Source organism: Aliiroseovarius crassostreae (assembly GCF_025137635.1).
Classification (GTDB): Bacteria; Pseudomonadota; Alphaproteobacteria; order Rhodobacterales; family Rhodobacteraceae; genus Aliiroseovarius; species Aliiroseovarius crassostreae.
Genome location: NZ_CP080772.1, coordinates 569,059 through 624,509, shown reverse-complemented (window position 1 = coordinate 624,509; position 55,451 = coordinate 569,059). Strand labels below are relative to the sequence as shown.

58 protein-coding genes and 1 tRNA gene (2 of these 59 only partly in view) are annotated in these 55,451 nt (G+C 59.0%); 27 read left to right on the top strand and 32 right to left on the bottom strand.

The annotated features are described in order from the left end of the window. The 3 genes in view from K3J57_RS03040 to K3J57_RS03030 are tightly spaced (each overlapping or abutting the next) and all read right to left on the bottom strand, a layout consistent with a single transcriptional unit that may run on beyond the window. On the bottom strand, window positions 1–1,847 hold the 5' portion of the coding sequence (locus K3J57_RS03040) for a DUF4159 domain-containing protein (RefSeq protein ID WP_259797037.1). The gene continues 982 nt to the left of window position 1, outside the view; the window shows 1,847 of its 2,829 coding nt (coding positions 1–1,847); it begins with the start codon at window positions 1,845–1,847; its stop codon lies off the left edge, out of view. Continuing rightward, window positions 1,847–2,707 carry a DUF58 domain-containing protein gene (locus K3J57_RS03035; RefSeq protein ID WP_259797036.1) on the bottom strand — a complete coding sequence of 287 codons (861 nt, stop codon included), beginning with the start codon at window positions 2,705–2,707 and terminating at the stop codon, window positions 1,847–1,849. The genes K3J57_RS03040 and K3J57_RS03035 overlap by 1 nt, the downstream gene beginning before the upstream one ends. Then, window positions 2,704–3,711, bottom strand: a complete 1,008-nt coding sequence (locus K3J57_RS03030) for an AAA family ATPase (protein ID WP_259786279.1) — start codon at window positions 3,709–3,711, stop codon at window positions 2,704–2,706. Before K3J57_RS03030 ends, K3J57_RS03035 begins: the two co-directional genes overlap by 4 nt. A gap of 229 nt (window positions 3,712–3,940) precedes the next feature. Here K3J57_RS03030 and K3J57_RS03025 point away from each other — a divergent pair, with 229 nt between their 5' ends. From K3J57_RS03025 to K3J57_RS03010, 4 genes are all read left to right on the top strand, one after another. Further along, window positions 3,941–4,573: a DUF1285 domain-containing protein gene (locus tag K3J57_RS03025; RefSeq protein ID WP_259793975.1), complete on the top strand. Its 633-nt coding sequence runs from the start codon at window positions 3,941–3,943 to the stop codon at window positions 4,571–4,573. Next, window positions 4,573–5,334: a hydroxypyruvate isomerase family protein gene (locus tag K3J57_RS03020; RefSeq protein WP_259793974.1), complete on the top strand. Its 762-nt coding sequence runs from the start codon at window positions 4,573–4,575 to the stop codon at window positions 5,332–5,334. The genes K3J57_RS03025 and K3J57_RS03020 overlap by 1 nt, the downstream gene beginning before the upstream one ends. A 152-nt stretch (window positions 5,335–5,486) precedes the next feature. Next, complete coding sequence (locus tag K3J57_RS03015) at window positions 5,487–5,864, top strand: VOC family protein (protein WP_259793972.1); 378 nt, start codon at window positions 5,487–5,489, stop codon at window positions 5,862–5,864. A 42-nt stretch (window positions 5,865–5,906) separates the two neighbouring features. Next, window positions 5,907–6,599 carry a helix-turn-helix transcriptional regulator gene (locus tag K3J57_RS03010; protein ID WP_259797034.1) on the top strand — a complete coding sequence of 231 codons (693 nt, stop codon included), beginning with the start codon at window positions 5,907–5,909 and terminating at the stop codon, window positions 6,597–6,599. Between the two features lie 136 nt (window positions 6,600–6,735). Here the strand turns inward: K3J57_RS03010 and K3J57_RS03005 are convergent, their stop codons facing one another. The 5 genes from K3J57_RS03005 to K3J57_RS02985 all read right to left on the bottom strand — a co-directional run bounded on the left by K3J57_RS03005 (window position 6,736) and on the right by K3J57_RS02985 (window position 13,378). Beyond that, window positions 6,736–7,728 (bottom strand): cation diffusion facilitator family transporter, encoded by a 993-nt coding sequence (locus K3J57_RS03005; RefSeq protein ID WP_259797033.1) that lies wholly within the window; start codon window positions 7,726–7,728, stop codon window positions 6,736–6,738. Between the two features lie 268 nt (window positions 7,729–7,996). Beyond that, on the bottom strand, window positions 7,997–10,816 hold the full coding sequence (polA, locus tag K3J57_RS03000; protein ID WP_259797031.1) for a DNA polymerase I: 2,820 nt from the start codon (window positions 10,814–10,816) through the stop codon (window positions 7,997–7,999). A gap of 99 nt (window positions 10,817–10,915) precedes the next feature. Next, window positions 10,916–11,110: a zinc-finger domain-containing protein gene (locus K3J57_RS02995; protein ID WP_173485347.1), complete on the bottom strand. Its 195-nt coding sequence runs from the start codon at window positions 11,108–11,110 to the stop codon at window positions 10,916–10,918. Window positions 11,111–11,356: 246 nt separating this feature from the next. After that, window positions 11,357–11,743, bottom strand: coding sequence for an HIT domain-containing protein (locus tag K3J57_RS02990; protein ID WP_259797028.1), 387 nt, complete (start codon window positions 11,741–11,743; stop codon window positions 11,357–11,359). A gap of 57 nt (window positions 11,744–11,800) precedes the next feature. Next, window positions 11,801–13,378 carry a DUF5928 domain-containing protein gene (locus K3J57_RS02985; RefSeq protein WP_173485345.1) on the bottom strand — a complete coding sequence of 526 codons (1,578 nt, stop codon included), beginning with the start codon at window positions 13,376–13,378 and terminating at the stop codon, window positions 11,801–11,803. Between the two features lie 161 nt (window positions 13,379–13,539). Here K3J57_RS02985 and K3J57_RS02980 point away from each other — a divergent pair, with 161 nt between their 5' ends. Both K3J57_RS02980 and K3J57_RS02975 read left to right on the top strand, forming a co-directional pair. Then, window positions 13,540–14,358 carry a sulfotransferase family protein gene (locus K3J57_RS02980; RefSeq protein ID WP_259793967.1) on the top strand — a complete coding sequence of 273 codons (819 nt, stop codon included), beginning with the start codon at window positions 13,540–13,542 and terminating at the stop codon, window positions 14,356–14,358. A 31-nt stretch (window positions 14,359–14,389) separates the two neighbouring features. Next, window positions 14,390–14,806 (top strand): OsmC family protein, encoded by a 417-nt coding sequence (locus tag K3J57_RS02975; RefSeq protein WP_259772846.1) that lies wholly within the window; start codon window positions 14,390–14,392, stop codon window positions 14,804–14,806. A gap of 291 nt (window positions 14,807–15,097) precedes the next feature. Here the strand turns inward: K3J57_RS02975 and K3J57_RS02970 are convergent, their stop codons facing one another. Both K3J57_RS02970 and nth read right to left on the bottom strand, forming a co-directional pair. Then, window positions 15,098–16,093 carry an adenosine kinase gene (locus K3J57_RS02970; protein WP_259797026.1) on the bottom strand — a complete coding sequence of 332 codons (996 nt, stop codon included), beginning with the start codon at window positions 16,091–16,093 and terminating at the stop codon, window positions 15,098–15,100. Next, window positions 16,090–16,746, bottom strand: a complete 657-nt coding sequence (nth, locus tag K3J57_RS02965) for an endonuclease III (protein ID WP_259797023.1) — start codon at window positions 16,744–16,746, stop codon at window positions 16,090–16,092. The genes K3J57_RS02970 and nth overlap by 4 nt, the downstream gene beginning before the upstream one ends. A 156-nt stretch (window positions 16,747–16,902) precedes the next feature. Here nth and K3J57_RS02960 point away from each other — a divergent pair, with 156 nt between their 5' ends. The 3 genes from K3J57_RS02960 (at window position 16,903) to K3J57_RS02950 (ending at window position 19,489) form a co-directional block, all read left to right on the top strand. Continuing rightward, on the top strand, window positions 16,903–17,799 hold the full coding sequence (locus tag K3J57_RS02960) for a bifunctional helix-turn-helix domain-containing protein/methylated-DNA--[protein]-cysteine S-methyltransferase (protein WP_259786273.1): 897 nt from the start codon (window positions 16,903–16,905) through the stop codon (window positions 17,797–17,799). 154 nt (window positions 17,800–17,953) lie between these two features. Further along, complete coding sequence (locus tag K3J57_RS02955) at window positions 17,954–18,604, top strand: YiaD family glycine zipper/OmpA-like lipoprotein (protein WP_173485340.1); 651 nt, start codon at window positions 17,954–17,956, stop codon at window positions 18,602–18,604. Between the two features lie 129 nt (window positions 18,605–18,733). Next, window positions 18,734–19,489, top strand: a complete 756-nt coding sequence (locus K3J57_RS02950; RefSeq protein WP_259797022.1) for a FadR/GntR family transcriptional regulator — start codon at window positions 18,734–18,736, stop codon at window positions 19,487–19,489. 25 nt (window positions 19,490–19,514) lie between these two features. Here K3J57_RS02950 and K3J57_RS02945 read toward each other — a convergent pair whose 3' ends face one another. The 6 genes from K3J57_RS02945 to K3J57_RS02920 form a co-directional block, all read right to left on the bottom strand. Beyond that, on the bottom strand, window positions 19,515–19,724 hold the full coding sequence (locus K3J57_RS02945; protein WP_173485338.1) for a YgaP family membrane protein: 210 nt from the start codon (window positions 19,722–19,724) through the stop codon (window positions 19,515–19,517). A gap of 132 nt (window positions 19,725–19,856) precedes the next feature. After that, on the bottom strand, window positions 19,857–20,414 hold the full coding sequence (locus K3J57_RS02940) for a F0F1 ATP synthase subunit B (protein ID WP_371732369.1): 558 nt from the start codon (window positions 20,412–20,414) through the stop codon (window positions 19,857–19,859). A 4-nt stretch (window positions 20,415–20,418) separates the two neighbouring features. Further along, complete coding sequence (locus K3J57_RS02935; protein ID WP_259776721.1) at window positions 20,419–20,958, bottom strand: F0F1 ATP synthase subunit B'; 540 nt, start codon at window positions 20,956–20,958, stop codon at window positions 20,419–20,421. Between the two features lie 103 nt (window positions 20,959–21,061). Beyond that, entirely contained in the window at window positions 21,062–21,298 is a 237-nt protein-coding gene (locus K3J57_RS02930; protein WP_055188564.1) for a F0F1 ATP synthase subunit C, read from the bottom strand. Between the two features lie 64 nt (window positions 21,299–21,362). After that, window positions 21,363–22,166: a F0F1 ATP synthase subunit A gene (locus tag K3J57_RS02925; RefSeq protein ID WP_259774892.1), complete on the bottom strand. Its 804-nt coding sequence runs from the start codon at window positions 22,164–22,166 to the stop codon at window positions 21,363–21,365. A gap of 28 nt (window positions 22,167–22,194) precedes the next feature. Next, window positions 22,195–22,554 carry an AtpZ/AtpI family protein gene (locus K3J57_RS02920; RefSeq protein ID WP_173485336.1) on the bottom strand — a complete coding sequence of 120 codons (360 nt, stop codon included), beginning with the start codon at window positions 22,552–22,554 and terminating at the stop codon, window positions 22,195–22,197. A gap of 229 nt (window positions 22,555–22,783) precedes the next feature. Here K3J57_RS02920 and K3J57_RS02915 point away from each other — a divergent pair, with 229 nt between their 5' ends. Next, a complete protein-coding gene (locus K3J57_RS02915; protein WP_259797013.1) occupies window positions 22,784–23,122 on the top strand; it encodes an ArsR/SmtB family transcription factor in 339 nt (112 codons plus the stop codon). Window positions 23,123–23,197: 75 nt separating this feature from the next. Here K3J57_RS02915 and K3J57_RS02910 read toward each other — a convergent pair whose 3' ends face one another. Continuing rightward, a complete protein-coding gene (locus K3J57_RS02910) occupies window positions 23,198–24,088 on the bottom strand; it encodes a LysR family transcriptional regulator (RefSeq protein WP_259797008.1) in 891 nt (296 codons plus the stop codon). 123 nt (window positions 24,089–24,211) lie between these two features. On the opposite strand from K3J57_RS02910, the gene K3J57_RS02905 reads away from it, so the two are divergent. Then, a complete protein-coding gene (locus tag K3J57_RS02905) occupies window positions 24,212–24,772 on the top strand; it encodes an FMN-dependent NADH-azoreductase (RefSeq protein ID WP_259797005.1) in 561 nt (186 codons plus the stop codon). A 45-nt stretch (window positions 24,773–24,817) separates the two neighbouring features. Here K3J57_RS02905 and K3J57_RS02900 read toward each other — a convergent pair whose 3' ends face one another. From K3J57_RS02900 to K3J57_RS02885, 4 genes are all read right to left on the bottom strand, one after another. Continuing rightward, complete coding sequence (locus tag K3J57_RS02900; RefSeq protein WP_259797002.1) at window positions 24,818–26,092, bottom strand: glycerate kinase type-2 family protein; 1,275 nt, start codon at window positions 26,090–26,092, stop codon at window positions 24,818–24,820. Window positions 26,093–26,356: 264 nt separating this feature from the next. Beyond that, the gene (locus tag K3J57_RS02895; RefSeq protein ID WP_259786270.1) at window positions 26,357–27,868 is read right to left on the bottom strand and encodes a tripartite tricarboxylate transporter permease; all 1,512 of its coding nucleotides are present in this window, start codon (window positions 27,866–27,868) and stop codon (window positions 26,357–26,359) included. 1 nt (window position 27,869) lies between these two features. Next, window positions 27,870–28,352, bottom strand: coding sequence for a tripartite tricarboxylate transporter TctB family protein (locus tag K3J57_RS02890; RefSeq protein WP_259797000.1), 483 nt, complete (start codon window positions 28,350–28,352; stop codon window positions 27,870–27,872). Window positions 28,353–28,412: 60 nt separating this feature from the next. Then, on the bottom strand, window positions 28,413–29,396 hold the full coding sequence (locus K3J57_RS02885; RefSeq protein WP_259796997.1) for a Bug family tripartite tricarboxylate transporter substrate binding protein: 984 nt from the start codon (window positions 29,394–29,396) through the stop codon (window positions 28,413–28,415). Window positions 29,397–29,504: 108 nt separating this feature from the next. Here K3J57_RS02885 and K3J57_RS02880 point away from each other — a divergent pair, with 108 nt between their 5' ends. The 3 genes from K3J57_RS02880 to K3J57_RS02870 are packed head-to-tail and all read left to right on the top strand — an operon-like array spanning window position 29,505 to window position 32,501. After that, on the top strand, window positions 29,505–30,173 hold the full coding sequence (locus tag K3J57_RS02880; protein WP_055188548.1) for a response regulator transcription factor: 669 nt from the start codon (window positions 29,505–29,507) through the stop codon (window positions 30,171–30,173). Between the two features lie 34 nt (window positions 30,174–30,207). After that, a complete protein-coding gene (locus K3J57_RS02875; RefSeq protein WP_259796994.1) occupies window positions 30,208–31,515 on the top strand; it encodes a sensor histidine kinase in 1,308 nt (435 codons plus the stop codon). Beyond that, window positions 31,494–32,501: an ABC transporter substrate-binding protein gene (locus K3J57_RS02870; RefSeq protein ID WP_259793948.1), complete on the top strand. Its 1,008-nt coding sequence runs from the start codon at window positions 31,494–31,496 to the stop codon at window positions 32,499–32,501. Before K3J57_RS02875 ends, K3J57_RS02870 begins: the two co-directional genes overlap by 22 nt. Before the next feature lie 196 nt (window positions 32,502–32,697). On the opposite strand, the gene K3J57_RS02865 is transcribed toward K3J57_RS02870, so the two are convergent. Both K3J57_RS02865 and K3J57_RS02860 read right to left on the bottom strand, forming a co-directional pair. Beyond that, window positions 32,698–32,773, bottom strand: a tRNA-Ala gene (locus K3J57_RS02865). 173 nt (window positions 32,774–32,946) lie between these two features. Next, complete coding sequence (locus K3J57_RS02860; protein ID WP_173485326.1) at window positions 32,947–33,267, bottom strand: TIGR02300 family protein; 321 nt, start codon at window positions 33,265–33,267, stop codon at window positions 32,947–32,949. A gap of 158 nt (window positions 33,268–33,425) precedes the next feature. Between K3J57_RS02860 and K3J57_RS02855 the strand changes: the two genes are divergently transcribed. Both K3J57_RS02855 and K3J57_RS02850 read left to right on the top strand, forming a co-directional pair. After that, window positions 33,426–34,145, top strand: a complete 720-nt coding sequence (locus K3J57_RS02855) for a M48 family metallopeptidase (RefSeq protein WP_259776712.1) — start codon at window positions 33,426–33,428, stop codon at window positions 34,143–34,145. 45 nt (window positions 34,146–34,190) lie between these two features. Next, window positions 34,191–34,841 (top strand): GntR family transcriptional regulator, encoded by a 651-nt coding sequence (locus K3J57_RS02850; RefSeq protein ID WP_055188538.1) that lies wholly within the window; start codon window positions 34,191–34,193, stop codon window positions 34,839–34,841. 189 nt (window positions 34,842–35,030) lie between these two features. Here K3J57_RS02850 and lpdA read toward each other — a convergent pair whose 3' ends face one another. From lpdA to sucC, 6 genes are all read right to left on the bottom strand, one after another. Further along, a complete protein-coding gene (lpdA, locus tag K3J57_RS02845; protein WP_259772866.1) occupies window positions 35,031–36,416 on the bottom strand; it encodes a dihydrolipoyl dehydrogenase in 1,386 nt (461 codons plus the stop codon). Window positions 36,417–36,494: 78 nt separating this feature from the next. Then, a complete protein-coding gene (locus tag K3J57_RS02840) occupies window positions 36,495–36,764 on the bottom strand; it encodes a hypothetical protein (protein ID WP_055188534.1) in 270 nt (89 codons plus the stop codon). 98 nt (window positions 36,765–36,862) lie between these two features. Then, on the bottom strand, window positions 36,863–38,362 hold the full coding sequence (gene odhB / locus K3J57_RS02835) for a 2-oxoglutarate dehydrogenase complex dihydrolipoyllysine-residue succinyltransferase (protein ID WP_259793944.1): 1,500 nt from the start codon (window positions 38,360–38,362) through the stop codon (window positions 36,863–36,865). A 3-nt stretch (window positions 38,363–38,365) separates the two neighbouring features. Then, window positions 38,366–41,335 carry a 2-oxoglutarate dehydrogenase E1 component gene (locus K3J57_RS02830; RefSeq protein WP_259786263.1) on the bottom strand — a complete coding sequence of 990 codons (2,970 nt, stop codon included), beginning with the start codon at window positions 41,333–41,335 and terminating at the stop codon, window positions 38,366–38,368. A 69-nt stretch (window positions 41,336–41,404) separates the two neighbouring features. After that, entirely contained in the window at window positions 41,405–42,289 is an 885-nt protein-coding gene (sucD, locus tag K3J57_RS02825; RefSeq protein ID WP_173485322.1) for a succinate--CoA ligase subunit alpha, read from the bottom strand. A gap of 4 nt (window positions 42,290–42,293) precedes the next feature. Further along, window positions 42,294–43,487, bottom strand: coding sequence for an ADP-forming succinate--CoA ligase subunit beta (gene sucC, locus K3J57_RS02820; RefSeq protein WP_259793939.1), 1,194 nt, complete (start codon window positions 43,485–43,487; stop codon window positions 42,294–42,296). Window positions 43,488–43,855: 368 nt separating this feature from the next. Here sucC and K3J57_RS02815 point away from each other — a divergent pair, with 368 nt between their 5' ends. Beyond that, window positions 43,856–44,839 carry a glycosyltransferase family 2 protein gene (locus K3J57_RS02815; protein WP_259793936.1) on the top strand — a complete coding sequence of 328 codons (984 nt, stop codon included), beginning with the start codon at window positions 43,856–43,858 and terminating at the stop codon, window positions 44,837–44,839. Between the two features lie 76 nt (window positions 44,840–44,915). Here K3J57_RS02815 and mdh read toward each other — a convergent pair whose 3' ends face one another. Continuing rightward, window positions 44,916–45,878, bottom strand: coding sequence for a malate dehydrogenase (gene mdh, locus K3J57_RS02810; protein WP_259772872.1), 963 nt, complete (start codon window positions 45,876–45,878; stop codon window positions 44,916–44,918). Between the two features lie 157 nt (window positions 45,879–46,035). On the opposite strand from mdh, the gene K3J57_RS02805 reads away from it, so the two are divergent. Further along, window positions 46,036–46,794, top strand: a complete 759-nt coding sequence (locus K3J57_RS02805; RefSeq protein WP_259796991.1) for a sulfite exporter TauE/SafE family protein — start codon at window positions 46,036–46,038, stop codon at window positions 46,792–46,794. A gap of 21 nt (window positions 46,795–46,815) precedes the next feature. Here K3J57_RS02805 and K3J57_RS02800 read toward each other — a convergent pair whose 3' ends face one another. Further along, entirely contained in the window at window positions 46,816–47,082 is a 267-nt protein-coding gene (locus K3J57_RS02800) for a hypothetical protein (RefSeq protein ID WP_375542830.1), read from the bottom strand. 379 nt (window positions 47,083–47,461) lie between these two features. On the opposite strand from K3J57_RS02800, the gene K3J57_RS02795 reads away from it, so the two are divergent. From K3J57_RS02795 to K3J57_RS02755, 9 genes are all read left to right on the top strand, one after another. Beyond that, entirely contained in the window at window positions 47,462–48,310 is an 849-nt protein-coding gene (locus K3J57_RS02795) for an HpcH/HpaI aldolase/citrate lyase family protein (protein ID WP_173487957.1), read from the top strand. Window positions 48,311–48,335: 25 nt separating this feature from the next. After that, a complete protein-coding gene (locus K3J57_RS02790; protein ID WP_259793932.1) occupies window positions 48,336–48,884 on the top strand; it encodes an NnrU family protein in 549 nt (182 codons plus the stop codon). Between the two features lie 22 nt (window positions 48,885–48,906). Next, window positions 48,907–49,941: a MaoC family dehydratase gene (locus K3J57_RS02785; protein ID WP_259796988.1), complete on the top strand. Its 1,035-nt coding sequence runs from the start codon at window positions 48,907–48,909 to the stop codon at window positions 49,939–49,941. A 395-nt stretch (window positions 49,942–50,336) separates the two neighbouring features. Further along, window positions 50,337–50,720 (top strand): succinate dehydrogenase, cytochrome b556 subunit, encoded by a 384-nt coding sequence (gene sdhC / locus K3J57_RS02780; protein ID WP_173485313.1) that lies wholly within the window; start codon window positions 50,337–50,339, stop codon window positions 50,718–50,720. Between the two features lie 13 nt (window positions 50,721–50,733). Continuing rightward, the gene (gene sdhD / locus K3J57_RS02775; RefSeq protein WP_055188510.1) at window positions 50,734–51,105 is read left to right on the top strand and encodes a succinate dehydrogenase, hydrophobic membrane anchor protein; all 372 of its coding nucleotides are present in this window, start codon (window positions 50,734–50,736) and stop codon (window positions 51,103–51,105) included. Between the two features lie 15 nt (window positions 51,106–51,120). Continuing rightward, window positions 51,121–52,932 carry a succinate dehydrogenase flavoprotein subunit gene (gene sdhA, locus K3J57_RS02770; RefSeq protein WP_259796986.1) on the top strand — a complete coding sequence of 604 codons (1,812 nt, stop codon included), beginning with the start codon at window positions 51,121–51,123 and terminating at the stop codon, window positions 52,930–52,932. A 12-nt stretch (window positions 52,933–52,944) separates the two neighbouring features. Further along, complete coding sequence (locus K3J57_RS02765) at window positions 52,945–53,724, top strand: succinate dehydrogenase iron-sulfur subunit (RefSeq protein WP_055188506.1); 780 nt, start codon at window positions 52,945–52,947, stop codon at window positions 53,722–53,724. A gap of 313 nt (window positions 53,725–54,037) precedes the next feature. Beyond that, the gene (locus K3J57_RS02760) at window positions 54,038–54,448 is read left to right on the top strand and encodes a ZIP family metal transporter (RefSeq protein ID WP_254449624.1); all 411 of its coding nucleotides are present in this window, start codon (window positions 54,038–54,040) and stop codon (window positions 54,446–54,448) included. Then, window positions 54,445–54,870: a DUF3052 family protein gene (locus K3J57_RS02755; RefSeq protein ID WP_259796984.1), complete on the top strand. Its 426-nt coding sequence runs from the start codon at window positions 54,445–54,447 to the stop codon at window positions 54,868–54,870. Before K3J57_RS02760 ends, K3J57_RS02755 begins: the two co-directional genes overlap by 4 nt. A 254-nt stretch (window positions 54,871–55,124) precedes the next feature. Here K3J57_RS02755 and K3J57_RS02750 read toward each other — a convergent pair whose 3' ends face one another. Continuing rightward, window positions 55,125–55,451, bottom strand: partial view of an ABC transporter permease gene (locus K3J57_RS02750; protein WP_259797727.1) — the end only. 2,187 nt of this gene lie beyond the right edge of the window; only the last 327 of its 2,514 coding nucleotides appear in the window; its start codon lies off the right edge, out of view — the gene reads right to left on this strand; the stop codon is at window positions 55,125–55,127.

Below are 55,451 nucleotides of genomic sequence, written 5' to 3'. Positions count from 1 at the left end.
CCGCCCCAATGCGGCACGATGCGCGATGGCCATTTGGCGGGCAGAAGCTCGGTGTCTGACGACACGGCGTTGATCACACTCTGCCGTGCATCACTGACATAAAGCCCGGGCGGCGTGTTGCGCCCCACCTTCCCCGACAGGGCCAGGGCCATCTCCTGGCCATTGATCACGAGCGGGGGCTGTTTGCTCTCAAGCTGTCCAAAGGCGTTCAGGGCGACGTCCATCTGCCAAAGCGAGGTCTGTAAATCCTGCAGGTCACCCTGCTGCGAGGTCAGGGGCTGCGTTGCCGTGGCCGAGGTCAGGCGCTCCAGCATTTCGACAAACAGCCCGGACAGAACCAGATTGGACCATTCAGCATTTGCCCCGACATGGAACAGCACCACCTGCCCCGCCCCTATCAGCTTGCGGGTCACAAGCGGCGTTCCATCGGACAGGCGTGCCAGAACGCGCTCGGCCAGATCGGGGCCGGGTTCCGCCAGCACCTGCCGCCGGACACTGACATCCTCAGGAACGCGCAGCCCGGCAAAGGGACCATCCGCGGGGAAAGGGGCCAAGTGCTGCGGGGCGCCCCAGCTCATCGCACCGCCCACGGCGCGACCGCTCCCCCGCAGGCGCACCGGCAACAACAGCTCTTCCACACGGCGCGCGCCCTCGGCCGTCGCAAGACGGGGACCTGCGAACCGCAATAGCAGCCCGCCCTCGGCCACAAACTCTGCAAGCGCGCGCTGATCCGGTTCCGGGATCAACGGCACATCGGGCAGAATAATCACATGGGGGCTGGCCCGCAGCGCGTCTTCCAACCGCTGGGCTTCGACGATTTCGGTTGTCGGTTCCAGTGCGGCGCGAAGGAAATGATCCGGCCGCAAAAGCGCAAGCGTTTCGCTGTCCTGCGCGCCAAGCAGGGCGACCCGGCGGCGGGTCAGCCCCTCTCCTACCAGTGACACCTGCCCGGCTGAGCGCCCCATTGACGCCCCTGCCCCCTCCTCTGACACTTCGAACCGTTGCACCCGGTGGCGCAGTTCTGGTGGCAGGGTCAGGCGGATCGTGGCCTGCCTGTTGCCCGCGACAAATGCCACGTCTTCACTGTGCAGAAGGCGGAGCTGCCCCAGGGGATCACGGCCAAATGCCTGCAGTTTTGCCGACAGGCTGGGCCCCGCGGGGATACGAAGCGCGCGCAGGTGCACCTCGTTTCCGTCCAGCACCGCCGGGGCAAGCGCCAGAACCGTTCGCTCAGGCTGCATCACCTCAACCGTGCCACGTGCCTCTCTCAGCGCAAGCGCCTCGCCGCGCCCTGACCGTACCACCCCGTCAGAGATCCAGACCGTGTGCCCCTCGGGCAGGGCTGCAAGGGTGGACAGCGGGTATGCCCCGTCCCATGGCACGGGTGTCATTGTCGCCAGCCGTTCCCGCCAAAAGGCGGCAGGTGCCAGAGCGGGCAGGGTTTCCTGATCGGACAGGGCAATCAACGCCACCTGTCCAGCCTGCTCAGCCTGTTGCAGGATCTTGTCCACGGCGGCCACGCGCTGCGCCCAATCTGCGGCAGCGGGCCAGAAACTGTCGATCACCACAATCAGTGGCCCCTCAGCGCTGCGAGGTTTGTCCGGCGACAGAACCGGCCCCGCAAGGCCGACAATCACAAGGGCCAGGGCCAGCAGGCGCAGCAAGAGCAGCCAGAGCGGCATTTTACGCGCCTCTACCCGCTGATCCGAAAGGCCAAGCAGCAACGTGACCGCCGGAAAGCGGCGCCGGATTGGCGCGGGCGGTATGGCCCGCAACAGCCACCACAGGGCAGGCAGCCCCAACAGGGCCATCAGCAACCATGGTGATGCAAACCCCAGCGCGCCCATTACGCCCCCCCTTCCAATGCACGATAAAGCCACATCAGCACTGCGGCAGGGGCATCGTGGGTGATATGGCCATGATAGACCCACCCGGCCTGACCACAGGCGCCGGACAGCAGGGTTTTGCGGGCTTTCAACCGCGCCTGATACGCGTCGCGCAGATCAGCAGCCTCCTGTGTTTCATACCGGGGGCTGTCCATCATATCCATGAACAGGGTGCGCCCGGTGTATGGGAAGTGTTCTTCTGCCGGATCCAGCACCTGAAGGAAGGCCCCTTTCACACGGGCCTGAGCGGCCTGCTCCAGCGCGCCCAAATAGGTTTCCGGGTCCGCCAATCCATCGGTCAGGATCAGCGCACGGGCGCGGCGTGGAAAATGGTCTGGCATTGCGGGGGCCATGGTCAACCCATCCAGTCGGGACGGCAGGCGCCCTTCTCCCAGCATGGGGGGGCGGGCTTCACCGACAAACCCCACCCGCTCCCCCGCACGCAGGAACAAAAGGGCCGCGGCAAGGGAAATCAGCTGTGCGCGCACGCCTTTGCTGGGCAGGTTTCGCTCTGAGCTGAACCCCATCGACGCCGCAGGATCCACCCAGATCATCACTGTCTGGGCTGCCTGCCATTCCCGGTCACGGATAAAAGCCTGATCCGAACGGGCCGAGCGACGCCAGTCGACCCGATGCGCCGGGTCGCCGGGCTGGGCCATGCGAAACTGCCAGAATGCATCCCCCTGCCCCGCCCGCCTGCGCCCGTGATCTCCGAGCTGCACCGTATCTGCAAGGTGACGGGCCGCCAGCAGAAGTGAGGGCAACCCCTCGGTCAATTGCGCAGCCGCGCGCAATTGGCCAGAGGTGCCCGCGGCGGTCATGCGGTTGCCCCGATATGGGCCAGCACCGTGTCAATCAGGTCGGAAAGCACCACCCCTTCTGCCCGCGCCCCATATCCAAGCGCCATACGATGGCTTAATACCGGGCGCGCCAGGGCGTGCACATCCCCCGCATCCGGGGCCAGCCGCCCATCAAGAGCCGCGCGGGCCCGCACCAGAAGCATCAGCGCCTGCGCGGCCCGTGTTCCCGGCCCCCAACTGACCGCCTTTTTCAGCGCCTCTGGTGCGGTCGGGTCATCCGGGCGACAGGCGCGCACCAGATCCAGGATCATTTCGACCACACTGTCACCGACCGGCATCAGACGGATCAGTTCCTGAGCCCGGAGAAGCTCCTCTTGTGTCAGGATCCGGCGCGTCGCGGTTTCGGCCTCACCGGTGGTGGCCAGAAGGATCGCACGCTCATCTGCGCGATTGGGATAATCAACATCAATTTGCAGCAAGAACCGATCAAGCTGCGCTTCGGGTAAGGGATAGGTGCCCTCCTGCTCAAGCGGGTTCTGGGTAGCCAGCACATGGAACGGGGCGGGCAGCGCATGGGTGTGGCCTGCGACCGAAACCTCACGTTCCTGCATCGCCTGCAACAGGGCCGACTGGGTGCGGGGGCTGGCGCGATTGATCTCATCCGCCAGCAAAAGCTGACAAAAGACAGGACCTTTTACAAACCGGAAATGACGTCGCCCATCATCCCCTTCTTCAAGCACCTCGGCGCCAAGAATATCGGCGGGCATCAGGTCCGGGGTGAATTGAATGCGACGATCACGCAGCCCCATCACCGCACCCATGGTTTCAACCAGTCGGGTTTTCCCCAATCCGGGCAGCCCAACCAACAGCGCATGCCCGCCGGCAAGAAGGGCTGCAAGCGCCTGTTCCACCACCAGATCCTGACCAATGATCTGGCGCGTGATTTCCCCCTTTGCAGAGACGAGCTTCTCGCCCAGCGCCTCCAGCTCAGCCACGATGCCGTGGTCGGAAATACCCTGATCCATGAACCCTCCCTTTCGTGAAAATGTCGCAGCAAAACAATTGGGGCAGCTGTCGGTGCTTCATCTTGATCCGCAAACACTTTAAAGCGTTTCGGGATAAACTTGTGACACATGGTTATTCCGAAACGCCCATAACTTTGATATCTCTTGCAGCGCTTCGACCTTTCCCTGTCTCAGGTGAACGTCGAAACGCTTTAGCTTGTATTTAAGTCCGAAAACTCGCGGGGAACAAATGACAAAAGCGCCAAGTGACGGGAAATCGCCGGTGGCAGGGGCCGGACCGGACGCCAAACGCTTGTCAGAGGCGGTTAAGCTGGCCGCGCCCAAAGGCCCGCCGCCGGTGCATCTGTGGCATCCTGCCTTTTCGGGGGACATGGATATGCGCATCACCCGTGACGGAGCGTGGATCCACGAGGGGCGCGCGATTACCCGCCCCGGGCTGGTGCGCCTGTTTGCCTCAATCTTGCGATATGACACGGGCGAAGACGGCAACGAGGCGGGCTATATGCTGGTCACTCCAGTTGAACGGTTTCGCATTCAGGTGGAGGATGTGCCTTTCATCGCCGAAGACGTTGACGTGACAGGGGAAGGCCACGATCAGCGCCTGACCTTCACCACCAATCTGGGGGACACCACCACCGCCGGCCCCGCGGCGGCGTTGAGGATTGAATTGGACGGGCCTGACGGTGCACCGCGCCCCTATGTGCGGGTGCGCGGCAATCTGGATGCCCGCATTGACCGCAAGACCTTTTATCGTCTGATGGATCTGGCCTGCCCTCATGAGCTGGAGGGAACACGCTGGTTTGGTCTCTGGTCGGGCGGGGTTTTCTTCCCGATCACCCCCGCTGACGAGCTTGCCCCCTGATGCCGCGTTTTGCAGCCAACCTGACCTTCCTGTTCAAGGAGCTTCCATTTCTGGAGCGTTTTCAGGCCGCGGCAGAGGCGGGGTTTCAGGCTGTGGAAGTGCTGTTTCCCTATGAGGACGCCGCCCAGCTGGTAACACGGCAGCTGATCGCAAACGGGTTGCATATGGTGCTGATCAACACTCCGCCACCAAACTACACCGGGGGCGCGCGTGGTTTTGCAGCAACGCCAAATGGGCAGCAACGGTTTCAGTATGATTTCAAACGCACCCTGCGCTATGCAAAAGCTTTTCAAGCCAGCCACATCCACATTATGGCAGGCAAGGCCGAGGGGCTTGTTGCACACAGGACCTATGTCGAAAACCTGAAATGGGCGGCCCGGATGGCCCCCGGTCAAAGCCTGACCATCGAACCGATCAACACGGATGACATGCCGGGATATTTCCTCAACTCCTTTGATCAGGCTGCCGAGGTAATTGCCGAGGTCAACGCCCCCAATCTGGGCCTGCAGTTTGACGCCTATCATGCAGATCGCATCACCGGGGATGTGCTGGGCTGCTGGGCGGAACACCGCCATCTGGTGCGCCACATCCAGGTGGGTGGCATTCCGGATCGCAAGGAACCGATCCGGGGCGAATTCAACTATCCGCGCTGGTTTCGGCAATTGGACCGCGAAGGGTATAATGGCTGGGTCAGCGGCGAATACCACCCTACGGCGCAGACCCAGTCAGGGCTGATCTGGTTGACCGACGGTCTGGGCTGAAACCATCTTACCCACCCCGGCCGCAACCATGGCCATGACCGTCACCATACGGCTTACATAAGAAAAACCCTCCCGGTCCAAGGCTCCTGACAGAACGCTGTCAGGAGGGGTGTGTCACACTGCCCTTATCACATCAGATAAGGAGATATGACATGGACACCCAACCTGCCCCGCTTGTGGTCTGGACCGAAATTCCCGTCCGCAACCTGAAAAAAGCCGTGGCGTTTTACAATGCGGCCTTTGGCTGGTCGATGGTGATCGACACGAACAGCCCCGCGCCGATGGCCGTTCTGGGGGGGCGCATGGACACGGTCGGAGGCAATCTTTACGAAGGCACTCCCGCAGCGTCGGGCAGCGGCAATATCGTGCATATCAACCTGACTTGCCCTCTGGAAGACGCCCGCAAGGCCTGGGAAAAAGCGGGAGGCAAAATCAGCAGCGATCCGGTGGAAATCCCCTATGGACGTTTTGTCTATGCCACCGACCCTGATGGCAATACGATAGGCCTGTTCGAGCCGAAAACGACCTAAACCAACCCGGCCCCCGCAGCAAATGTCAGGAGGAACAGAAAGATGCGCCGCGCTGATCGCCTGTTCCAGATTGTCCAGTTGCTGCGGGGTGGCCGGCTGACGCGGGCTGCAGATCTTGCCTCCGAACTTGAGGTCTCCCCTCGGACGATCTATCGCGATATTGCCGATCTGATCGGCTCTGGCGTGCCGATCGAGGGCGAAGCCGGGGTCGGATACGTGATGCGTGCGGGCTATGATATTCCTCCGCTGATGTTCACCCGTGACGAGGTGATGGCGCTGATTGCCGGGATCTCGATGATCGAACGCATGGGCGGGGCTGCAATGGCAAAATCGGCCCATGACGCGCACGGTAAAATCCGCGCGGTGCTGCCCGAAGCCCTGTCGGCGGCGGCAGACCGGGTGGAAGTACATGCCGGTCCCACCCTGACACCATCGGACCGGGATCGTCATTTCATTGATCAGATCGAGGCCGCCGTCGGCGCGCGCAGGCGCCTGCATCTGACCTATGCCGATGGCGACGGTTGCCAGACCACCCGCACCATTCGTCCGCTGGGGCTGTGGTTGTGGCAAACCGGCTGGTGCGTGGTGGGTTGGTGTGAATTGCGCTCGGATTTTCGCATGTTCCGCGTGGATCGCATTGAAGGTTTCACCACCGGAGAGGTGTATCGCGAAGAGCGCGAGAAGTCGCTCTCCGCCTTCTATGCCCGCATGCACGCAGAGGCCTGCGAAACCTGATTCACACCTGCCCTGGATCAGCCCCCCCGCTTAAATGCGTTCCATTGCGTGTCCGGCGCCCCTAGACACGGGGGACACCGAACCGCGGCAGGCGGCATCAAATTGTGCGCATTTCGAGCCAATCATGTTGCGTGGGTTAACCCGAAACGCTTTGGCGGGTGCCACCAATCCGCCGCGGCGCTACGCAGACATCCCCCGGCGCTTCCATATCCAGCGTGACATGACCAATTCCGAACCGGTTGTTCAGGGTGGTTTTGAGGGCGGTTTTCACCGCATTTGCCTCCGACCAGTTGGTGGGCATGACAACAACATGCGCTTCAAGCGAGGTCACCTCTTCACTGATCTGCCACAGGTGAACATGGTGGACTTCCTCCACCCCCTCCACCGTTTCCATGGCACGGATCACCTCTTCCACATCCAGCCCCGGAGGGGCACCGAGCATCAGGATGCGCGTCACGCCCCTCAACTCCCCCAACCCCATCCAGATGATATAGGCCGCGATACCCAACGTGGCGATCGGATCAGCGAGATACCAGTCAAAGACGACAATCAGAACCCCCACCACAATCACCGCCACAGAGCCCAGCGCATCTGCCACATTGTGCAGAAAGGCCGCACGGATATTGGCGCTGTCCTTGGCCATGCTCCAGGTCAGCAACGCGGTGATCACATCCACCACCAGCGCCACGCCAGCCACGATAATCACCAGCCACCCGGCCACCTCGGGCGGTTCAAAAAACCGCATGATCCCTTCGTAGGCCAGGTAGATCCCGATCACCACCAATGTGGTCAGGTTGATCAGGGCAGCGACCAGCTCAACCCGCTTATATCCAAAAGTCATCTGGGCATCGGTGGGGCGGCGCGCGATTTTTCGGGCAAAAAAGGCTATCGCCAGCGACGCTGCATCCGACAGGTTATGGATCGCGTCCGCAATCAGAGCGACAGAGCCGGACAGGACACCGCCGATGATCTGGGCCACGGTCAACAGCACGTTTACCGCAACGGCGAGACCAACCCTCAGGTCCCCGGCCTCCGGGTCAATATGGTGGTGGTGATGCCCGTGCCCCCCGCCATGCCCGTGTTTATGCCCTGTTTGGTGGGTATGAGTGTGATTGTGGTCATAAGGCATCGGGTCACCCTTCGCTGATTGTGAGCACAGACCGGGGGCTGGTCAGCTGCGGAGCAACACCCGGATTTCTGTTTCACCTCACTACTTAATTGCTCTAGCAACTAGAGGTTCAAGGGGCTTTTTGCAGGTCTTTGCATTTTTCCAAGCAGACGGATGTGATGCGGGAAAGGGGCGCTGCCCCTCGCCTCTTCGAGGCTCACCCCGAGGTATTTCAGGCAAGAAAAAGACGCGTCGGGGGAGGCGTTCGCGGGAGCGCAGGAAAGGGAGCTTAATGCGCTTCTGCCCAGTTCATGCCCACCCCGGCGTCAACTACAAGCGGCAGGTCAAGCTTGATGGCGGGTTCAGACGCCCCCTCCATCACGTTGCGCACAACACCGATCACTTCCTCCACGGCGGCTTCATCCACTTCGAAGATAAGCTCGTCATGGACCTGTAGCAGCATCTTGGCAGGCAGCCCCTTGATGGCATCCGGCATGCGGATCATGGCACGACGAATAATATCCGCAGCGGTGCCCTGAATGGGGGCGTTGATCGCCGCGCGTTTTGCAAAGCCCGCCTGCGGGCCTTTTGCGCCAATTTCCGGTGTGTGGATCTGGCGCCCAAAAAGGGTTTCAACCCGCTTGTGTTCCTTTGCGAAGGCCACTGTTTCATCCATATATTTGCGAATGCCCGGGAAGCGTTCGAAATAGCGATCGATAAAGCCCTGTGCATCTGCGCGGGGGATGCGCAGGTTGCGGGCGAGACCAAAGCCGGAGATGCCGTAGATCACACCGAAGTTGATCGCCTTGGCCTGGCGGCGAATCTCCGGCGTCATCTGATCCAGCGGCACATCAAACATTTCCGACGCGGTCATGGCGTGAATATCCTGCCCGTCACGGAATGCCTGTTTCAACGCATCAATTCCGGCCATATGGGCGAGAATGCGCAGTTCGATCTGGCTATAGTCCAGGCTGATCAGTTTTTTCCCTTCCGGGGCCACAAAGGCCTCACGGATGCGGCGGCCTTCTTCTGAGCGCACCGGGATATTTTGCAGGTTCGGGTCTTTTGACGCCATGCGGCCCGTATTGGCCCCGGTTTGCAGATACGAGGTATGCACCCGCCCCGTCTCCGGGTGGATATGGTCCTGAAGCGCATCGGTATAGGTGGATTTGAGCTTCTGCAACTGGCGATAGTCCAAAACGCGCGCGGCAAATTCATGCTCAGCGGCGAGATCTTCCAGCACATCCGCCGGGGTTGACCATTGCCCTGTCTTGGTTTTCTTGCCCCCGGGCAGTTCCATTTCCCCGAACAGGATTTCACCCACCTGTGCAGGGCTTTGCACGTTAAATGCGCGCCCGGCGATCTCGTGCAGCTCGGCCTCATAACCTGCCATTTTCTGCGCAAATGCGTTGGACATGCGCGAAAGCACATCGCGGTCCACCTTGATCCCGGTCATTTCCATCTCGGCCAGAACCGGCACCAGCGGGCGTTCGAGCCGTTCATAGACGCGCGTGACCCCTGCACTGTGCAGGCGCGGTTTCAACAACTGCCACAGGCGCAAGGTGATGTCAGCATCTTCGGCTGCATATTTCACCGCCTCCTCGATCGGCACCCGGTCAAATGTGATCGCGGATTTGCCAGTGCCCAGCAGGGTTTTGATCGAGATCGGTTTATGATCGAGATAGCGTTCGGACAAAATGTCCATGCCGTGGTTATGCAGCCCTGCATTCTGGGCATATGACATCAGCATCGTGTCATCAATCGGCGCCACCTTCACCCCGTTCCGGGCAAAAATCTTGGCATCATACTTCATGTTCTGGCCAATTTTGAGGATGGCCGGATCTTCGAGCACCGGTTTCAGGATCGCCAGCGCCTCGTCCAGCGCCATCTGCCCTTCTGCCAGTTCATCCCCCCCAAAAAGATCATCGGACTGGCTGGTCTTGTGAGCCAGCGGGATATAGCAGGCCGTGCCCGGTTCCACACAAAGCGAGATCCCCACAAGGTCCACGAGCATCTCGTCCAAACCGGTGGTTTCGGTGTCGATGGCCACGTAACCGCGGGTGCGGATCACCTCTACCCAGCGGGCCAACGCGGCGCCGTCCCGGACCCATTCATAGGCCTCCGGGTTGATTGCGGGGGCTTCGGGCGTGGACAGGCCGGGCGCGGTTTCAGGCTGCCGGATCTCGGGCGCGTCTACCCCCAGACGGGTGGCAATGCGATTGGTAAGGGTGCGAAATTCCATATCCGCAAGGAATGACAGCAATGTTTCCGGCTCCGGATCCTGCATCTCAAGCGTGGCGAGATCCAGATCCAGATCCATCTGGTCATCCAGTTTGACCAACTCGCGAGAGAGGCGGATCTGATCCGCCTTTTCAATCAGGGTCTGTCGTCGTTTGGGCTGTTTGATCTCTTCGGCCCGGGCGAGCAGGCTGTCGAGGTCGCCAAATTCATTGATCAAAAGCGCCGCCGTCTTGATGCCAATCCCCGGCGCACCGGGCACGTTGTCCACGCTGTCACCTGCCAGCGCCTGCACATCGACCACACGATCGGGACCGACGCCGAATTTCTCTTCCACACCTTCCACGCCGATACGCTTGTTCTTCATCGGGTCAAGCATTTCGACCCCGCCGCCGACCAGCTGCATCAGGTCCTTGTCGGAAGACAGGATCGTGACGCGCCCACCCGCCGCATCAGCACGGCGCGCAAGTGTTGCGATGATATCGTCAGCTTCGAACCCTTCGACCTCGATACAGGCGATATTGAAGGCGCGGGTGGCGTCACGGGTCAGCGGGAATTGCGGCACAAGATCTTCGGGTGCGGGCGGGCGGTTGGCCTTGTAGGCCGGATAGATCTTGTTGCGAAAGCTCTTGCCGGAATGGTCAAAGATCACCGCCACATGGGTGGGCGCATCCGGGCCGGTCTGATCTTCGATGAACTTGAGCAGCATATTGCAAAAGCCGGACACGGCGCCGATCGGCAACCCATCGGATTTGCGGGTGAGCGGGGGCAGCGCGTGATAGGCGCGGAAGATGAAGGCGGACCCATCCACCAGATGCAGGTGGCAGCCCTTGCCGAAACCTTGGTCGAGCGCGGCGGTGTCACTGGTCATGTTGCGTCCTTCATTCCTGTGGCCCCGGCGTGATCCCAAAGGCAAAAACGGCTGCGAAGCGCCTGCCCGCAGCCGAAAAACTGTCAGATGAGCGAGGATTTACGCCGCCTGGTCATCCGTCTTGTCGGCATGGTCCTTATGCACGAACTTGCAATCGCAATAGGGGCATTCGACCCAGCCATGTTCATTGGGGATCTGCAAATAGACGCGCGGATGGCCCAGCGCGCCCTCACCGCCATCACAGGCCAGTTTGTAGCTGTCAACGAGTTTGGTTTCCGGTGCGGATTGGCTCATGGCTCACCTCATGTAATGTGTTGTGGGCATGATAGTGATGATCGGCGCGGCGGCAAGAGGGAAGCGCGTGGAATGGCCGCTCTTCGGCCGAAAAGCCGCCTCTGCGGGGCCAGTTCCACGAAAGCGTTTCGAGGTTTGGTTGGAACTCAGCATACTCTCGAAACGCACGACACACCGATATGGCAGGGGCGCTGCCCCTCGCGGTTTCACCGCTCACCCCGGGATATTTATGCCCAGAAAATGAGATCAGCCCTGCACGCGGCCAAGCATTCGGCCCAGCGGTCGGCCGCCGAGGATATGGGTGTGATAATGCGGCACCTCCTGCACCCCATGCGCGCCGGAATTGGCGATGGTGCGATAGCCGTCCTTTTGGTCACCGGGGGCAAGATCGAGCATTTTGCAGACGGCTCCGATGGTGCGGATATAACCCAGAACCTCTTCGTCAGTGGCGTCGTTGGCAAAGTGGTCTGCGTTCACATACGGCCCTTTGGGGATCACCAACACATGGACCGGTGCCTGTGGTGTGATGTCCCGAAAGGCCAGCGCATGTTCCGTGTCCAGCACGGTGTCATTGGGGATTTCACCGCGCAGGATCTTGGCAAAGATATTCTGGTCATCATAGATATAGGCCATGGGGCGCTCCGCTTCTTTTCTCTGGCTATTCGCCTTGTGGTGTCAATCCGAGGGGGATCAGTCCGAAAAGAGGTGATCTGTTTCGGCAATTTCCCTTGCGTGACTGTCCGGGATGGAGAGGAAATCTGCAAGGGCGCGTGTATTGGTTTCAGAGGAGGCAAACTCGCTGAAGCGGAAGTAACCTTCAAAGGCCGCGTCACGGATTTCATCGCTTTCGTTCATCACGTCCGACCGGATGGTGGGCAACAGCCTGTCAATGGTTTCGCGCGGCGTGTTCTCGCCGGCCAGCCCGACCCGCATGGCGTGACCAAGCAGGTAGTCATTGGTGAAATTGCATTCCACTTCCAGCAGCTTGGTCTGCGAGCGGTCTGAAAAGAAGTCCCGCAGCAGATCCATGTTATTGGGGTCCATACAGACCACCAACCGCTCTGTTTCGTAATAGTCAAACAGCATCCGCATCAACGCCCTGCGATGCCGGGTCCGTTTTCCAAGCCGGGTCTGGATGCCACCGAGGTCCGGCATCGGGCAGCTTTCTTCATCAAACAGGTAATCAATTGTCGGGATATTGGTGACCTGTTTGATCCGATGGGCCACCCGCTTGCCCACATGCCATTTCTTCGCCACCACGATCAGCAATTCACGTTCGCGCCCCAAGGTGGCCTCCTGTTCCCAGAAGCGGGGGGCAAACCGTTGCCCGACCCGCCCGCGCCCGGTCAGGAACTTGAACAGGGAGCGTCCTTCATTTGAAATCTGAAACTCAACCCCTTCGGCGGCAAACAGGTCACCGAGACGACGTTTGAGCACATGGGCCTCGGGGCTGATTTTCCGCGCAAACAGGAAGTCCTGCGATAGAAGAAGATCATAGTGGTCGTTATAAAACGTGACGGGCATCCCATAGTCGGTAAACATCAAAAACGTCAGGGTGCGGCTACGGATTTCCTGGCCAGGCACGATATGGCGCACCAACGTCTGGAAGAAGGTTTCGTCCGGAATCCAGGTTGAGCGGAAGAATCGCATCACGTCTTTGCGCTTGCGGGTAAAATCGAGGATCCATTCGATCGTCCGGCGGCGCAGACACCACCACTGGCTGCCAATCTGCACCTGGATATCATGCGGGATTTCACGCGTCAGGCCCAGACGTTTTTGCAAGTTGTAGCTTGTGTAAAACAAGAATTTCTGGGTGCGTTCATTGAAATAATGGCGGTAGATCAGCCGCTCTTCCTTCATCCCGGTCTTGATCCAGTCGCTGGCGAAATAATCGAAGCTTTCAATGTAATCGACATCTTCACGATCCAGAAAGGCATGGGCATATTCCGCGGATTTAATGGCCATGCAATCGCCGGACACCATGTAGAAATGGGTGGCTCGAGGGAACGCTTCGACCGCAGCTTCAACGGCATGAAGCGTGGCCTGCACCAAAGACCAGCCCCCCCAGCCGCATTTGATCCTCTTGCGGGCAAAGGTGACGTTGGGATTGTCTTTCAGGGCGTCGTATATTTTTTGAAAATGTGCGGGCTTAGCGCGGGCATCAAAGTGAATCGCCATGCAATCGCCCGCAGCTGTCAGCCGCGTTGCCTGGTTGATGATCGCATCAGGGTCTTTGTGACACAACAAGATGAAGGCAATCTTTGCCATTTACCAAATAATCCCTCAGTTTCAGCGACATTGTTGCCATAAATAACGTGAAGAACCATTGAATAAACAGAGTTTCTTTGCTTTTTTTCCTCTAAGTGGTGATAACTGCATTTCGTGACAGACGTTTCGATCACAAGTATTTGGCAAGGAGGCTGCGTTAGATGGGATTTCCCGGCACCTGGATGACGGAAAGTGAAAGCGTGGTCTACCGCGTGGTGCCCAAATGCGCCTGCTCGACCATTGGTCAGATCATGTTCTATTCTGACCATGGCGAATTTTTCGACGGCGACATTCACGACAGCAAGGATCGCCTGCACAAGTGGTCGCAGGAGCATTCGCAACAGTTGATCATCAACAACGTGAAGGCCCATAACAGCTATGCCTTCACCTGCGTCCGAAACCCCTATGCCCGCATCCTGTCCAGCTTCTTTGACAAGATTTGCGGCATCCAGCGCAATGGCAAACGCTACCGCGGAAATCTGGTTCCGATGCTCATTCAGAAATATGGGATCGAGGTGGGCAGCCCGGACGACGCGTTTGATTTCGACCAGATCAAGAGCTTTCGCCGCTTTCTTCTGTTTGCGCGCGACACGATCCGCTGGAAACGACCGATGGATCCGGACATTCACTGGTCCGCGATGTCAGGCCATGTGTCCACCTTCATCCTGAATGGTGGCACCTATGACAAGATCTTCTGGACCGAACAGTTCAATGACGGGATGCAGCAGGTGCTCGACAGTATCGACACGCCCCATCAGGTGGATCTGAACGCGATTCCGCGCTTTAATGAAAGCGAAGGGCACGGGCCGAAACGTGCCCACCCGGTTGAGGATTATTTCGACGACCTGTCCATGCATCTGGTCTATGAAATCTACAAACGGGACTTCAACCTGTTCAAATATGACTTCGAGAACCCGGGCAACAAGATGCCAATCGGCGAGATCGACCTGGATGAGGTTCATGCAAAGCTGGGCGACTGACCAGCCGCATCAACAACAAAGTGAGAGAGACATGAAAGCGCGCGTAACTTGGGCGGAAGCCCGGACTTTTGTCGGCACATCCGGCACGGGCCACAATATCGTTCTGGGCACAAGCCATGGAGAAGGCGGCACGCCCGGCCCCAGCCCGATGGAGCTTCTGCTGATCGGAACGGCAGGGTGTTCAGCCTATGACGTGGTGTCGATCCTCGAAAAATCCCGTCAGAAGATTGAGGATGTTCAGGTAGAGGTGGATGCTGAGCGCGCAGAAACAGATCCCAAGGTCTTCACCAAAATCCACCTGCATTTCATCGTGAAAGGGCGCGGCGTCGGGGCAGACAAGGTCGAACGGGCAATTTCACTTTCGGTCGACAAATATTGCTCAGCATCCGCCATGATGGCTGCCACGGCTGACGTCACCCATGATTTTGAGGTTGTGGATACAGAGTGACCCGCCTAGGTCAGACCTCTTTCAGGCTCCGCATTTCTGCGGGGCCTTTTCTTTTTTGAGCATCAACGAGCACCGTAAGATTTCCGTGCTGCTACTGACTTGAATGGCGGCACCCACACCGCGCCTTTACCCAGACAAAACTAGTTTTCTAGTTTTCTAGTTTTCTAGTTTTCTAGTTTTCTAGTTTTCTAGTTTTCTAGTTTTCTAGTTTTCTTCGAAATGCGCCATATCTCGGGCTTACTCAAACAAAAAAACGCGCCCTCAAAGGGGCGCGCTTGGTAAAACCTCTGCTCACGCAAGCAATCCCTGATCCCGCAGCAGCGCCTGAAGATTTCGGTCGGCGCGCGGCCCCATATGGCGGATCACTTCCCCCGCCACGACACAGCCCATTTCACCACAGGTCCGGATATCAGCATCGGTGGCAAGCCCATACAGGAAACCGGCGGCAAACCCGTCTCCGGCCCCTGTTGCGTCCACGGGGGTGATCTCTTCCACCGGCACATCCACGCGTGCGCCATTTTGCACAATCGTCACACCATCGCCAGATCTGGTGCAGGCCACCAGCGGGCAGATCGCAGCGGTTTTCGCCAGCGCCTCTTCCAGATCATCGGTTTCAAACAGGGATTTGATCTCATCCTCATTCCCGATCACAAAGTCCAACTCGTGCTCGATCAGCATCAGGAAATCGGTGCGGTGGCGTTCCACGCAGAACGGATCGGAAATGGCGATCCCAGCTTTGCCCCCTGCCCCACGGCAGGCGCGGGCCATGGCGATGAACGCCTCTTTGCCTTTGTCCTTATCGAACAGATATCCTTCAAGGAACACGATCTCGGCATCAGAAGCCACCGCCGGATCCACATCCTCGGGTCCAAGCTCGGCCGAGATCCCCAGATAGGTGTTCATTGACCGCTCCCCATCGGGAGACACAAAAATCATCGAGCGCGACGTCGGCAGCTCTCCTCCCGGCACCGGCGGGTTCACAAAACGCGTTCCGTCCATCTCCATCGCGTCAGCATAGAAATGTCCAAGCGCATCATCATGAACACGACCGACAAAACCTGTTTTCAGCCCAAGCTTGCCGATCCCCGCAAGCGTGTTTGCCACCGATCCACCAGCCGCTTGCTTGCGGCCCTCCATCGCGCCGTAAAGCACCTCTGCCCGGTCTTTTTCAACCAGCTGCATGATGCCCTTCTCGATCCCCATCAGTTCGAGGAACGAGTCATCCGCCGTGGTCAGCACATCCACAATTGCGTTGCCGATGCCGACAACCTTGTAAGTCTTTGTCATAGATTCTTTTCCTCAAAGAGACAGATGTCGCGGATCAGGCAGTTCCCGCAGACAGGTTTGCGCGCCTTGCAGACATACCGTCCATGCAGGATCAGCCAATGATGCGCATGTTGCAGATATTCGGCCGGGATATTGTCCTCAACCGCGCGTTCAACCGCGACCACATCTTTGCCCGGGCAGATCCCGGTCCGGTTTCCGACACGAAAGATATGGGTATCCACAGCCTGGGTCGGCACGTTCCACCACATGTTCAAAACCACATTGGCGGTCTTGCGCCCCACCCCCGGCAGGCTTTCAAGAGCCGCACGCGACGAGGGCACCTCGCCGCCATACTCCTCCACCAGAATGCGTGACAGCTTGATCACATTTTTGGCCTTCTGGCGGTAAAGTCCGATGGTCTTGATATGTTGGGTCAGCCCCTCTTCGCCCAGTTCCAACATTTTCTGCGGCGTATCCGCAATCGGGAACAGATCCCGCGTTGCCTTGTTCACACCAACATCGGTGGCCTGCGCCGACAGGGCCACGGCAACCACCAGAGTGTAGGCGTTGGTGTGGTCCAGCTCGCCTTTCGGAGCGGGCTCAGCTTCGTGAAACCGACGAAATACCTCACGGATCTCGTGGTAGCTCATTTGTTTGGCGGCACGTCTGGTCATGAAATCCATATGCCCGCCCTCTTATTGGGACACAAGGGGGGGCCGGTCGGTTCCGGGGATGTTTTGCACCAATCCCCCGCCAGACAGACAAAAGCGCAACATTCGGGTCGCGCAAATCGCAGGTTTGGGCCATGCTCATGGGGGAAGGAGAACATCATGACCACGGCGGAAGAAAGCTATCATTACAAGCTGATCGGGCGGGCCATCCAAGAGATTGATGCCGCAGAGGACACCCTGTCCCTGGATGAGCTGGCCCGCAGGGTGGGTCTTTCTCCCGCGCATTTCCAGCGGGTGTTTTCGCGGTTCGTGGGCATCTCCCCCAAACGCTATCAGCAATTCCTGACACTGGGCCACGCCAAAACCCTGCTCAGGGACCGGCACACCACGCTGGACACCACCCATTCTGTGGGCCTGTCCGGACAGGGGCGGTTGCATGACCTGTTTTTGCGGTGGGAAGCGATGAGCCCGGGAGAGTATGCCAAGAAGGGCACCGGGCTGACCATCTATTGGGGCTGGTTCGACAGCCCGTTCGGGACCTCTTTGGTGATGGGAACCGAAAAGGGGATCTGTGGGATCGGGTTTGCCGAAGAAACCGGCGCCGAAGTGGCACTGGCCGACCTCAGATCCCGCTGGCCCAACGCGACGTTCATCGAAGACCCGGCTTTCCTGCGCCCCTGGGTGCTCGCCGCCTATGACATGGTCCCCGGTGAACGCGGCAAGACCCCGTTGCACCTGATCGGATCCCCCTTGCAGATCAAGGTGTGGGAAGCCCTGCTGCGCATCCCGTCAGGGCATGTCTCGACCTATTCGGAAGTTGCCACAGCCATTGGCAATCCCCGCGCCGTGCGCGCCGTCGGCACCGCCATTGGCCGCAACCCTGTCAGCTGGCTGATCCCATGTCACCGTGCATTGCGCAAATCCGGTGCGTTGGGGGGGTATCATTGGGGGCTTCCGGTCAAACGCGCCCTTCTTGCCAGAGAGACAGCACAGTTGGAAACCCAGAGCGCACTGCAGACGACACACCCAGCGCCCTCCAATAAACGGAGCGCCTGACAGGATCTGGTTTCCCTTACAATAGCTGGGCGACACCTTCACGAAACCAACGCGTTACCGGCAATCTGCCGCGCATTCTCCCCCTTGTTATTCGATAACAACAGGGCATCATGGTAGCAGAGACATGAGTTTAACGCATTGAGGAGCGGCAGAAATGTTCCAAACCAAACCCCTTTTGATTCTCGGCACCATCGGTGCCCTGTCGATCACCGCCTGTACCTCGCCCACCGGCGAGATGGGTCCCCGCACCAAGGACGGTGCCGTGGCCGGTGCAATGGTCGGTGGTCTGATCGGCGCGATCAGCGGAGATGACAACAAACTGGGCAGCGCAGCCCTTGGTGCCGCCATCGGCGCTGGCGTCGGCGGCGTGATCGGGTCGCAGCTGGACAAACAAGCACGTGAGCTGGAAGCCTCGATGGGCAATGATCAGGTGCGCATTGTGAACACCGGGGAAAGCCTGGTTGTGACCATGCCGCAGGACATCCTGTTTGCCACCGACAGTGCCGTAGTGAACCCCGGCCTGCGGAGCGACCTTGGCGCGCTGGCACGCAACCTGCTGAACTATCCGAACTCGGCTGTGGAAGTGATCGGGCACACCGATAATGTGGGCGATGCCGGCTATAACCTTGCCCTGTCGCAACGCCGTGCGGCCTCTGTCGCGTCGGTTCTGTTCCAAAATGGCGTGCCAAGCTCGCGCGTGGTCACGATCGGGCGTGGTGAAAGCCGCCCGGTGGCCTCGAACCTGACCCCCGAGGGGCGTCAGCAGAACCGCCGGGTCGAGATCATCATTCGCCCCTATACCTGATCCGGCACACGCCCGTTGACACGAGAAAGGCCAGACGACACCCGTCTGGCCTTTTTCTTTTCCGCTGAATGCTTGAGCCTCTCCGCCTCATGTGGTCATAATAGTTTACCACCTAGAACGAGGATCAAGATGCCGTTTCAGAAGATCAATGCCGGAAAGCTGTCCAAATCCGTTGTGGAACAGATCGAACTTTTGATCCTGCGTGGCGTGCTGCGCCCCGGCGAGCGGCTTCCCTCTGAGCGCGATTTATCCGAACGGATGGGGGTATCGCGCCCGTCCCTGCGCGAAGCCATTGCCGAATTGCAATCGCTGGGGCTTTTGCAAAGTCGCGCCGGGTCCGGGATTTTCATCTCCGAAGATCTGGACAGCTCCTTCTCACCCGCCCTGACCGGGTTGCTGGGGCGCCATGACGAAGCGGTTTATGACTATCTGGCGTTTCGGCGTGACCTCGAAGGGATGGCGGCAGAACGCGCTGCCCGGCTGGCTTCGGACACCGATCTGGAAGTGATTGGCAGCATTTTTCGCAAGATGGAAGACGCGCCGGCTGGCAAAGGGGCTGATCTGGATGCCAACTTCCATTCCGCCATTGTCGAAGCCAGCCACAACGTGATGATCGTGCATGTCATGCGTGCGATGTATGATCTGCTAAAGCGTGGTGTATTCTACAATCGGCAGGTTATCATCCAGCTTTACAACACCCGTGCCGACCTTTTGAACCAGCACCGGGACATCAATGATGCCCTTCAGGCCCGCGACCCGGTGCGCGCCCGGGAAGCAATTGAAGCGCATCTTGATTTTGTGGCCCAGGGCTATGCGGATATGCGGCGTGCGGAACGCAATGAAGAGATCGCAAAACAGCGCCTGAGCCACGAAAGCGCCCAGTAGGACACCTTCATTTGTGCAAATCGGATCAGGCCGCGCGCAATCCCAGGCGCACCAGAATGCGGGTCAGTGGGCAGAAACCGGACAGGCCGGACTGGAACAGGTTGGCCCCGACGAAAAGGGTGAACCACAGCCAGCTGACCTGGCCAAGATTGACCTGCCCGGACAGGTGGGCAAGCCCCAGGCTGATAAGGATGAACAGTCCGGCAATGGACATGGTGGCGCGTTGGGCGTTCATGAACGGTCTCCTTGATGTTTAGGGGATATATATTCATCACAACGAATATGTCAATCACCGTAACCATCAAAGAAAACCCCGGCTGCAGAGATCTGCAGCCGGGGTTTTTGATGTCTGGTCTCGCAATCGCGATCAGTGGAGCTTAGCTTCCACGTCCTTGATGGCGGCGTCGATCAGCTTGTTGCCTTCGGTCGCGGTCATCTGTTTGGCGATCACGTCACGTGCGGCGCCGATAGCCACGGAAACTGCGCTGTCGCGCACTTCCTTGACAGCCGAGGCCTGGGCCGATGCGATCTGATCTTCGGCGGCAGCCAGACGGCGTGCAATCGAAGCCTTCAGATCTTCCTTGGCCAGCTCAGCGGCATTGGCAGCTTCTTCCTTGGCATGGGCGACAATGCGCTCTGCCTGTTCAGCCACTTCCTTTTGCTTGCGTTCATAAGACGCGAGAACTTCGCGTGCTTCGTCTGCAAGTTTCTGAGCTTCTTCGATCTCGGATTTGATGCCCTCGGCACGTTCGTCGAGCTTGCCGCCCAACAGTTTGTGCACACCCATGTAACCCAGGAAGGTCACAAACAGCAGGAAGGCCAGCCAGACCACCAGGTTGGTGTTGGACAGGTCCAGCCCGCCACCGGCAGCAAATGCCGGTTGGGCAGCGATCAGGGCGAGCGGGGTGAGAACGCGTTTCATCATGTTCTTACCCTTTCATCCGAGCGGTCACAGCCGCGGTCACGGTTTTGGCGTCAGCCGAGTGCCCCAGAGCGCCAATGATTTCCTTGGCGGTATCTTTGGCAACTGCCTTGATGCTGTCCACGGCCCCTGCGCGGATCTCTGCGATAGCGGCTTCGCTTTCAGCGGCCTTTGCAGCGATCTCGGCATCTGCCTTGGCAGCGGCGGCATCCACCTCAGCCTGAATTTCAGCACGCGCTTCGGCCACGATCTTGTTGGCCTCAAGGCGGGCATCTGCCAGCGCCTGATTGTATGCAGCTTCGGCCTCAACGGCTTTCTGCTTCATCTCTTCGGCAGTGGTCAGATAGTTGGTGATCCGGGTTTGGCGCGACTGCAGAATGCCTTCGATACGAGGAAGGGCAATCTTGGTCAGCACGAAGTAGATCACGACCAGCGTCACCACGAGCCAGAAGATCTGGTTCCCGAAGGTCGAGAAATCCAGCTGCGGCATGCCTGCAGCTTCGGCAGCGCCGTGTGCAGCATCCGTGGTATTTGTGTTACTTGCCATGTCTTCTCTCCTGGAACCGAGTTACTTCGGGCGGCGGTTGGAATGCGAAACCAGGTTGGTTCCTCATCCCTACCCCCGCCCGGGCGTAAGGATGGTTCAGGTCTTAGACGGCGAACATCAGCAGCAGAGCAACCAGGAACGAGAAGATGCCCAGGGCTTCTGCAAATGCGATACCGATGAAGAGGGTGGCGGTTTGAGCGGCAGCAGCCGACGGGTTGCGCAGAGCACCGGCCAGGAAGTTACCAGCAACGTGGCCCACACCGATAGCGGCGGCACCCGAACCGATAGCTGCCAGACCTGCACCGATGAATTGACCCATTTGAGCGATATTGCCTTCCATTTTCGTTTCTCCTTACGTTGGAATGCTTTGAATTAGGTGTGTGAGCGGGCTGCAGCCGTCGCGATTAGTGCGACGGATGCAGAGCGTCTTTGAGGTATACGCAGGTCAGGATGGTGAACACGTATGCCTGAATGAAGGCCACCAGAACTTCCAGCGCGTAAACCGCGGCGATCGCGAAGATCGGGAAGAAGCCGAAGAGGCCCAGTGCCGCGGCAAAGCCAGCGAACACTTTGATAACTGCGTGGCCGGCCATCACGTTGCCTGCCAAACGAATGGAGTGGCTGACCGGGCGCACGAAATACGAGATCAGTTCGATCACGGCCAGGATCGGACGCAGCGCCAGAGGAGCCGAGGACACCCAGAAGAGACCGAGGAAGCCAGCACCGTTTTTCACAAACCCCAGCACGGTCACGAAGACGAACACGATCAGGGCCAGAACGGCGGTCACGGCGATATGCGAGGTCGAGGTGAACGACATCGGGATCAGGCCGAGGAAGTTGGCGAAAACGATGAACATGAACAGCGTCATGATGCCGGGGAAATACTTGACGGCATCTTTGCCGGCCACATCCTCGACCATTTTGTAAACAAAGCCATAGGCCAGTTCCGCAACAGATTGGGCGCGGGTCGGGATTTCCTTGCCGCCCGAGGTGCCAACCACCAGCAGGGCCACGATGCCAACAATTGCCAGCACCATCCACAGGGTCTGGTTGGTCACGGTGAAGGTGCCAATATGGTCCCCGCCGAACAGCGGTGCCAGCTGGAACTGATCCATCGGATGGATCGCCAGACCCGGGTGCTCAGGCGCAAAGATCAGGCCCGAGACCAGCACAAGCGCCAGTACGGCGAAGAATGCGATTTTGGCGATGCCGCCAGACCCTTTGTTTGTGCTTTGATCAGCCACCTGTCTTACCCTCTTCTTCTTCGGAACGTGTGCCGGGTGTTGTCCCTGCATCTGCGTCCGCGGACTTCTGCATATGGGCTGCGGTGCCAAGCATGACCTTCACGCCGGCCGCGAACCCCAACATTATGAACAGCACCATCATGATGGGTTTTGTGCCCAAAAGCGCATCCAACCCGTATCCGATGCCGAAACCGATCCCGAGACCGGCAATCAACTCGACGACCATCTGCCAGGCATATTGCGCCTGATTGTAGGCCTTGTCCCCCGCGTGTTCCTTTTCCTCAGTTCCTCGCACCTGTTTCAGGCGTTTCTCAAGCGCCTTGAGGCGCTCGGGATCGGGATCATTGGACATGGATCACCCCCGGGTAATACTTGCGCCCTTTGCTAAGGGGGAAGCAGTCATGAGTCAACGCTGTTTAGCGCCAACATGAAAACACGCAAACCATTGTTTTAAAACAGTTTAATAATTTTGCCGTGGGGGATCACTGCCCTAGCGCCCACCGAGCAGGCCAATTTCCTTCACAATTGCAAATTCAACCGATTGGTTGACGATCTGATCGCATCCCAATAGGCATAATCCCATGACCACCGCATCCGACCAGCATCTGGACCATGTCTTTGCCGCCCTTGGCGATCCCACACGGCGCGCCATCCTCACCATGCTTCTGGAAGACGACATGGCGGTCACCGATGTTGCCACGCCATTTGACATGTCCCTTGCAGCCATTTCGAAACACCTGACGATCCTCAGCCGGGCTGGGCTGATCAGTCAGGAAAAACGCGGGCGGGTGAAATGGTGCAAACTGGAACCGGACGCCCTCAAATCCGCCTCGGTCTGGATGCAGGGGTTTGGCCAGTTCGAACCGGTCAATCTGGATGATTTCGAACGGTTCCTTGAGGTGCAGCTGTCAGAAGGCTGAGCGTGGGGTGACCACGGCAACGCCGGGGCCTGCCCCATTTTGGGCGAGCCCCAAAGCCCACAGACATTTCCGCCCTCAGGGCAGGCTAATCCCCTCTTCTTCCTGCGCCCATTCCTTTGCCGCCGCCTTGAACGCGGACAATGCGGCCTGCACTTTGGCAGAGCGGTGCAGATCCACATGGGTCACCAGCCAGGTCTGGGCGTTCCATTCCGGGCGACGATCCATCACTTCAATCAGGCCGCCTGCCGTATTGACCGCCATGAAGCCCCCCCCAGCCCCGGCGCGAACGGCTGCGGCCAAGGACCGGTCATCGGTGGCGCGATAGCGCACGGCGGAGGGCGGCACATGCTTTTCCTGCCATTGCATGAAAGGCGCGCGGGAGCGGATATCCGAAAAGCCAACAAAGCGGTGCTGGTCAAAGGTCTCGATCGTAGGCAGGCCAAACCGCTCGACATAACAGGGGGCAGCAAACAGGCCCATCTCCATGGTAAAATAGGGCTGCACCACATTGTCAGGCTCTTCGGGGGCACTGCCCGCACGAATGGCAAGATGCGCTTCGCCATATTCCAGCCGGAACACCCGCGCCCCGGTTAACAGCCGCACCCGCACATCGGGATGGTCACGTTGAAACTGAACCAGAACCGGCGTGACCCGTTCGGCGAAGGACGGCAGGGCCGTAACAACCAGATCCCCGCTGACACTGTCCCCCTGCCCACGCAATCGACCACCCAGCTGTGAAAACTGATCATCCGTGGTCTGCGCCACCCGCGCCAGATCCGCCCCGGCCTCGGTCGGTGTATACCCCCGCGCATGACGCTGGAACAGCTTGACCCCAAGCCGCTCTTCCAAGGCATCAATATGGCGGATCACGGTGGCGTGGTGCACGCCCAGAGCGGATGCAGCCCCGCTGACAGTGCCTTCTCGCACGACGAAATAGGCTGTTCTGATTTCATCCCAATGCTGCAAGATGCACCCTCCCGGATAATGTTCATTTTCGCACAATATATGTGATATATCCCAGATTGAGTTCGAATTTGCAAATCCTCATAGTCAGATCAACGCAAAAACACTCTTCCAAAGGACACTGACATGACCAACATTCTGCGTATCGACAGCTCTGCCCGCACCGAAGGTTCGGTTTCGCGCCAATTGGCGGATCGCTTTATGGCCCGGTTGACAGGCGATGTAACCCATCGCGATCTGGCGAACGGCCTGCCCCATCTTGATGCGGTCTGGACCGGCGCGACCTTCACCCCGGTTGACGCGCGTAGCGAAGAACAGACCGCCGCCCTCGCCCTGTCCGATGAGCTTCTGTCCGAAGTGCAGGCGGCGGACACGATCGTGATCTCGACGCCAATTTACAATTTCACCATCCCATCGACCCTGAAGACATGGCTTGATCACCTCGCCCGCGCCGGGGTGAGTTTCCGTTACACCGAAAATGGTCCCGAAGGGTTGCTGGGCGGCAAACGCGTGGTGGTGGTGCTGGCCTCTGGCGGCGTTCCGGTCGGGGCCCCTGTGGATTTTGCCACCCCTTACCTGAAGCACATGTTTGGCTTTCTTGGCATCACCGATGTGGAGTTTGTAGGTGCTGCGGGGGCCGAGGGCATTGCCACGGCCGAAGCGGATCTCGACAAGCTGGCCGCCTGATCCCGTCCGCCTTTTTTCCGCGCCGGTTCATGACCGGTGCGGGCATCATTCGCGGATCAATATGGCGCGAAAATCATTTACATTGGTCCCGGACGGCCCCGGCGTGAACAGCTCGCCTATCTGTTCGAAGGCGGTATAGGCATCATGACACGCCAGCAGCTCGCGCGGGTCATGGCCCGTGTCGCGGATTGCCTGCGCTGTCTGTCCACTGGCAAATGCCCCGGCATTCTCCTCGGATCCATCAATTCCATCCGTATCTGCGGCAAGGGCGCTGACCCCGGCCACCCCTTCCATATCGAGCGCAAAGGACAGGAGAAACTCGGTGTTGCGCCCCCCGCGCCCTGCCCGCTCGCCCGCGTCACGCAGGGTGACCGTGGTTTCACCCCCCGACAGGAGCACCACGGGTTTGGCAAATGGGCGGTCCCGCAGTGCAACTTCACGCGCAAGGGCGGCATGCATCCGGCCAATGTCGCGTGCCTCCCCCTCAATCGCGTCGGACAGGATAACCGCCGGCAGGCCAAGCGCCCCGGCCCGCTCGGCGGCGGCCTCAAGCGATTTGGCGGCGGAGGCAATCACACGCACCTCATTGTCGGCAAAATCAGAATGGGTTGGATTGGGGGCAACACTCTCCTGGATATGAGCGATGATATGGTCCGGCAACTCAATGCAATAATCCCGAATGGCCGCAAGAGCCGCCTTGCGCCCGGTCGCATCCGGCACGGTGGGGCCTGAGGCCACCTGCGCGGGATCATCCCCCGGCACATCAGACACAATCAGGCTGACCAGCTTGGCGGGGTGGCATGCTGCGGCAAGGCGCCCGCCCTTGATCCCGGACATATGTTTCCGGATCGCGTTCATGGCTGAAATGGGGGCGCCAGAGGCCAGCAGCGCCTTGTTCAGCAACTGCTCATCTGCAAGCGTCATCCCCTCTGGCGGACAGGGCAACAAGGCGGAGCCGCCACCACAGATCAATGCAATCACAAGATCATCTGGCGTCAGATCCCGGACGGCCTCAAACAGCGCCTTGCTGGCCTCGACACCGGCCTCATCCGGCACCGGATGCGCCGCCTCAAGAACCCTGATCTGTTCACAAGGAACCGAAAACCCATAGCGGGTGACCACGACACCTTGCAATGGGCCATCCCAAAGCGCCTCCAACGCCGCCGCCATATGGGCCGCCCCCTTGCCCGCCCCCACAACAACAACCCGCCCCTTTGGCGGCGCAGGCAGGTGGCGCGCCAGGGCGTGCATCGGATCGGCGGCCTTGATCGCCGCATCGTAAAGCGATGTCAGCAAGGCGATGTCATCAGCATGTGTCATAGCCGCAGCATAACGCGCGGCAGAGACAGGGCAATCCTTTCCGGCGTCAAAGCGTACCCCGTTCGTGTCGGGTCACATGCGACAAGCCAAAAGCTAAGCCATCAGAGAATGATCAAATGAAATCAGCCGTTCCGCGGGGAGCGATCAAGGGGGTGAGGCTGGTCACGCCCCCGACAGAGGAACCGTTTGGAGTGTCTGTTCTTTCCAGATCTTCCCAACACTGTCTTCCATCGGAGGCATAACCAGCCCGCCAGTAAAGATGCCTCAATCGCCGTCGGCAACCCCCGCTGCCCGTGCTTTCGCCCGTCTGGCGCGGTAGCTTGGCAGGACAATCAGAATGGCCGCAATGACCAGAAGGGCCAATGTCATCGGGCGTTCCCAAATGAAGGCGATACCGTCATAAAGCTGCATGGAGCGCGCAAAGTTATCCTCCATCATACCGCCCAGGATGAAGCCAATCAGCAATGGCGCAAGCGGGTAATCCGCAAACTTCATCGCGGTGGCGCAGATCCCGAAGCCGACCAGCAGCAAAAGCTCCGTTGCATTGTTCTGGCCGATATAGGCGCCCATCAGGGTAAAGAACAGGATGAACGGGATCAGGTAATTGCGCGGCACCGCCAGAACCTTGGCGATATAGGGGATCAGCGGCAGGTTCAGGATCAAGAGCACGAGATTGCCGATGAACATCGACATGATGACCGCCCAGAAGATCTGCGGCTCATCCAGCATCAGGCGCGGACCCGGTGTGACGTTCAGAGCAATCAGCGCCCCCAAAAGGATGGCCGTGGTGCCGGAACCGGGAATACCCAGCGTCAGGAGCGGCACGAAAGACCCGGTGCAGGCGGCGTTATTCGCGGTTTCCGGTGCAGCTAGCCCTTTGATTGACCCTTTACCGAACTCTTCTTGCTCATGTTTCGGAGCGATATTGCGCTCAACCGCGTAGCCAAGGAAACTTGCGATTGTCGCCCCCGCCCCGGGCAGAACACCGATAAAGAACCCTTGCAGCGACTGCCGCCCAATGACCGGCGCAATGGCCTTGGCTTCCGCACCGGTGATACGGAGATCCTTGATTTCGCCGTCATCCCCTTTCAGGTTTTTCGGCTTGAGGACAAGGAACAGCGCCTCGGGCAAGGCAAACATCGCCATGGCAAGCGTGATAAAGCCAAATCCCGATTGCAGGTCCATGATACCCATGGTGAAGCGCGGCAGATTGAACAACGCCCCTTCGCCAACCGTTGCCATGATCAGGCCGAGAATGGTCATGATCATGGCTTTCGCAACCTGACCCGTTCCGGCAAATGCCGCGATGGCTGACAGGCCAACCACCATCAGCGCGAAATACTCGGCAGAGTGAAACAGCAGCGCAACCGAAGAAAGCGCGGGCGCAAAGACCATCAGAAGCAACGCTCCAATGGTGCCGCCGGCAAAGCTTGCAATTGCGGCAATGGTCAGCGCCTTACCTGCCTTGCCCTGCCGCGCCATCGGGTAGCCGTCAAAACTTGACGCGACAGTTCCGGCAACGCCGGGGGCATTGAGAAGGATCGAGGATGTCGACCCGCCGAAAATTGCACCGTAATACACACCCGCAAGCAAAATCAGCGCCGCCGACGGGTCGCCCATGGAAATGGCGACGGGGATCATGATCGCGATGATGGACATCGGCCCCAGCCCCGGAAGCATGCCGATAAAGGTGCCAATCAGGCAGCCACCGATCACCATCAGAAGATTTTGCAAAGACAGGGCCGTTTGCAGGCCAATCAGAAGTCCTTCAAGCATATCAGCCTCCCAAAACGCCCGGCAGGGCGCGCATATAGATACCAAGCACCTCTTGCACGAGATACCAGACAGCGAGTGTTGCTATGACCGACACAGGAAGCATGATGTGCCATTTACGCTCGCCCAGAATGAAGGATCCCAGGATCAGAAAACCCGAGGTCGACAGCAGAAAGCCCAGCGGACGCAGGCAAAGTGCATAGGCAACCATCAACGCAAGCAACAAAAGTGCCTGCCCCAAATGGTATTCCCACAAACGGCGATAATCGATTTCCGCCTCCTTGGGCGTGGTCTTTTCCAACCCCAGCAGGATCGCCAGACTGGCCAGCCCGCCCAAGATCGACAGAACTTTGGGAAAAGTGCTGGGCCAAATCGGATTTCGCTTCATGAAAGGCGCAAGGCTGGCATCCATTGTGAACCAGGCCGCATAACCGTATGCGAGGCAGACGCCCAGCAGAACCAGTGCAATCCAACGATCCAAGGCCATGTTTTTCACTCCCTTAAAACGGATTTGGCAGGACGGCGAACCGCCCTGCCTGATGGTCAATCAGAGGAAGCCGAGCTTCTTCATCAGGTCGCCGATGGTCTTTTCCTGGCTTTCAAGGAAGCTGAGGAAATCATCGCCTGAATTGTGGATATTGACCCAACCGTTGCGGGCACGAACCTCTTCCCATTCGGGCGTGTCATACATCTTGGCAATTGCGTCCTGATACATGGCCAGCTTGTCCGCAGGCAGGCCGGGCACGCCAAAGAAGCCGCGCCAGTTGACGAAAGTGGTGTCGATGCCCTGCTCTTTCATCGTCATCGCATCCGGCGCCGCGGCCACACGCTCATCCGACGTAACGCCGATAATCTTAACCTCGCCCGCGTTGGAAAGATCGACAGCTTCTGAAAAACCCGTCGACAGGGCTGCAATCTCACCCGAGAGCAGCGCGGCCATTGCCTTGCCGCCCGCATCATAGGGAATGTATTTGACCTCCAGCGCATCCTTGCCAGCAGCTTCCATCACCATGGCCGCGACAAGGTGATCCATGCCACCCGGCACGGACCCGCCACCAATCGCCGTTCCCGACGGGTTGGCGTCAAAGGCCGCAATCAGATCAGCCATGCTGTTGATCGGGCTGTCCTTGCCCACAACAACCGCCGCGTAATCCCCGATTGTGCCCGCCACCAGTGTCAGGTCGCGGAAGTTATACGGGAACATGCCGGTCAGGGACCGGATCACGATCGGGGTCGAGTTGACCATCAGCGTGCCCTGATTGCTGTCGGCATTTTCAATCATGTAGCCGATGGCTTTGCCGCCCCCGCCACCTGACATATTCTCGTAAGAGGCGGTCCCGACCAGACCCGATCGCGTGAGGGCCTCACCCGTGCCGCGGGCGGTTCCGTCCCAGCCCCCTCCGGCGCCTCCGGGGATCAGAAAGTGGATGCTGTCCGCAACCTTGTGCCCGTCAGCCATCGCCGGGGCGGCAAGGCCAAGGGCTGCGACAGCCGCAATAAAGCTGCGGCGACCTAGTTCAAATTTCGTCATGTTTTCCTCCCAATTGACAACTCCCCGCATCGCGGGTCAGCTGAGGAAACCAGAACACACCAACCTGACACAAACCTGTCACACGCCGGAAAAGAGCCTCGCCCTCACATGAAGTTTCTGTTGATCGAAGACAATCAAGAGCTGGCCAATGCCATTGGTTCTCGTATGCGCCTTGATGGCCATGTTGTTGATCATGCAGAAAATTTAGAGGACGCCTGGGGGTTCGTCGCGACAGGGGAATATGACCTGATCTTGCTTGACATCATGCTCCCCGATGGGGACGGGCGGGACTTTCTCAAACGCCACAGGGCGAGTGATTTTGACACACCGGTCATCGTTTTGACCGCACGCAGTCAGGTGTCAGACCGAATCGGATCGCTTGATCTTGGGGCTGACGACTATGTCACCAAACCCTTCGATCACGCCGAACTTGAAGCGCGCTGTCGTGCCGTTTTGCGCCGCCAGACCGGCAATGCGAAGACCACGATCGAGGTGGGGGGGATCATCTTCGATCCGGTTGCAGGTTTCCTGACTGTGGCGGGCGAAGCGGTGAACCTGCGCAACCGCGAACTCCGTCTGCTTGAGGTCTTCCTGAACGCGCCGGGGAAAATATTTTCCAAAAGCAAACTGTCCGACAGGTTGTTTTCCTATGATGACGATGTGTCCGAAAATGCGATTGAGGTCTATGTCGGCCGCTTACGCAAACTCCTGTCCGCATCCGATCTGCGGATAACGACCCTGCGCGGGCTTGGCTATCGGTTGGACCAAGATGGATAGGCCAGCTGTCTCAGGATCCCTCAGAAACCGCTTGATGCTGGCCCTGATCGGGGGGGCCGCACTCCTCGCATTGCTGTTGTTTTTCGCGGTGCGCAGTTTCGCGGTGCAGGTTGCTCAACAAGGGCAGGACGATATCCTGCGGGCCTCCGTGACATCCATGCTGGACGCCGCAGCCATTCGCAATGGTGAGATTGAGCTGGACCTGCCATATTCGGCGTTTTCGATGTTGGGCACCCCGGCGGACGACAGGGTTTTCTATGCGGTTTATCAGGATGGAACCTTTCTGTCGGGCTACGAGGATCTTGCCTTCTCAGACGATCCCCCCTTTCAATCCGGCCAGATGCGGGGATCTCAGGTGCGCAAGATCAGCGCCGCGCGCCCGCTCATCGGAGTAGACAAACGGACGGACATACAGATTGTCCTTGCCCAAACCCAAGACGCGCTTTCAGAAACACTGCGCCAGATTTCCCGCAATGCCGCCCTGCTTGGCTTAGGCTTCTTTGCCCTGACCGCCGTATTATCCTATTGGGCAACGGCAACCACCATCGGCCAGCTGGGCAAGTTGACAACTTCGGTCACGCGCCGGGGGCCGCAGGACCTCAGCCCGTTCAACAAACCTGTGCCGCGCGAAATGGCCCCTTTGGTCAGATCGCTGAATTCCCTGATGGGACGGCTTGATCATTCCTTGAGCCAGTCCGAGGATTTCATTGCCGAGGCTGCGCATCGGGTCCGCACCCCGCTTGCAACGGTGCGTTCCTATGCTGAGGCCACGTTGCAACGGGTCGACAAATCAGAAAACCGCGAGGCAATGCGGTCGATGATGAAAGCCATTGATGAAAGCTCGCGTGCGGCGGGTCAGTTGCTGGACCATGCGATGATCACCTTCCGGGCTGATCACCTTGAAAGGGAAAAACTCGACCTTGTCGAATTGGTGCGGGATCTGGTGCAGCGCATGACACCCATCGCCGAGATGAGGGATTTGTCTCTCATCTTGCAAGGGGATCCCCATGTGCCCTTTTCCGGCGATCCGATCTTGCTCCAGAACGCCGTGCGCAACCTGATCGACAACGCCATGAAATACGGCCCCGCCGAAAGCCGGATCGAAATCACTGTCTCGGCAAGCCCGGAAACGCAGATCACGGTCTGCGATTGCGGTCCGGGGTTTCCAGAAGCCGAAATGGACACTCTGACAACGCGTTTCCAGCGGGGGGCCAATGCGAAGGACAGCATCGGATCCGGCCTGGGCCTGACCATTGCACTGGATGTTGCCGAAGCACATGGCGGGACGGTCAGATTGAAAAACCAACCGGGGGGCGGCGCATGCGTTTCTATCTTACTTTAGCCCTTGTTTTCGTTTTTCATGCATCCGCTGCCCGGGCATGGGAAGATCAGAAAACGTTCAATGGCGCGCAGGCGGTGACGACCCTCCGTGTCCTCTCAAGTACGGATACCGATCTGTTTGCCCCCTTGATACAGGCCTTCACCGCGCAAAATCCCGATATCTCGATAGACTATCTTGTCACCGGCACAGCGGATCTCGACCGGCGCTTTCGGGAAGCCCCCGATGTTTTCGATATCGCAATCTCAAGCGCCATGGATTTGCAGTTCAAACTGGCAAATGATGGCTATGCGCTCGAACTTGGCACTGTATCTCACCCGTCCTGGGCGCATTGGCGGCACAGCCTGTTCGCCTTCACGTCAGAGCCCGCGGCAATCGTTATCAATCGCGCAGCCTTCGAGGGCCTGCCAATCCCAAAATCGCGGCAGGAGCTCATCGAAGCGTTGCGCGCCCGACCGGACGTCTTCCGAAATCGCGTCGGAACCTATGACGTTCAACAGTCGGGGCTTGGCTATCTGTTTGCGACACAAGACGCGCGGGCGTCAGATACGTTCTGGCGGCTCATGGAAGTGATGGGCAGCCTGGGGGTTCGACTTTACTGCTGTTCGGGTGACATGATCGACGATCTGATCGATGGAAAGATTGTGGTCGCTTACAATGTGCTTGGCAGCTATGCCCATGCCCGCACCGAAAGCCAGGACATCCTCGAAATTGTATTGCCGTCCGACTTTCCCACAACGATGATGCGGACTGCGCTGGTTTCAAGCGCGTCCAAGGAACCGCAAGCCGCAGAGCGATTTATTCAATTCCTCGTCGCCTATCAAACCAGCCAGACCGACAATGCCCGGCCGCTGCCACCGCTCAACGGACAAAAAAATGGCGTCGAGCATGCAACGATCGCATTGGAACCTGCGTTGATGACATTCCTTGATACCCTGAAGCGAAACAAGTTTCTGTCGGAATGGCAAAGCGCCCTGATCCAGAACTAAAACGTTTCTGGCAAAGCCGGATCCACCGGTTTTTCTGAAAATGCGCGAAGCCCCCACGACATTGATGTCTCTTGCGGCGCGTCAACTTTTCCATGCCTCAGGTGAACGTCGGAACGCTTTATCGATGCCGACGGGTGCCCAACGGGACAAACCATCTGTCCGCTTACACTGCGCTGGCTTTTCAAATTGGAAAATTTGGTGGAGCCTAGCGGGGTCGAACCGCTGACCTCTTGCATGCCATGCAAGCGCTCTACCAACTGAGCTAAGGCCCCAACCTTTTCAGCGCCGCCTCACCAAACCATCCCGGATCAGACCGTTTGCTTGGTGACAGTGTGTCGCTGTCTGTGCGGCGGTATTTAGGCAAAGGCGCGAGGGGGTGCAACCCAAAAAATGCGCCTTTGTCGATTTTTTTTGACCGGCTGGAGATTTACCAGTTCAGCCTCAGTTACTCGTCATCTTCCGCTGGCATGTCGGCGATTTCGTCAAGCGACACATCATCATCGTCATCGTCATCCAGAACATCATCGCCCAGATCCACGTCAGACGCATCATCATCTTCGAGGACCGCATCGGCGTCATCCACCAGATCCTCAGCCAAAGACGCCTTGTCTTCTTTGTCCGCCACCATGGTGCGGGTCCCCTTGCCGGCGTCGAGGTTCAGAACCTCACCCGTATAGGGGCTTACGATCGGATTGGCGTTCAGGTCATAGAAACGTTTGCCTGTCGTCGGGCAGACACGTTTTACACCCCATTCTTCCTTGGGCATCGTTGCCCCCTTTCCGTTTTCATATCTACATGCGAAATTTGACGCCAGTTGCCATATGTAGACCCAGCTGTCAAAGGCTTTTGCCATCCCCGGCAGGAAGGGCCGCTTTGATGCTGGTATCGACACTGTCGCAAAGGTCTAAAGAAAGGATGTAGCCCGTGTTTGGCTCTCGGATCAAGTCAGCAGAACGAATGCGCCTGACCGCCGCCCCCGAGGTGGAGCTGATGCTGCGCCCCTCTGCCCGCGCCCGACGCCTGTCGCTCCGGATTTCCCGCCTGGATGGGCGGGTGACATTGACCGTGCCCACGGGAACCCCTCGACGTGAGGCCGTGGGGTTTGCCGAAGAACGCGCGGATTGGATTCGCACCCATCTGGCCGACATTCCTCAGGATATGCGCCCCGCAATCGGCAACAGCATCCCCTTTCGCGGCCAGTTGCATCGCCTTGAAATCGCCCGCACCCGCGCGCCCAAACTGGGCGACGGATCAATCCTCCTGCCTCCGGCGGCGGCGGATGACCCAGCTCCGCGCCTGCAGGCATTTCTGAAACATGAAGCCCGCGCCCATCTGGACCACGCCAGCCTGTATTATGCCCGCCTGATCGGGCAGGAATTTGGTCGTATCACCCTGCGCGACACGCGATCGCGCTGGGGGTCATGCTCGTCCCAGGGCAATCTGATGTATTCTTGGCGGCTGATTATGGCCCCGCCCGAGGTGCTGAATTATGTTGCGGCGCACGAGGTCTCTCACCTGGTCCATATGGACCATTCCCCTGCATTCTGGGCGCAGGTGGCGGAAATCTTTCCCAACCACCGCGCGGCACGCAAATGGCTGAGGGACAAGGGAAATGACCTGCACCGGTATCGCTTCAAGGACTGATCCTGCGTGATTGACGCCCGCCGTGATTTGTGATCACAATTCGCCATGATCACCTCCACGCGCCCTCCTCCCGAATCTGGTGCCGCCCATGAGCGGGTTTATCGCACCCTGCGTGCCCAGATCATGCATGGCGAAATTGACCCGGGCGACGCGCTGACCCTGCGTGGCATCGGCAAACGCTTCGACGTTTCCATGACCCCCGCGCGCGAAGCCGTGCGCAGGCTGGCGGCCGAAGGGGCCTTGACCCTGTCCAGCTCCGGACGCGTATCGGCCCCGGATCTCAACCCGGAACGGATCGAAGAACTTGCCGCCCTGCGCGCCCTGCTGGAGCCCGAACTCGCCGCCCGCGCCCTGCCCCGCGCCCATATGGCGCTGATTGACCGGCTGCGCACCATCAACGCGCGCGTGTCAGAGTTTGTCGCCAAACAGGACGCCGTCGGGTATCTGCGCACCAATCTCGAGTTTCACCGCACGCTCTACCTGCGCGCCCACGCGCCTGCAATGCTGGCCATGGCAGAAACAGTCTGGTTGCAACTTGGCCCCACCATGCGCGCGCTTTATGCCCGCAAACACCGGCCTGATCTGCAAAAACACCATCGGATGATTCTCGCGGCCCTTGCCGCCGGGGATGAGCCCGCCCTGCGGCTCGCGGTGCGCACGGATGTCACCCAGAGCCTCAAGATGATCGGGGACTGACCCCACACCACCGGGCTTTTTCCTGCTCCAAATACCTCTGGGGTTCGAGGGCTTCCCGGAAACAGTCTGGGAGACTGTTTCGCCCGAAGAACGGGCGGAGCCCTGCGCAGTTCGAGGGGCAGAGCCCCTCCTTACCAAAAAAAGCGCGCCCGGCAGGACGCGCTTTCCTTGTTTTCTAAGGGTCCGCTCTTACGAGTGGATCGGACCGTCACCGCAGGCCAAGGCCGCTTCGCGCACCGCTTCCGAGAAAGTCGGGTGAGCGTGGCAGGTGCGGGCCAGATCTTCGGCAGAGCCGCCAAATTCCATCAGCACACAGGCTTCGTGGATCAACTCACCCGCCGCCGGGCCCATGATGTGTACGCCCAGCACGCGATCGGTGGCCTTGTCAGCGAGGATCTTCACAAAGCCTTCGCCCTGGAAAACGGCCTTGGCGCGACCATTGCCCATGAAGCTGAACTTGCCGACCTTGTAATCGACGCCTTCGGCCTTCAGCTGCTCTTCGGTTTTGCCCACGGCGGCCACTTCCGGCGAGGTGTAAACAACCCCCGGAATGACGTCATAGTTCACGTGGCCCACTTTGCCCGCGATCGCCTCAGCCGCCGCCATGCCTTCATCCTCGGCCTTATGCGCCAGCATCGGACCTTCGGTCACGTCGCCAATCGCCCAGACACCGGGGATGGAGGTTTTCCAGTGATCCGTTGCAATTTGCCCGCGTTCGGTCATCTGAATGCCCAGCGCATCGAGGCCAAGCCCCTCGGTGAAGGGACGACGACCGGTGGCGACCAGCACGCAATCCGCGTCGAGCATGTCTTCCTTGTCGTTTTTCTTCAGCTTGTAATGCACCTTGGCTTTGGTCTTGGTCGCCTCAACCTTTTGCACGGCGGCGCCCATGACAAACTTCAACCCCTGCTTTTTCAGCGCACGGGCAAAGGTTTTAGACAGGTCGCCATCCATGCCCGGAGTGATCTGATCCATGAATTCCACAACGGTCACTTCGGACCCCAGACGCGCATAGACCGAGCCCATTTCCAGGCCAATCACGCCCGCGCCGATCACAACCATTTTCTTCGGGATCTTCGGCAAGCTGAGCGCCCCGGTGGAGGTCACAACAACCTTCTCATCCACCTCGACACCCGGCAGGCTCGACGGTTCAGACCCGGAGGCAATCACGATATGCTTGGCGTCGTGGACCTCGTCCCCGACTTTCACCTGACCGGCGGCAGGCACGGATGCCCAGCCCTTGATCCAGTCCACCTTGTTCTTCTTGAACAGGAATTCAATGCCCTTGGTGTTCTGGCCAATCACGTCATCTTTATAGGCCAGCATGTCCTTCCAATCGACCGAGGGGGATTTCCCCTTCAGGCCCATCTTGGCGAAATTGTGCTCTGCCTCATGCAGGCTGTGCGAGGCATGCAGAAGGGCCTTCGACGGGATGCACCCCACATTCAGACAGGTGCCACCGAGGGTTTCACGGCCCTCAACACAGGCCGTTTTCAGGCCCAGCTGGGCACAACGGATGGCGCAGACATAGCCGCCCGGGCCACCACCGATTACGATTACGTCATAAGATGCCATGGGGGTCTCCATTTGATTGGTGCATCGACAATTTCTGCCCCACCCGAGCAGGTGAGGCCAGGTCCATAGACCCGAATATCAAACTGGTGCCAGCAACTTGGTCTGCACATGGCACACGCCATCGCGCTCCATATGCATTGCCAGCTCTTCCGAATCGAAAAACGCGCGCGCCTTTTCAAGGTTCAGGATCTCGAACAGGGCAACGGCGTGGTTCTTGTTTTCAGGGTCCTGCCAAACATGCAGTTCGCGAATGCCAACCGCCTTGCGATTGAACCGGTCCTTTTTGAACACCTCATACCAAGCGTCAAAATCCGCGACATCCGCTTGCCACAAAACATGTGTTGCCATTTCTTATTCCTTTTGACGGGGGCGGGCTTAGGCGCCTTGCCCCCCTTATTCATGGCGAGAAGATAAGGCCCGGAGATTTCCCCCGGGCCATGAATGCGTTACAGATCCATCAAAAGGCGACGCGGATCTTCCAGGGCTTCTTTCACGCGCACCAGGAAGGTCACGGCGCCTTTGCCGTCAACGATCCGGTGGTCATAGCTGAGCGCCAGATACATCATCGGGCGGATCACCACCTGACCGTTGATCGCCATCGGGCGGTCCTGGATCTTGTGCATGCCAAGGATCCCCGATTGCGGCGGGTTCAGGATCGGCGAGGACATCAGCGAGCCATAGACACCACCGTTCGAGATGGTGAAGGTGCCGCCCTGCATCTCTTCCATCGAGAGCTTGCCGTCACGGGCGCGGCGGCCTTTCTCGGCAATGGCTTTTTCGATGGCAGCAAAGGACATCGCATCCGCATCGTTGATCACCGGAACCACAAGACCCGTGGGGGTGCCCGCGGCAACGCCCATGTTCACATAGTTCTTGTAAACAATATCGGTGCCATCGATTTCGGCATTCACTTCCGGCACTTCTTTCAACGCGTGGCAGCAGGCCTTGGTGAAGAAGGACATGAAGCCCAGACGCACGCCGTGTTTCTTTTCAAACTCGGCTTTGTATTCGTTGCGCAGCGCCATCACCTCGGTCATGTCCACCTCGTTATAGGTGGTCAACATGGCCGCGGTGTTCTGGCTGTCCTTCAGACGGCGCGCAATGGTCTGACGCAGGCGCGTCATCTTCACGCGCTCTTCACGAGCAGCATTATCAACCGGTGCTTTCGCCGCAGCCGGAACAGCTGCCGGGGCCGGAGCCGCCGCCGCTTTGGGGGCCGCCATCGCAGCCTGCACATCATGTTTCATCACACGACCGTCACGTCCGGTGCCCTGAACCGACCCGGCAGCCAGACCCGCCTGCGCCATCATCACCTTGGCCGAGGGCGCATCTTCCACGTCCTTGCCAGAGGCCACGGCAGCCGCCGGGTTCTGGGCCGCAGCAGGGGCCGCAGGGGCAGCCACAGCGCCGGCCCCACCGATCACGGCAAGCTTGGCGGTGGCGTCCACGGTGGAGCCCTCCGGGGCAAGGATCTCGGTCAGCACGCCAGCTGCGGGGGCCGGAACCTCAACCGACACTTTGTCGGTTTCCAGTTCGCAGAGCATCTCATCGGCGGCAACTGTGTCACCCACCTGTTTGAACCAGCTGGCAACCGTGGCTTCCGACACGCTTTCGCCAAGGCTCGGCACCATCACGTCAACCGATGCGGCCGTGTCCGAAGATGCCGCTTGAGCGGGGGCGGCAGCAGCCGGGGCCGAGGCGGCACCCGCGCCTTCGCCAATCGTGGCCAGCAGGGCATCCACCCCAACGGTCACACCTTCACCGGCGACGATTTCGCCCAGGACACCCGCAGAGGGGGCCGGCACTTCGACCGTCACCTTATCGGTTTCCAGCTCGCAGAGCATTTCATCTGCGGCGACGCTGTCCCCTGGTTTCTTGAACCAGGTGGCTACGGTTGCTTCCGTCACGCTTTCACCCAGGGTGGGCACACGTACTTCAATGCTCATGGGTTAATTCCCTTCCAAGTTCAGCGCGTCGTTCACCAGCGCTTCCTGTTGTGCTTTGTGCTGCGAGGCCAGGCCCGTTGCGGGCGAAGCCGAAGCCGGACGACCGGCATAGATCGGGCGGGTATGCTTGGCGCCGATGCGCGTCTGCACCCATTCGATATTGGGTTCCACGAAGGTCCAGGCGCCCTGGTTCTTCGGTTCTTCCTGACACCAGACGATTTCGGCGTTCTTGAAGCGCTCCATTTCACGGACCATCGACATGGCCGGGAACGGATAGAATTGCTCAAGCCGCAGAAGATAGATGTCGTCAATGCCGCGGGCATCGCGCTCTTCCAGCAGGTCGTAATAGACCTTGCCCGAACACAGAACCACGCGTTTGATCTTGTCATCAGCCACCAGTTTCGTGTCCGAATTGCCCTTCTGCGCGTCATCCCAGAGGACCCGGTGGAAGCTTGACCCTTCGGTGAAATCCTCAGCGGTTGAGACACACATCTTGTGGCGCAGAAGCGATTTCGGCGTCATCAGGATCAGCGGCTTGCGGTATCCACGGTGCATCTGGCGACGCAGGATGTGGAAATAGTTCGCAGGCGTCGAGCAGTTGGCGACAATCCAGTTGTCCCCGCCACACATCTGCAAGAACCGCTCCAGACGGGCCGAGCTGTGCTCCGGTCCCTGCCCTTCGAAGCCATGCGGCAGAAGCACGGTCAGACCGGACATACGCAGCCATTTCGATTCACCGGATGAGATGAACTGGTCGAACATGATCTGCGCCCCGTTGGCAAAATCGCCAAACTGCGCTTCCCACATCACCAGAGCATTCGGCTCAGCAAGCGAATAGCCATATTCAAAACCCAGCACCGCATATTCCGACAGCATCGAGTCGATGACCTCGTAATGGGCCTGACCCTCGCGGATGTTGTTCAGCGGATAGTAACGTTCTTCGTTGTCCTGGTTGATCAGGCCTGAATGGCGTTGCGAGAAGGTGCCGCGGGTACAGTCCTGACCGGACAGACGCACCGGGAACCCTTCGGTCAGAAGCGAGCCAAAGGCCAGCGCCTCGGCGGTTGCCCAGTCAAAGCCCTTACCGGTTTCGAACATTTTCGCCTTGGTATCGAGCAGACGTCCCACCGTCTTGTGCAGCGGATACCCTTCAGGTGCCGTCGACAAAGCCTTGCCCACTTCGGCAAAGGTTTCCTGCTTGATCGCCGTCTGACCGCGCTGGTATTCCTCAGCTTTCTTGTCGAGATGCGACCAGCGGCCATCCAGCCAGTCCGCCTTGTTCGGCTTGAACTCCTTGCCCGCTTCAAACTCTTCATTCATGCGGGCCTGGAACGCGGCTTTCATGTCTTCGATCTCGCCAGCCGGGATCAGCCCCTCTTTCACAAGGCGATCCGTGTAGACCTGCAACGTGGTCTGGTGCTTCTTGATCTTCTTATACATCACCGGATTGGTGAACATGGGCTCGTCGCCCTCGTTGTGACCAAAGCGGCGATAGCAGAAGATATCCAGAACCACGTCCTTGTGGAATTTCTGACGGAATTCGGTGGCCACCCGTGCGGCATGCACCACGGCCTCGGGATCATCGCCATTCACGTGGAAGATCGGGGCTTCCACCATCAGGGCGATGTCAGTCGGATAGGGGCTTGACCGCGAGAAATGCGGCGCAGTGGTAAAGCCGATCTGGTTGTTCACCACGATATGCATGGTGCCGCCGGTCTTGTGACCGACAAGACCTGACAGGCCGAAACATTCCGCCACAACACCCTGACCTGCGAAGGCGGCATCGCCATGCAGAAGGATCGGCAGAACCTGCATGCGGTCCTTGTCGCCCAGCTGTTCCTGCTTGGCGCGGGCCTTGCCCAGAACCACCGGGTTCACCGCCTCAAGGTGCGAGGGGTTGGCGGTCAGGCTGAGGTGCACATTGTTGCCGTCAAACTCACGGTCCGAGCTGGCGCCAAGGTGGTATTTCACGTCCCCCGAGCCATCAACCTCTTCCGGTTTGAAGCTGCCGCCCTGAAATTCGTTGAAAATCGCGCGATAGGGTTTCTGCATCACATTGGCGAGCACCGACAGACGACCGCGGTGCGGCATGCCGATGATGATGTCCTTCACGCCCAGTGCACCGCCGCGTTTGATGATCTGTTCCATGGCGGGGATCAGCGCCTCGCCCCCGTCCAGACCAAAGCGTTTGGTGCCCATGTATTTCACATGCAGGAATTTCTCGAACCCCTCGGCCTCGACCAGCTTGTTCAGGATTGCCTTGCGCCCCTCGCGGGTGAAGGTGATTTCCTTGTCGAACCCCTCGATCCGCTCTTTCAGCCAGGCGGCCTGCTCCGGATCCGAAATATGCATGTATTGCAGAGCGAACGTGCCGCAATAGGTGCGTTTCACGATCTCGACAATCTGGCGCATCGAGGCGATTTCCAGCCCCAGCACGTTGTCGATGAAAATCGGCCGGTCCATGTCAGCCTCGGTGAACCCGTAGGATGCCGGGTTCAGCTCGGGATGTTTCGTCGCCTCGCGCATACCAAGCGGATCGAGGTCAGCAGCCAGGTGGCCACGGATCCGGTAGGCGCGGATGATCATCAGCGCGCGGATACTGTCCAGCACCGCCTGTTTGATCGCCTGATCAGAGACCTGAATGCCCTTTTCGGCAGCCTTGTCAGCAATTTTCTTGCCCGCAGCCTTGCCATCCTTGGCTGTGGCCTCATCGGGCCACATGCCATCGAGGCTGTGCACCAGATCACCGGTCGGTGTCGGCGGCCAGTCAGTGCGCGCCCAGCTGGGCCCTTCGGCCTCGGCAATGGCGTCCTGACCATCGTCCCCCATTTCGGCAAAAAACGCAGCCCAGGCTGCGTCGACCGCCGAAGGGTCCTTGGCATATTGCGCGTAAAGCTGTTCCAGATACTCGGCGTTATGGCCTTGCATAAAGCTGGACGCATGGAAGATGTCGTTGGGGCTTTGATCCGTCATGGGTGTCGGTCTCAACTGAAATTGGAATGCAGGCGCCCGGACCATACCGGACGCCTGCGTTTTAAATGTTTATTTGCCAATGGCTTCCAGAACGGCCTCGCCCAGCGTTGCCGGGCTGTCGGCCACCACGATGCCAGCAGAGCGCATGGCTTCGATCTTGTCTTCGGCGCCACCTTTGCCGCCGGCCACAATCGCACCGGCATGGCCCATGCGACGGCCCGGAGGGGCGGTGCGGCCAGCAATAAAGCCAGCAACCGGCTTCCAGCGGCCTTTTTTCTTCTGTTCGGCCAGGAATTCAGCAGCTTCTTCTTCTGCCGAACCACCGATCTCACCGATCATGATGATCGACTGGGTCTCATCATCGTCCAGGAACATGTCCAAGACGTCGATATGCTCGGTGCCCTTGATGGGGTCACCACCGATACCAACTGCGGTCGACTGGCCCAGACCAATGTCAGAGGTCTGTTTCACAGCCTCATAGGTCAGGGTGCCGGAGCGCGATACAACGCCAACCGAGCCACGTTTGTGGATGTGGCCGGGCATGATGCCGATTTTGCACGCATCAGGCGTGATCACGCCGGGGCAGTTCGGGCCAATCAGGCGCGATTTAGACCCTTCAAGCGCGCGCTGCACGCCCATCATGTCCAGCACCGGAATGCCTTCGGTGATGCAGACAATCAGCTCCATCTCGGCGTCGATGGCTTCGAGGATCGAGTCGGCCGCGAAGGGCGGCGGCACATAGATCACCGATGCGTTGGCTTCGGTCTTGGCTTTCGCCTCATGCACCGAGTTGAAAACGGGCAGGTTCAAATGCTCCATGCCACCTTTGCCCGGCGTCACACCGCCGACCATTTTGGTGCCATAGGCAATCGCCTGTTCCGAGTGGAAGGTGCCCTGCGAGCCGGTGAAGCCCTGACAGATGACCTTGGTGTTTTCGTCGATAAGAACTGCCATTGTCTTAGCCTTTCACCGCTTTCACGATTTTCTCTGCACCGTCCGACAGGTCGTCGGCAGCGATCACATCAACGTCTGAGTTGTTGATGATGTCCTTGCCGGCTTCCACATTGGTGCCTTCCAGACGCACAACCAGCGGAACCTGAAGGCCCACTTCTTTCACGGCCGCAACCACGCCCTCGGCGATCACGTCACAGCGCATGATGCCGCCGAAGATGTTCACCAGGATGCCCTTCACGTTGGGGTCCGAGGTGATGATCTTGAAGGCTTCGGTCACTTTCTCTTTGGTCGCACCGCCACCCACGTCGAGGAAGTTGGCCGGTTCAGCACCGTAAAGCTTGATGATGTCCATGGTGGCCATAGCCAGACCAGCACCGTTCACCATGCAGCCGATCTCACCGTCCAGAGCGATGTAGTTCAGGTCGTATTTCGACGCTTCCAGCTCTTTCGGGTCTTCTTCGGTCTCGTCGCGCAGGGCGGCGATATCCTGGTGGCGGTAGACCGCGTTTCCGTCAAAGCCAACCTTGGCGTCGAGCACCTTGAGGTCGCCGCCTTCGGCCACGATCAGCGGGTTGATCTCCAGCATCTCCATGTCTTTCTCAACGAAAGCTTTGTAGAGCTGACCCATCAGTTTCACGCACTGCTTGATCTGAGCGCCTTCAAGGCCCAGCGCAAACGCGATGCGGCGGCCGTGGAAGCCTTGGTAACCGGTTGCCGGATCCACCGAGAAGGACAGGATCTTTTCCGGGGTCGCCGCAGCCACCTCTTCAATGTCCATGCCGCCTTCGGTCGAGCAAACGAACGAAATGCGCGAGGTCTGACGGTCGACCAGCAGAGCGAGATACAGTTCGCGCTCGATGCCGGAACCGGCTTCGATATAGATGCGGTTGACTTGCTTGCCGGCCGGGCCGGTCTGGTGGGTCACAAGGGTGCGGCCCAGCATCTTCTTGGCTTCTTCGGCGGCTTCTTCCACCGATTTGGTCAGGCGCACACCGCCTTTTTCGCCAGCATCAGCTTCCTTGAAGGAACCTTTGCCGCGGCCACCTGCGTGAATTTGGGCTTTGACCACCCAAAGCGGGCCGTCGAGTTCACCTGCGGCGGTCTTGGCATCTTCTGCTTTCAATACGGCGCGACCCTCGGAAACGGGGGCACCGTAGGATTTCAGAAGGGCCTTCGCCTGGTATTCATGAATGTTCATGAAATCATCCTATCCAGTTGGTCCAGTGTGTTCCCGGTCAGAATGCACAACAGAACATGTAAAGAAACGATTTTTGACGGGAAAATGGGTTTTTTCGGTATTTTTTTCTCATTTGTGATCACACCCTCAAAACCTGTGATCACAAATTGGAAATGCCGCATATTGCCCTGAAAATGTCGCTGCTTCTGCCCGAAAGAACGTAAATCACCCAAAATCAGCAACTTCTGGGAAGAAACCCACAAATCTAGTGCGAATCCCTTTCTCAATTGGCTTCTCACATCGGGCTGGATAGAGTGCAAGCAAGATCATTACCTGCGAGTTCCCTTTTGCCTGAAACACCTTGTCCAAGCTGGTCCGTTGTGTCCACCGTGCGCGAACCACTTCCACTGGTTCTTGCCTTTGCCTGTCATCACCTCTCGCTTGGGGCACATCAGGTTCACCTTTATTTCGACAATCCACAGGACCCGGCGGCAGAGCTGCTTGAGACCCTTGATGGCGTCGAGGTCACCCGTTGCGATCCCGCCCATTGGGCCAGGTTGAACAATGGCACCGTCCCGCCGCTACAGACCGGGCGACAGGCGCTGAACGCAAACGATGCCAAGCACAGAAGCAAAGCAGATCTGATCCTGCATATTGATGCGGACGAATTTCTTTGGGCACCAGGCGATGCGATGGCGCAGGATTTCAGCTTTCAAACACCTTGGCTGAAAATTCCCAATCTGGAACGGTGCTGGGGGCCTGTCCCCCACCCCGCTCAGGCCTATAGCCTGTTCGGAGGGATGTTGCGCGGCGCCATCAAGGATCGTGATCTGGCCCGAGACATCTATGGGGCCAGCAACCGGTTCATGTCCGGCGGCATGGGTGGGCATAGCAGCGGAAAGACCCTGACCCCGCGCAAAGGGGACGGTTTTATTGCCATCCACAACGCCAAGACAAAACGCGGGGGGGATGTGCTGCCTCACGAAACGGCGCAGCATCTGCGGATCCTGCATTTCGACGGTATCACGCCGCTGCACTGGGCCTATAAATCGCTGAAATATGTCGAACGCACCAACCATTGGAACATGCTGTTGAACAACGCACGCAAACGCAATGTGATGGCGATCAATGGTGCGGAAGATCCCCTGGCCGAAGCGCTTTTGATTTATGATGAGCTGTTTTGCCTGAACGGCTGGCAGGCACGACAATTGTCAAAGCGCGGCAAGCTGTTTGAGATGGCGATTGATCCCTTGGCGTCCATTGCCAAGATCGCCCCCGGGCTTGGGGTCGACCTCACCACCAGCGGGTTCGACGCCAGTCTTCGAACGGAGGCCAAAACGCTGGCGAAGCGGATCCGAGACCGCAACCTCTGACAGCCCCCGATCTCCATGAAACGCAAAAAGCCGGTGCAGATGCACCGGCTTTTCTTTTTCATCTCAATGACTTGAATTAAGCCAGCGAGGGGTCGATTTCTTTACAGGCAGAGACAAGGCCCTTCACCGCGTCAACCGACTTGTCGAACATGGCTTGCTCTTCTTTGTTCAGCTCGATGTCGATGACTTTCTCGATGCCGTTGCCGCCGATGATGGTCGGAACGCCCACATAGAAGCCGTCAAGACCGTAAGCACCGTCAACGTAAGCCGCGCAGGGCAGCAGGCGTTTCTGATCGTTCAGGTAAGCCTGAGCCATTTCGATCGCGGATGCGGCCGGGGCATAGTAAGCCGAACCGGTTTTCAGCAGGCCAACGATCTCGGCGCCACCGTCACGGGTGCGCTGAACGATGGCGTCCAGTTTTTCCTGGCTGGTCCAGCCCATTTTCACCAGATCCGGCAGCGGGATGCCGCCAACGGTCGAGTAACGGGTCAGCGGCACCATGGTGTCGCCGTGACCACCCAGAACGAACGCGGTCACGTCACGCATCGACACGTCGAATTCCACCGACAGGAAGTGACGGAAGCGCGCCGAGTCCAGAACGCCGGCCATGCCGACAACTTTCTCATGCGGCAGGCCCGAGAACTCGCGCAGCGCCCAAACCATGGCGTCCAGCGGGTTGGTGATGCAGATCACAAAAGCGTTCGGGGCGTGCTGGGCAATGCCTTCACCCACCGATTTCATGACTTTCAGGTTGATCCCCAGAAGGTCATCACGCGACATGCCCGGTTTGCGCGGCACACCGGCGGTCACGATGCAGACATCAGCGCCAGCAATATCGGCATAGTCGGTGGTGCCGGACAGGGCAGCGTCAAAACCTTCAACCGGGCCGCTTTCCGCGATGTCCAGTGCCTTGCCCTGCGGGATACCGTCGGCGATGTCGAAAAGGACAACGTCGCCCATTTCTTTCAGAGCTGCGAGGTGGGCCAGGGTGCCACCGATCATACCCGAACCGATGAGGGCAATTTTGGGTCGTGCCATGAGAATGATCTCCATCCATTGAAATTTGACGCTATGCCTAGTCGCAATGTCGCTTTCACGCAAGGGCGCTGCGATGCGGCATATCTTGGAGGTTGCGTAGAGCAAGGTGACACGATAGCGCTAAAGCGACTTAAAACATGCAGTTTGCACCGAACCTATGCCGGAAATTCTGGATTTCACATTCTTTGCCTTCGCGATCCCGGCCGTGCTGTTTGCAGGCATTTCCAAGGGGGGATTTGGCTCGGGGGCTGCCTTTGCGGCAACCCCACTGCTTGCGCTGATTCTTGAGCCAGGCGCTGCAATTGGCCTGATGCTGCCGCTGTTGATGTTGATGGATGTGACCGCTCTGCGCCCCTATTGGGGCAAATGGGACGGAGGTGCGGCCAAGACGCTGATCCTCGGCGCGCTGCCCGGCGTCGCATTGGGGGCGGTGCTGTATTCCATCGCCAATGCGGATCTGTTTCGCCTGCTGATCGGACTGATTGCGGTGGGGTTTGTCGCTTTTCAGGTTGCCCGAGGCCAGGGGTGGATCCCGCCTGCGGCGCGCCCGATGGGCAAGGGACCGGGCTTGTTCTGGGGCGTTTTGGCGGGACTGACCAGCTTTATCAGCCATGCGGGCGGCCCCCCCGCGGCGGTGTTCCTGCTGTCGCGCCGCCTTGACAAGCTGAGCTTTCAGGCCACCACGGTGATCGTCTTTTGGGCGATCAACGGGATGAAATTCATCCCCTATGCGGCCCTTGGCATCTTTTCATGGCAAACGATCAAGGCCGATCTGTTCCTTGCCCCCTTTGCGGTCGCGGGCATCTGGGCAGGTGTAAAGCTGCACCATTTGATGCCCGAGCATTGGTTTTTCCGACTGACCTATGCGTTCCTGCTGATAACCGGCACCAAGCTGATCTGGGAGGGGCTGACCTGACGCTGGCAGTCAGCCCCGCCTTCAGGCGGGTTCCCCCAGCATGGCCGGGGTCAGTTCTTCGTTCAGCGCTTCAAAACTTCGGCCTGCGGCCACCAGACAGGTGATCCCCTGCGAATTGGTCACGGTAATGGTCCAGCTGCCGCTTTCCGCGGAGGCAAACACTTCGACCACCGTATTATTTGTCGCCAGACCGATCGACTGCCGGGTCTCGCCATAGGTTTCCGTCAAGCGCTCCACCACCGCCAATCGCGGCGCACAGTTGCGCCCCTGAGCATAGGCATTCTGCATCGACAGGAGCAGCGCCCCCGACACCAGCGCCAAGGCCAGGATCCGTTGTTTCAACAAAAGGTTCATATGTCTTCCCTTTCATACAGGGGCGCTGCACCGGGCCATCCGGGTTACGGCGATACAGATCCCAAGTCCGATCAGGTGCCGAGCTGCATCCCGTGTCACCTGGGTGACATCGGTGGCCGACCACGGGCCCTCCCGTCGCTCGGCGGGTCCAATCAGCCTGCGCCTCAAGCCCGAAGAACTGGTTAACACGCCGCACTTTGGCCCTGACGGGCAGGAACGCCACGTAGAAATTCTGCAATGCAGCAAATCTACCCTTGCGAAATGCTGCGCAATCGCGATGCTGTGCGCAAGAATATTGCGGAGAACCAGAATCATGTCTCAACGTCCCTACCGGTCCGTCCTCTACATTCCCGGCTCGAAAGAGCGCGCCTTGGAAAAGGCGCGTGGCCTGGCCTGCGATGCGATCATTTTCGACCTCGAAGACGCCGTTGCCCCCGATGCCAAGGTCGAGGCCCGCGCCACTCTGCGCGCCGAACTCGACAAGGGCGGATATGGCAACCGTGCCAAGATTGTTCGCATCAACGGGTTTGATACCGAATGGGGCAAAGAGGATGTGGCGGCCATGGTGGGCGCGGATATCGACGCCATCCTGATGCCGAAAGTGGGCTCAGCCGCGCAGCTCGATGACCTGGCCGCGCTGATCCCTGACGTGGATCTCTGGGCAATGATGGAAACTCCGATGGGGATGCTGAATGCTGCTGAAATTGCAGCCCATCCGCGCCTGAAGGGCTTTGTCATGGGCACCAATGATCTGGCCAAGGAGTTGAACACCCGGTTCCGCGCCGACCGCCTGCCGATGATGGGCGGGCTGCATATGTGCCTGATTGCCGCCAAGGCCTATGATGTTGTAATCGTCGATGGCGTCTACAACGCTTTCAAGGACGAAGACGGTCTGCGGGCCGAATGTGACCAGGGGCGCGATATGGGCATGGATGGCAAAACGCTGATCCACCCGGCCCAACTGGCCGTCGCCAACGACGCCTTTGCGCCTTCTGACGCGGAAATTGACCTCGCCCAGCGCCAGATTGCCGCTTTTGAAGAGGCGGAAGCCTCGGGTCAGGGCGTTGCGGTTGTGGATGGTAAAATCGTCGAAAACCTGCATGTTGTGACGGCAAAAGGTATTCTGGCCAAAGCCGAGGCGATCAAGGCGCTGGAGGGCTGAGGCCCAACACGTTCGGAGACCCACCATGACCCTTCTCATCCTCGGCCTCGCCCTGTGGTATATCGGCCATTTCTGGAAACGCGCCCTGCCCGGGCGCCATGCCGCCATGGGCGAGAAGGCCAAAGCTGTGTCCGCCGGGATCATTCTGGCGGGCGTGGTCGTGATGGTGATCGGCTACAAGGTATGGGAAAGCTATGACCTGCTCGCCTATCCGACCTTCTTCAAACATATCAACAATCTGGCCATGCTCATCGCCATCTACCTGATGAGCCCCGGCCCGTCGAAAGGCGCAATCCTCTACAAGATGCGCCACCCCATGCTGACCGGTATGATCGTTTGGGCAGTGGCGCATATGATGGTGAACCCCGACCCGGCCTCTTACGTGCTGTTTGGAGGTTTGACCGTTTGGGCCATGGCCGAGATGAAGGTGATCAATGCCGCGGAGCCAAACTGGACCCCGAACCCGAAAGGCAGCATTGCCAAGGACGCGATGTTCCTTGTGGCCTCGGTGATCCTGCTTGCGGTGATCGGATATATACACGGGCTGATCGGCCCTGCGCCTTTTGGGGCGTGACCTCTAATCTAGGAGATGAAAGATGGCCAAAACCAACCCGGGCCGCTTCTTTGAAGACTATAAACTGGGCGACGAGATTGCCCACGCGGTGCCCCGCACCGTGGCCGAGGGGGAACGCGCCCTTTACCACGCGTTGTATCCGGCCCGTCACGCGCTTTACTCCTCGGACGAATTTGCCGGGGCCTGTGGACTGGAAGGGTCACCGCTGGATGATCTGATTGCCTTTCACGTTGTCTTTGGAAAAACCGTGCCGGATATTTCGCTGAACGCGGTGGCCAATCTGGGCTACGCTGAAGGCCGCTGGCTGAAACCGGTTTATCCGGGCGACACGCTGCGTTCGATGTCCAAGGTGATCGGCCTGAAGGAAAACTCCAATGGCAAATCCGGCGTGGTCTGGGTGCACACGGTGGGCATCAACCAGACCGGCGAGGCTGTGCTGGAATATGTGCGCTGGGTCATGGTGCGCAAAGGCAATCTGGAAGCCCCTGCCCCGGAAACCGTGATCCCGGAGCTGAAACAGGTTCTGGGCGTCGAAGACCTTGTCATCCCGGAGGGGTTGTCCTTTGAGGACTACGATTTCACCCTTGCAGGTGAGCCGCATCGCTGGGGCGACTACGAGGTCGGTGAGAAAATTGATCATGTGGACGGCGTCACCGTGGAAGAAGCCGAGCACATGATGGCGACCCGCCTGTGGCAGAATACTGCCAAGGTGCATTTTGACGCCACCTTCCGTCCGGATGGACAGCGGCTGATCTATGGGGGGCATGTGATTTCCATGGCCCGCGCCCTGTCCTTCAACGGGCTTGCCAACGCGCAGATGATTGTCGGTCTCAATGGCGGTGCCCATGCCAATCCCTGCTTCTCGGGCGATACGATCCGAGCGTGGTCAGAGGTTCTCGACAAGGCCGAAACCGGGGTGCCGGGCGTTGGGGCCATTCGCCTGCGCCTTGTCGCGATCAAACATGGCGCAGAGGCGTTTGCGCTGAAAGGTGACGATGGCAAATACCTGCCCGATGTCATGTTGGACCTTGATTACTGGGCCCTGATGCCGATGTAATTTGAGGGAACCAACCTTCAACAGCGCCACCGCCAGGGCTCAGATCAGCCCCGCGGTGGTGCAAAAATGGCGTCATATTTTTGTGTGCCACGGCATACATTAACCAACCTTTTCCGTCAGAATTGCGGCGCGCAAATTCGTGATCACAAATTATTTTTTTGTGATCACAGACGTGTTTTTTCGCATCTGTTAGCGCAAATTACGCATTTTTATCCCGAGTCAAGACGTGACTCTGTGCCGCAAAAGGGTCTATTCCTGTCGCAAAGGGTTTTTGCCGGACCCGTTCACCCCGTCTGGCAGACACTTTCCAAGACCACGCGCGCTTAGGATTTGACGCCCCTGCGGCCCGACCTCCAGAGCGCATCAAAGTCGCAACAGATCAAGAGGAGGCCGCCATGGCCGATGTGAACAGAGGCAACCGCCCTCTTTCCCCACACTTGCAGATTTACCGTCCGCAGCTGACCTCCATCTCCTCCATTTTTGCCCGCATCACCGGCGTGGCACTTCTGGGTGGCGCCGTATTGGTCGCCTGGTGGTTTTTCGCAGCTGCAATGGGACCGGGCTATTATGATTTCGTGAACGGTCTGATGACCTCGTTCATTGGCGATCTGGTCATGTTCATGGCGCTCTGGGCGCTGTGTTACCACGCGCTGTCCGGCCTGCGTCACCTGATCTGGGATATCGGTATCGGACTTGATATCGAAACCGCCGAGAAAATGGGCCTCGCTGTGATCGGTGGCTCGGTTGTGCTGGCGATCCTCGTCGCACTGATTATCTGAGAAGGAACCTGACATGCAGTTTCTGACTGACCGCAAACGCGCCGTTGGCAAAGGTTCTTCCGGATCCGGAACAGATCATTTCTGGGGCCAGGCGATTTCGGCCCTTGGCCTGCTGGTGCTGATGCCCCTTTTCGCACTGACCTTCGGCCACGCGCTTGGCATGGGCTATGAAGAGGCTCTTGCCTATTATCAACGCCCCTTCCCTGCCATCATCGCCGCGATGACCATCGTCACCGCCATGGTCCACTTCCGCCACGGCATTCAGGTCGTGATCGAGGATTACTCGCGCGGGGTGACCAAAAAAGTGCTGGTGGCCGGTTGCACCGCCATCTCCTACACCATCATCGCCACGGCCCTTTATGGCCTTGGCCGCATTGCATTTTAAGACCGGAGCACCCCAATGGCAGCTTACGAATACGAAACCCACGAATATGACGTGGTCGTGGTCGGTGCCGGTGGCGCCGGTCTGCGCGCGACCCTCGGCATGGCAGAACAAGGCCTGCGCACCGCCTGTGTGACCAAGGTTTTCCCCACCCGTAGCCACACTGTGGCCGCACAGGGTGGCATTGCCGCATCGCTTTCCAACATGGGCCCGGACAACTGGCAGTGGCACATGTATGACACGGTGAAAGGCTCTGACTGGCTGGGTGACACCGATGCAATGGAATATCTGGCCCGCGAAGCGCCCAAGGCGGTTTACGAGCTGGAACATTACGGCGTGCCGTTCTCGCGCACCGAAGAAGGCAAGATCTATCAGCGCCCGTTTGGCGGCCACACCACCGAATTCGGTGAAGGCCCCCCCGTGCAACGGACCTGTGCCGCTGCCGACCGCACCGGTCATGCGATCCTGCACACGCTTTACGGCCAGTCGGTCAAGAACAATGCCGAGTTTTACATCGAATACTTCGCCATCGACCTGCTGATGTCTGACGATGGTCAGTGTCAGGGTGTGGTGTGCTGGAAGCTCGATGACGGCACCTTCCATGTCTTCAAGGCGAAGATGGTGGTGCTGGCCACCGGCGGCTACGGCCGCGCCTATTTCTCGGCCACTTCGGCCCATACCTGCACCGGCGACGGTGGCGGCATGGTGATGCGCGCAGGCCTGCCGATGCAGGACCTTGAGTTTGTGCAGTTCCACCCGACCGGCATCTACGGCTCTGGCTGTCTGATCACCGAAGGGGCCCGCGGCGAAGGCGGCTACCTCGTGAACAGCGAAGGCGAGCGGTTCATGGAGCGTTACGCGCCCCAGTATAAAGACCTCGCCCCGCGCGATTACGTGTCGCGCTCGATGACCATGGAGATCCGCGAAGGCCGTGGCGTGGGCAAAGATGGCGATCACATCTTCCTGCATCTCGACCACCTGCCCGCCGAGGCACTGGCCGAACGCCTGCCGGGCATTTCGGAAAGCGCCAAGATCTTTGCAGGCGTGGATGTGAACAAGGAACCGATCCCGGTTCTGCCCACCGTTCACTACAACATGGGCGGCATCCCGACCAACTATTGGGGCGAAGTGCTGAACCCGACCGCAGAAGATCCGACCGCTGTTGTGCCGGGTCTGATGGCGGCAGGTGAAGCAGGCTGTGCGTCTGTGCACGGGGCAAACCGCCTCGGTTCCAACTCGCTGATTGACCTCGTGGTGTTTGGCCGCGCGGCTGCGATCCGGGCGGGTAAAGTGGTGGACAAGGACGCCGCGCATCCCGAGCTGAACACCGGTGCCGTAGACAAGATCTTCGAACGGTTTGACGGTCTGCGCTATGCAAAAGGCGCGATCCCGACCGCCGACCTGCGTCTGGAAATGCAGAAAACCATGCAACGCGACGCGGCCGTCTTCCGCACCGCGAAAACCATGGCTGAAGGCGTTGAAGCGATGACCGAAATTGCCGGCAAGATGGGCGACCTGAAGGTCACCGATACCTCGCTGGTCTGGAACTCGGATCTGATGGAAACGCTGGAACTGACCAACCTGATGCCTTCGGCCATCTCGACCATCGTGTCGGCCGAAGCCCGCAAGGAAAGCCGCGGCGCCCACGCGCATGAGGATTTCCCGGATCGGGACGATGAGAACTGGCGTGTTCACACCATTTCACGCATCGACGAGACCGGCACCAAGGTGGACCTGTCTTACCGCCCCGTGATTGTGGATCCGCTGACCACCGAAGCCGAAGGCGGCATCAATCTCAAGAAAATCGCGCCCAAAGCGCGGACGTTCTAAGGAGGACGCCAGATGGTACAATTCAAGCTCCCCAAGAACTCGACCGTTCGCGTCGGCAAAACCTGGCCCAAGCCCGAAGGCGCCACCAATGTCCGCAAGTTCCAGATCTATCGCTGGAACCCGGATGATGGCGAAAACCCGCGGGTGGACAGCTATTTCGTCAATATGGACGAATGCGGTCCGATGGTTCTGGACGCGCTGATCAAGATCAAGAACGAGATTGATCCGACGCTCACCTTCCGCCGTTCCTGCCGCGAAGGCATCTGTGGGTCCTGTGCGATGAACATCGACGGGATCAACACGCTGGCCTGTATTTACGGGATGGATGAGATCAAGGGTGACGTGAAGATCTATCCGCTACCGCATATGCCGGTGGTGAAAGACCTGATCCCGGATCTGACCCATTTCTACGCGCAGCATGCCTCGATCATGCCGTGGCTGGAAACCAAGACCAACCGCCCGGCGAAAGAGTGGAAGCAGTCGATCGAAGACCGCAAGAAACTCGATGGTCTCTATGAATGCGTGATGTGCGCCAGCTGCTCGACCTCGTGCCCGAGCTACTGGTGGAACGGTGATCGCTACCTCGGCCCGGCCGCGCTGCTGCACGCCTATCGCTGGCTGATCGACAGCCGCGATGAGGCCACCGGCGAGCGTCTGGACAATCTGGAAGATCCGTTCAAGCTTTACCGCTGCCACACCATCATGAACTGCGCCAAGACCTGCCCGAAAGGCCTGAACCCGGCCAAGGCCATTGCGTCGATCAAGAAGATGATGGTGGAACGCCACCTGTAAGCAGGTATAGGACATGGGTGATCTCATCTATGCAATCACATTGGCCGCCCTTGCCGGGGCGGCCATTCCTTTTGGGGCATGGCTTGCCCGGTTCGACCAGCTTCTGCCTGGCACGATCCGTAATCAGACCAATCACTGGATCATGGCCTTCGGGGCAGGTGCCCTTCTCTCGGCAATTGCCTTGATCCTTGTTCCCGAAGGCCTGTCCCGCCTCCCAGGACCGCCTGCCCTGTTGCTTTTCCTACTGGGGTCTCTGGTCGCATTATTCGCGGACATAACCCTTGCACGTACGGGGGGCTCCAAAGCTCAGTTCATGGCCATGCTGATGGATTTTATTCCAGAATCCCTCGCCCTCGGCGCAATTTTGACAGCTGATCCAAAAGTGGCTGCATTGCTCGCCTGCATGATTGGTGCCCAGAACTTACCGGAAGGTTTCAACGCAGACCGCGAGCTGGCAGTCGGCTCAGTGCCACGTCATACGCGACTGATACTTTTTGCAGCCCTTGTGCCGCTTGGCCCCCTTGCCGCTCTCACAGGGCATCAATTCCTAGCAGACCTTCCCACTGTTCTTGGCGCATTTATGTTGTTTTCAGCAGGCGGCATCCTTTACCTGATATTTCAGGACATTGCCCCGCAAGTTTCCGTCAAACACAGCTGGTCCCCGCCTCTGGGGGCAATCTTGGGTTTTGCATTTGGATTGGCAGGACATATCCTGACGTCATGACCGAATATTCTACCACACCGCTCGCAAAGAAACTCGGCCTCAAGGACGGGCAGCGCGTGGCGTGGATCAACCGTCCCGCAGCCCATGATCCCCTCACCACCAGCCGCGCGTTCATGCTCGTGGACGACACCACGCCGGATCACCTCTCCGGCCCCTATGACGTAATCCATATGTTCACAGATGACCGCACCACGTTTGAAACCGCCCTGCCCCAACTTCTCGCAAGCCTTGACCGCGACGGCATGATCTGGATTTCCTGGCCCAAGAAAGCGTCAAAAGTTCCAACCGACATGAGCGAAGACGTGATCCGCAACGCCGCCCTGAAAACCACCCTGGTTGACGTGAAAGTCTGCGCCGTGGACAAGGTCTGGTCCGGCCTCAAGCTCGTCATCCGCAAGGAACACCGCGCGGCCCACATTTGACCCTTATTTTCTGGACATAAATATCCTGAAGCGTTTCGGTTTTAACCTGGCCACAGGGGGAAACCGAAACGCAGCGCGCGTTACCAATGTTGCAGGCGTTTGGTAACAAGCTTAAGCTTCAAGCTTGTCCCAAACGCTTTGGGTGAGGGCTCACGCGAAGAGTGGGGCCGAGGGGCAAAGCCCCTGACAGGCTCACGCAGTGAGCCACCCCCAAGCCTGCCGACCCTTAGGGAGAAAAGGCGCGGGAGCCCCCATCAGTCCCGAGAGCGCAAAACCTGTGCCGGTCGCACGGACAACGGACGCCACGCATAAAACAGCCCAGCCAGAATTGTCGCGATAATCCCCCCGACAACAATGGCAATGGCCGAAGCCGGCTCAAAAACATAGTCGTTTTCCATAATATAATGGGTCACAGCCCAGCCCGCGACACCTCCGGCAATCACGGCCACACCCCCAGCAGCGGCCCCCAGCACGGCAGATCGCAGCGCAAAGCTCATCAGGATTTCAGCCCGTGTGGCACCCAGTGTCTTCAGAACCGCCGCCTCGTAAGTTCGCACGCGCTCGCCCGCGGCTGCGGCACC

Bases quoted from the DNA above. Each gene is read 5' to 3' on its own strand.
- K3J57_RS03035 (WP_259797036.1), bottom strand. From the start codon at position 2,707: ATGACCGCCGCGGGCACCTCTGGCCAATTGCGCGCGGCTGCGCAATTG.
- K3J57_RS03030 (WP_259786279.1), bottom strand. From the start codon at position 3,711: ATGGATCAGGGTATTTCCGACCACGGCATCGTGGCTGAGCTGGAGGCG.
- K3J57_RS03025 (WP_259793975.1), top strand. From the start codon at position 3,941: ATGACAAAAGCGCCAAGTGACGGGAAATCGCCGGTGGCAGGGGCCGGA.
- K3J57_RS03020 (WP_259793974.1), top strand. From the start codon at position 4,573: ATGCCGCGTTTTGCAGCCAACCTGACCTTCCTGTTCAAGGAGCTTCCA.
- K3J57_RS03015 (WP_259793972.1), top strand. From the start codon at position 5,487: ATGGACACCCAACCTGCCCCGCTTGTGGTCTGGACCGAAATTCCCGTC.
- K3J57_RS03010 (WP_259797034.1), top strand. From the start codon at position 5,907: ATGCGCCGCGCTGATCGCCTGTTCCAGATTGTCCAGTTGCTGCGGGGT.
- K3J57_RS03005 (WP_259797033.1), bottom strand. From the start codon at position 7,728: ATGCCTTATGACCACAATCACACTCATACCCACCAAACAGGGCATAAA.
- polA (WP_259797031.1), bottom strand. From the start codon at position 10,816: ATGACCAGTGACACCGCCGCGCTCGACCAAGGTTTCGGCAAGGGCTGC.
- K3J57_RS02995 (WP_173485347.1), bottom strand. From the start codon at position 11,110: ATGAGCCAATCCGCACCGGAAACCAAACTCGTTGACAGCTACAAACTG.
- K3J57_RS02990 (WP_259797028.1), bottom strand. From the start codon at position 11,743: ATGGCCTATATCTATGATGACCAGAATATCTTTGCCAAGATCCTGCGC.
- K3J57_RS02985 (WP_173485345.1), bottom strand. From the start codon at position 13,378: ATGGCAAAGATTGCCTTCATCTTGTTGTGTCACAAAGACCCTGATGCG.
- K3J57_RS02980 (WP_259793967.1), top strand. From the start codon at position 13,540: ATGGGATTTCCCGGCACCTGGATGACGGAAAGTGAAAGCGTGGTCTAC.
- K3J57_RS02975 (WP_259772846.1), top strand. From the start codon at position 14,390: ATGAAAGCGCGCGTAACTTGGGCGGAAGCCCGGACTTTTGTCGGCACA.
- K3J57_RS02970 (WP_259797026.1), bottom strand. From the start codon at position 16,093: ATGACAAAGACTTACAAGGTTGTCGGCATCGGCAACGCAATTGTGGAT.
- nth (WP_259797023.1), bottom strand. From the start codon at position 16,746: ATGACCAGACGTGCCGCCAAACAAATGAGCTACCACGAGATCCGTGAG.
- K3J57_RS02960 (WP_259786273.1), top strand. From the start codon at position 16,903: ATGACCACGGCGGAAGAAAGCTATCATTACAAGCTGATCGGGCGGGCC.
- K3J57_RS02955 (WP_173485340.1), top strand. From the start codon at position 17,954: ATGTTCCAAACCAAACCCCTTTTGATTCTCGGCACCATCGGTGCCCTG.
- K3J57_RS02950 (WP_259797022.1), top strand. From the start codon at position 18,734: ATGCCGTTTCAGAAGATCAATGCCGGAAAGCTGTCCAAATCCGTTGTG.
- K3J57_RS02945 (WP_173485338.1), bottom strand. From the start codon at position 19,724: ATGAACGCCCAACGCGCCACCATGTCCATTGCCGGACTGTTCATCCTT.
- K3J57_RS02940 (WP_371732369.1), bottom strand. From the start codon at position 20,414: ATGATGAAACGCGTTCTCACCCCGCTCGCCCTGATCGCTGCCCAACCG.
- K3J57_RS02935 (WP_259776721.1), bottom strand. From the start codon at position 20,958: ATGGCAAGTAACACAAATACCACGGATGCTGCACACGGCGCTGCCGAA.
- K3J57_RS02930 (WP_055188564.1), bottom strand. From the start codon at position 21,298: ATGGAAGGCAATATCGCTCAAATGGGTCAATTCATCGGTGCAGGTCTG.
- K3J57_RS02920 (WP_173485336.1), bottom strand. From the start codon at position 22,554: ATGTCCAATGATCCCGATCCCGAGCGCCTCAAGGCGCTTGAGAAACGC.
- K3J57_RS02915 (WP_259797013.1), top strand. From the start codon at position 22,784: ATGACCACCGCATCCGACCAGCATCTGGACCATGTCTTTGCCGCCCTT.
- K3J57_RS02905 (WP_259797005.1), top strand. From the start codon at position 24,212: ATGACCAACATTCTGCGTATCGACAGCTCTGCCCGCACCGAAGGTTCG.
- K3J57_RS02900 (WP_259797002.1), bottom strand. From the start codon at position 26,092: ATGACACATGCTGATGACATCGCCTTGCTGACATCGCTTTACGATGCG.
- K3J57_RS02895 (WP_259786270.1), bottom strand. From the start codon at position 27,868: ATGCTTGAAGGACTTCTGATTGGCCTGCAAACGGCCCTGTCTTTGCAA.
- K3J57_RS02890 (WP_259797000.1), bottom strand. From the start codon at position 28,352: ATGGCCTTGGATCGTTGGATTGCACTGGTTCTGCTGGGCGTCTGCCTC.
- K3J57_RS02885 (WP_259796997.1), bottom strand. From the start codon at position 29,396: ATGACGAAATTTGAACTAGGTCGCCGCAGCTTTATTGCGGCTGTCGCA.
- K3J57_RS02880 (WP_055188548.1), top strand. From the start codon at position 29,505: ATGAAGTTTCTGTTGATCGAAGACAATCAAGAGCTGGCCAATGCCATT.
- K3J57_RS02875 (WP_259796994.1), top strand. From the start codon at position 30,208: ATGCTGGCCCTGATCGGGGGGGCCGCACTCCTCGCATTGCTGTTGTTT.
- K3J57_RS02870 (WP_259793948.1), top strand. From the start codon at position 31,494: ATGCGTTTCTATCTTACTTTAGCCCTTGTTTTCGTTTTTCATGCATCC.
- K3J57_RS02860 (WP_173485326.1), bottom strand. From the start codon at position 33,267: ATGCCCAAGGAAGAATGGGGTGTAAAACGTGTCTGCCCGACGACAGGC.
- K3J57_RS02850 (WP_055188538.1), top strand. From the start codon at position 34,191: ATGATCACCTCCACGCGCCCTCCTCCCGAATCTGGTGCCGCCCATGAG.
- lpdA (WP_259772866.1), bottom strand. From the start codon at position 36,416: ATGGCATCTTATGACGTAATCGTAATCGGTGGTGGCCCGGGCGGCTAT.
- K3J57_RS02840 (WP_055188534.1), bottom strand. From the start codon at position 36,764: ATGGCAACACATGTTTTGTGGCAAGCGGATGTCGCGGATTTTGACGCT.
- odhB (WP_259793944.1), bottom strand. From the start codon at position 38,362: ATGAGCATTGAAGTACGTGTGCCCACCCTGGGTGAAAGCGTGACGGAA.
- K3J57_RS02830 (WP_259786263.1), bottom strand. From the start codon at position 41,335: ATGACGGATCAAAGCCCCAACGACATCTTCCATGCGTCCAGCTTTATG.
- sucD (WP_173485322.1), bottom strand. From the start codon at position 42,289: ATGGCAGTTCTTATCGACGAAAACACCAAGGTCATCTGTCAGGGCTTC.
- sucC (WP_259793939.1), bottom strand. From the start codon at position 43,487: ATGAACATTCATGAATACCAGGCGAAGGCCCTTCTGAAATCCTACGGT.
- mdh (WP_259772872.1), bottom strand. From the start codon at position 45,878: ATGGCACGACCCAAAATTGCCCTCATCGGTTCGGGTATGATCGGTGGC.
- K3J57_RS02805 (WP_259796991.1), top strand. From the start codon at position 46,036: ATGCCGGAAATTCTGGATTTCACATTCTTTGCCTTCGCGATCCCGGCC.
- K3J57_RS02800 (WP_375542830.1), bottom strand. From the start codon at position 47,082: ATGCAGAATGCCTATGCTCAGGGGCGCAACTGTGCGCCGCGATTGGCG.
- K3J57_RS02795 (WP_173487957.1), top strand. From the start codon at position 47,462: ATGTCTCAACGTCCCTACCGGTCCGTCCTCTACATTCCCGGCTCGAAA.
- K3J57_RS02790 (WP_259793932.1), top strand. From the start codon at position 48,336: ATGACCCTTCTCATCCTCGGCCTCGCCCTGTGGTATATCGGCCATTTC.
- K3J57_RS02785 (WP_259796988.1), top strand. From the start codon at position 48,907: ATGGCCAAAACCAACCCGGGCCGCTTCTTTGAAGACTATAAACTGGGC.
- sdhC (WP_173485313.1), top strand. From the start codon at position 50,337: ATGGCCGATGTGAACAGAGGCAACCGCCCTCTTTCCCCACACTTGCAG.
- sdhD (WP_055188510.1), top strand. From the start codon at position 50,734: ATGCAGTTTCTGACTGACCGCAAACGCGCCGTTGGCAAAGGTTCTTCC.
- sdhA (WP_259796986.1), top strand. From the start codon at position 51,121: ATGGCAGCTTACGAATACGAAACCCACGAATATGACGTGGTCGTGGTC.
- K3J57_RS02765 (WP_055188506.1), top strand. From the start codon at position 52,945: ATGGTACAATTCAAGCTCCCCAAGAACTCGACCGTTCGCGTCGGCAAA.
- K3J57_RS02760 (WP_254449624.1), top strand. From the start codon at position 54,038: ATGGCCATGCTGATGGATTTTATTCCAGAATCCCTCGCCCTCGGCGCA.
- K3J57_RS02755 (WP_259796984.1), top strand. From the start codon at position 54,445: ATGACCGAATATTCTACCACACCGCTCGCAAAGAAACTCGGCCTCAAG.